At 72.2% G+C, this 46,880-nt stretch carries 47 protein-coding genes and 1 pseudogene; 37 read left to right on the top strand and 11 right to left on the bottom strand.

Annotation, left to right across the window (positions count from 1 at the left end; genetic code table 11):
- Positions 1-1,601: 1,601 nt before the first annotated feature.
- The 3 genes and pseudogenes from ACFVXK_RS15805 to ACFVXK_RS15795 form a co-directional block, all read left to right on the top strand.
- Positions 1,602-2,318, top strand: coding sequence for a hypothetical protein (locus tag ACFVXK_RS15805; protein ID WP_260614478.1), 717 nt, complete (start codon positions 1,602-1,604; stop codon positions 2,316-2,318).
- On the top strand, positions 2,315-2,788 hold the full coding sequence (locus ACFVXK_RS15800) for a MarR family transcriptional regulator (RefSeq protein ID WP_123996001.1): 474 nt from the start codon (positions 2,315-2,317) through the stop codon (positions 2,786-2,788). The genes ACFVXK_RS15805 and ACFVXK_RS15800 overlap by 4 nt, the downstream gene beginning before the upstream one ends.
- Before the next feature lie 176 nt (positions 2,789-2,964).
- Positions 2,965-3,327 (top strand): annotated as a pseudogene (locus tag ACFVXK_RS15795) (AAA family ATPase); the annotation flags it as partial.
- Positions 3,328-3,340: 13 nt separating this feature from the next.
- Here the strand turns inward: ACFVXK_RS15795 and tpg are convergent.
- The 6 genes from tpg to ACFVXK_RS15765 all read right to left on the bottom strand — a co-directional run bounded on the left by tpg (position 3,341) and on the right by ACFVXK_RS15765 (position 10,038).
- The gene (gene tpg / locus ACFVXK_RS15790; RefSeq protein WP_389612085.1) at positions 3,341-3,895 is read right to left on the bottom strand and encodes a telomere-protecting terminal protein Tpg; all 555 of its coding nucleotides are present in this window, start codon (positions 3,893-3,895) and stop codon (positions 3,341-3,343) included.
- Positions 3,896-3,898: 3 nt separating this feature from the next.
- The gene (gene tap / locus ACFVXK_RS15785; RefSeq protein WP_389612084.1) at positions 3,899-6,043 is read right to left on the bottom strand and encodes a telomere-associated protein Tap; all 2,145 of its coding nucleotides are present in this window, start codon (positions 6,041-6,043) and stop codon (positions 3,899-3,901) included.
- A 119-nt stretch (positions 6,044-6,162) separates the two neighbouring features.
- Positions 6,163-7,074, bottom strand: a complete 912-nt coding sequence (locus ACFVXK_RS15780; RefSeq protein WP_389612083.1) for a ParB/RepB/Spo0J family partition protein — start codon at positions 7,072-7,074, stop codon at positions 6,163-6,165.
- The gene (locus ACFVXK_RS15775; protein ID WP_389612082.1) at positions 7,071-8,324 is read right to left on the bottom strand and encodes a ParA family protein; all 1,254 of its coding nucleotides are present in this window, start codon (positions 8,322-8,324) and stop codon (positions 7,071-7,073) included. The genes ACFVXK_RS15780 and ACFVXK_RS15775 overlap by 4 nt, the downstream gene beginning before the upstream one ends.
- A 135-nt stretch (positions 8,325-8,459) precedes the next feature.
- Positions 8,460-9,131, bottom strand: a complete 672-nt coding sequence (locus ACFVXK_RS15770) for a ScbR family autoregulator-binding transcription factor (RefSeq protein ID WP_389612081.1) — start codon at positions 9,129-9,131, stop codon at positions 8,460-8,462.
- Between the two features lie 151 nt (positions 9,132-9,282).
- On the bottom strand, positions 9,283-10,038 hold the full coding sequence (locus tag ACFVXK_RS15765) for an SDR family oxidoreductase (protein ID WP_389612080.1): 756 nt from the start codon (positions 10,036-10,038) through the stop codon (positions 9,283-9,285).
- Positions 10,039-10,220: 182 nt separating this feature from the next.
- Between ACFVXK_RS15765 and ACFVXK_RS15760 the strand changes: the two genes are divergently transcribed.
- The 8 genes from ACFVXK_RS15760 to ACFVXK_RS15725 all read left to right on the top strand — a co-directional run bounded on the left by ACFVXK_RS15760 (position 10,221) and on the right by ACFVXK_RS15725 (position 17,511).
- Positions 10,221-11,186 carry an NAD-dependent epimerase/dehydratase family protein gene (locus ACFVXK_RS15760; protein WP_389612079.1) on the top strand — a complete coding sequence of 322 codons (966 nt, stop codon included), beginning with the start codon at positions 10,221-10,223 and terminating at the stop codon, positions 11,184-11,186.
- Between the two features lie 49 nt (positions 11,187-11,235).
- Complete coding sequence (locus ACFVXK_RS15755) at positions 11,236-11,988, top strand: TetR/AcrR family transcriptional regulator (protein WP_389612078.1); 753 nt, start codon at positions 11,236-11,238, stop codon at positions 11,986-11,988.
- 315 nt (positions 11,989-12,303) lie between these two features.
- Positions 12,304-12,939: a ScbR family autoregulator-binding transcription factor gene (locus tag ACFVXK_RS15750; RefSeq protein WP_389612077.1), complete on the top strand. Its 636-nt coding sequence runs from the start codon at positions 12,304-12,306 to the stop codon at positions 12,937-12,939.
- Between the two features lie 239 nt (positions 12,940-13,178).
- On the top strand, positions 13,179-14,027 hold the full coding sequence (locus tag ACFVXK_RS15745) for a BTAD domain-containing putative transcriptional regulator (protein WP_389612076.1): 849 nt from the start codon (positions 13,179-13,181) through the stop codon (positions 14,025-14,027).
- Between the two features lie 97 nt (positions 14,028-14,124).
- The gene (locus tag ACFVXK_RS15740; RefSeq protein ID WP_389612074.1) at positions 14,125-14,853 is read left to right on the top strand and encodes a ScbR family autoregulator-binding transcription factor; all 729 of its coding nucleotides are present in this window, start codon (positions 14,125-14,127) and stop codon (positions 14,851-14,853) included.
- A 146-nt stretch (positions 14,854-14,999) separates the two neighbouring features.
- On the top strand, positions 15,000-15,821 hold the full coding sequence (locus ACFVXK_RS15735; RefSeq protein WP_389612073.1) for a BTAD domain-containing putative transcriptional regulator: 822 nt from the start codon (positions 15,000-15,002) through the stop codon (positions 15,819-15,821).
- Positions 15,822-15,916: 95 nt separating this feature from the next.
- Positions 15,917-16,837 carry an NAD-dependent epimerase/dehydratase family protein gene (locus ACFVXK_RS15730; protein WP_389612072.1) on the top strand — a complete coding sequence of 307 codons (921 nt, stop codon included), beginning with the start codon at positions 15,917-15,919 and terminating at the stop codon, positions 16,835-16,837.
- Positions 16,838-17,004: 167 nt separating this feature from the next.
- Positions 17,005-17,511: a DinB family protein gene (locus ACFVXK_RS15725; RefSeq protein ID WP_389612071.1), complete on the top strand. Its 507-nt coding sequence runs from the start codon at positions 17,005-17,007 to the stop codon at positions 17,509-17,511.
- Positions 17,512-17,517: 6 nt separating this feature from the next.
- On the opposite strand, the gene ACFVXK_RS15720 is transcribed toward ACFVXK_RS15725, so the two are convergent.
- Entirely contained in the window at positions 17,518-18,066 is a 549-nt protein-coding gene (locus ACFVXK_RS15720; RefSeq protein WP_389612070.1) for a flavoprotein, read from the bottom strand.
- A gap of 200 nt (positions 18,067-18,266) precedes the next feature.
- Here ACFVXK_RS15720 and ACFVXK_RS15715 point away from each other — a divergent pair, with 200 nt between their 5' ends.
- The 3 genes from ACFVXK_RS15715 (at position 18,267) to ACFVXK_RS15705 (ending at position 20,411) form a co-directional block, all read left to right on the top strand.
- Entirely contained in the window at positions 18,267-18,476 is a 210-nt protein-coding gene (locus ACFVXK_RS15715; protein ID WP_389612069.1) for a DUF4287 domain-containing protein, read from the top strand.
- Positions 18,477-18,549: 73 nt separating this feature from the next.
- Positions 18,550-19,377 carry an NAD(P)H-binding protein gene (locus ACFVXK_RS15710; RefSeq protein ID WP_389612068.1) on the top strand — a complete coding sequence of 276 codons (828 nt, stop codon included), beginning with the start codon at positions 18,550-18,552 and terminating at the stop codon, positions 19,375-19,377.
- A gap of 47 nt (positions 19,378-19,424) precedes the next feature.
- Positions 19,425-20,411: an AraC family transcriptional regulator gene (locus ACFVXK_RS15705; protein ID WP_389612067.1), complete on the top strand. Its 987-nt coding sequence runs from the start codon at positions 19,425-19,427 to the stop codon at positions 20,409-20,411.
- Here the strand turns inward: ACFVXK_RS15705 and ACFVXK_RS15700 are convergent.
- From ACFVXK_RS15700 to ACFVXK_RS15690, 3 genes are all read right to left on the bottom strand, one after another.
- Positions 20,408-20,977: a GNAT family N-acetyltransferase gene (locus tag ACFVXK_RS15700; protein WP_389612066.1), complete on the bottom strand. Its 570-nt coding sequence runs from the start codon at positions 20,975-20,977 to the stop codon at positions 20,408-20,410. The two genes, ACFVXK_RS15705 and ACFVXK_RS15700, sit on opposite strands and share 4 nt — an antisense overlap.
- Before the next feature lie 289 nt (positions 20,978-21,266).
- Positions 21,267-21,938, bottom strand: a complete 672-nt coding sequence (locus ACFVXK_RS15695) for a ScbR family autoregulator-binding transcription factor (protein WP_389612065.1) — start codon at positions 21,936-21,938, stop codon at positions 21,267-21,269.
- A gap of 206 nt (positions 21,939-22,144) precedes the next feature.
- The gene (locus ACFVXK_RS15690) at positions 22,145-23,137 is read right to left on the bottom strand and encodes a ScbA/BarX family gamma-butyrolactone biosynthesis protein (RefSeq protein WP_389612064.1); all 993 of its coding nucleotides are present in this window, start codon (positions 23,135-23,137) and stop codon (positions 22,145-22,147) included.
- Between the two features lie 1,005 nt (positions 23,138-24,142).
- Between ACFVXK_RS15690 and ACFVXK_RS15685 the strand changes: the two genes are divergently transcribed.
- The 4 genes from ACFVXK_RS15685 to ACFVXK_RS15670 all read left to right on the top strand — a co-directional run bounded on the left by ACFVXK_RS15685 (position 24,143) and on the right by ACFVXK_RS15670 (position 27,565).
- Positions 24,143-24,964: an AfsR/SARP family transcriptional regulator gene (locus ACFVXK_RS15685; protein ID WP_358898448.1), complete on the top strand. Its 822-nt coding sequence runs from the start codon at positions 24,143-24,145 to the stop codon at positions 24,962-24,964.
- Between the two features lie 325 nt (positions 24,965-25,289).
- Positions 25,290-26,111, top strand: coding sequence for an AfsR/SARP family transcriptional regulator (locus ACFVXK_RS15680; protein WP_045946957.1), 822 nt, complete (start codon positions 25,290-25,292; stop codon positions 26,109-26,111).
- A 154-nt stretch (positions 26,112-26,265) separates the two neighbouring features.
- Entirely contained in the window at positions 26,266-26,529 is a 264-nt protein-coding gene (locus ACFVXK_RS15675) for a phosphopantetheine-binding protein (RefSeq protein WP_365153191.1), read from the top strand.
- 76 nt (positions 26,530-26,605) lie between these two features.
- Positions 26,606-27,565 (top strand): SRPBCC family protein, encoded by a 960-nt coding sequence (locus tag ACFVXK_RS15670; protein WP_389612063.1) that lies wholly within the window; start codon positions 26,606-26,608, stop codon positions 27,563-27,565.
- Positions 27,566-27,681: 116 nt separating this feature from the next.
- On the opposite strand, the gene ACFVXK_RS15665 is transcribed toward ACFVXK_RS15670, so the two are convergent.
- Positions 27,682-28,296, bottom strand: a complete 615-nt coding sequence (locus ACFVXK_RS15665) for a ScbR family autoregulator-binding transcription factor (RefSeq protein ID WP_389612062.1) — start codon at positions 28,294-28,296, stop codon at positions 27,682-27,684.
- A 231-nt stretch (positions 28,297-28,527) separates the two neighbouring features.
- Between ACFVXK_RS15665 and ACFVXK_RS15660 the strand changes: the two genes are divergently transcribed.
- The 19 genes from ACFVXK_RS15660 to ACFVXK_RS15570 all read left to right on the top strand — a co-directional run bounded on the left by ACFVXK_RS15660 (position 28,528) and on the right by ACFVXK_RS15570 (position 46,805).
- Entirely contained in the window at positions 28,528-29,298 is a 771-nt protein-coding gene (locus ACFVXK_RS15660; RefSeq protein WP_389612061.1) for a response regulator transcription factor, read from the top strand.
- A 37-nt stretch (positions 29,299-29,335) separates the two neighbouring features.
- A complete protein-coding gene (locus ACFVXK_RS15655; protein WP_389612060.1) occupies positions 29,336-30,211 on the top strand; it encodes a hypothetical protein in 876 nt (291 codons plus the stop codon).
- A gap of 237 nt (positions 30,212-30,448) precedes the next feature.
- Entirely contained in the window at positions 30,449-31,909 is a 1,461-nt protein-coding gene (locus ACFVXK_RS15650; protein ID WP_389612059.1) for an FAD-dependent monooxygenase, read from the top strand.
- 82 nt (positions 31,910-31,991) lie between these two features.
- Positions 31,992-32,669, top strand: a complete 678-nt coding sequence (locus ACFVXK_RS15645) for a TetR/AcrR family transcriptional regulator C-terminal domain-containing protein (RefSeq protein WP_389612058.1) — start codon at positions 31,992-31,994, stop codon at positions 32,667-32,669.
- 53 nt (positions 32,670-32,722) lie between these two features.
- The gene (locus ACFVXK_RS15640) at positions 32,723-33,052 is read left to right on the top strand and encodes a TcmI family type II polyketide cyclase (protein ID WP_100865011.1); all 330 of its coding nucleotides are present in this window, start codon (positions 32,723-32,725) and stop codon (positions 33,050-33,052) included.
- A gap of 37 nt (positions 33,053-33,089) precedes the next feature.
- Positions 33,090-34,358 carry a beta-ketoacyl-[acyl-carrier-protein] synthase family protein gene (locus tag ACFVXK_RS15635; RefSeq protein WP_389612057.1) on the top strand — a complete coding sequence of 423 codons (1,269 nt, stop codon included), beginning with the start codon at positions 33,090-33,092 and terminating at the stop codon, positions 34,356-34,358.
- On the top strand, positions 34,355-35,572 hold the full coding sequence (locus ACFVXK_RS15630) for a ketosynthase chain-length factor (protein WP_389612056.1): 1,218 nt from the start codon (positions 34,355-34,357) through the stop codon (positions 35,570-35,572). The genes ACFVXK_RS15635 and ACFVXK_RS15630 overlap by 4 nt, the downstream gene beginning before the upstream one ends.
- Positions 35,573-35,701: 129 nt before the next feature.
- Entirely contained in the window at positions 35,702-35,971 is a 270-nt protein-coding gene (locus ACFVXK_RS15625) for an acyl carrier protein (RefSeq protein WP_389612055.1), read from the top strand.
- 109 nt (positions 35,972-36,080) lie between these two features.
- Entirely contained in the window at positions 36,081-38,447 is a 2,367-nt protein-coding gene (locus ACFVXK_RS15620) for an SDR family oxidoreductase (RefSeq protein WP_389612054.1), read from the top strand.
- A gap of 311 nt (positions 38,448-38,758) precedes the next feature.
- Complete coding sequence (locus ACFVXK_RS15615; protein ID WP_389612053.1) at positions 38,759-40,105, top strand: MFS transporter; 1,347 nt, start codon at positions 38,759-38,761, stop codon at positions 40,103-40,105.
- Between the two features lie 57 nt (positions 40,106-40,162).
- Positions 40,163-40,540 (top strand): acyl carrier protein, encoded by a 378-nt coding sequence (locus ACFVXK_RS15610; RefSeq protein WP_123996004.1) that lies wholly within the window; start codon positions 40,163-40,165, stop codon positions 40,538-40,540.
- Positions 40,537-41,364: a 4'-phosphopantetheinyl transferase family protein gene (locus tag ACFVXK_RS15605; protein WP_389612052.1), complete on the top strand. Its 828-nt coding sequence runs from the start codon at positions 40,537-40,539 to the stop codon at positions 41,362-41,364. The genes ACFVXK_RS15610 and ACFVXK_RS15605 overlap by 4 nt, the downstream gene beginning before the upstream one ends.
- Positions 41,365-41,387: 23 nt before the next feature.
- On the top strand, positions 41,388-42,338 hold the full coding sequence (locus ACFVXK_RS15600) for an ACP S-malonyltransferase (RefSeq protein WP_389612051.1): 951 nt from the start codon (positions 41,388-41,390) through the stop codon (positions 42,336-42,338).
- A gap of 84 nt (positions 42,339-42,422) precedes the next feature.
- Positions 42,423-42,662, top strand: a complete 240-nt coding sequence (locus ACFVXK_RS15595) for an acyl-CoA carboxylase subunit epsilon (RefSeq protein ID WP_389612050.1) — start codon at positions 42,423-42,425, stop codon at positions 42,660-42,662.
- A gap of 192 nt (positions 42,663-42,854) precedes the next feature.
- Positions 42,855-43,352 (top strand): nuclear transport factor 2 family protein, encoded by a 498-nt coding sequence (locus tag ACFVXK_RS15590; RefSeq protein ID WP_389612049.1) that lies wholly within the window; start codon positions 42,855-42,857, stop codon positions 43,350-43,352.
- A gap of 7 nt (positions 43,353-43,359) precedes the next feature.
- On the top strand, positions 43,360-44,247 hold the full coding sequence (locus ACFVXK_RS15585) for an alpha/beta hydrolase (RefSeq protein WP_389612048.1): 888 nt from the start codon (positions 43,360-43,362) through the stop codon (positions 44,245-44,247).
- A 187-nt stretch (positions 44,248-44,434) separates the two neighbouring features.
- Positions 44,435-45,124, top strand: a complete 690-nt coding sequence (locus tag ACFVXK_RS15580; RefSeq protein WP_389612047.1) for a phosphoribosylanthranilate isomerase — start codon at positions 44,435-44,437, stop codon at positions 45,122-45,124.
- 98 nt (positions 45,125-45,222) lie between these two features.
- Positions 45,223-45,888 (top strand): uracil phosphoribosyltransferase, encoded by a 666-nt coding sequence (upp, locus tag ACFVXK_RS15575; protein ID WP_389612046.1) that lies wholly within the window; start codon positions 45,223-45,225, stop codon positions 45,886-45,888.
- On the top strand, positions 45,888-46,805 hold the full coding sequence (locus tag ACFVXK_RS15570) for an EamA family transporter (RefSeq protein WP_389612045.1): 918 nt from the start codon (positions 45,888-45,890) through the stop codon (positions 46,803-46,805). Before upp ends, ACFVXK_RS15570 begins: the two co-directional genes overlap by 1 nt.
- Positions 46,806-46,880 lie beyond the last annotated feature (75 nt).

Here is a 46,880-nt window from a genome sequence, read left to right as displayed (position 1 = left end):
CCCCCAGCGCTGCGCGCTGGGCAGAGAGACTGCCTGCGCTGCGCTCCGGCAGGGCCCCCTTCGGGGGCAGTCCCTTCCGCTTCGCTCCAGGGACCCCCAGCGCTGCGCGCTTGGCAAAGAGACCGCCTCTGCTGCGCTCCGGCGGGGCAGAAGTCCCCCTAAAGCACTGTGTGCTTGGCAGAGAACCCCCTGCGCTTCGCTTCGGGGGCTGCCTTCGGCTGCGAGCCCTTCCGCTTCGCTCCAGGGTCTGAGCGCTGCGCGCTCAGGAGAGGCCGGCCTTGCTGCGCTCGGCCGAGGCGCCTTCGGCGCCTGGCTCCTCAGCTTCGCTTTGGAGCAGTGAGGAGCTTCGCTGCACTCAGGGGGTCTGGCTTCGCCGGGCCAGGGCCAGGCCTATGGGCCAGTGTGCTTGGACAGTTCAGAGCGGGTACCTCTGTGCTGCGTGTGGACCCGAGAACAGTTGTGCTCAGCGCAGCCGGGCTGCTTCGCAGCCCTTGATCCTTTCTGCTTTGCCTCCAGGATTCGTGAGTTGCGTGCTCGGGAGAGACCCGGCTTGTTGGGCCTGGCTGCAGAAGCCTTTGGCGTCTACGCCTCCGCTTTGCTCCGGGGTAGTGGAGCGGGCTTCGCTGGGCTCAGCAAGGCCCGGTTTGGCTGGGCCAGGGAGGGTGCTTTGGACCGGGGTCTTGGCGGGACCCCAGGGACTGAGTGCCTGGGACAAGAAGCTGGCTTGCTTGGTTCGTCGGTGGTCCGCTTTGCGGACCAAGATCTTGTCTTTGGTGGGGTACTCCGTTGGGTGGCGAAGGTTCTGAGCATTGTTTGGGGAGCGCTGAGGGATGGGTTGGTTGTCGGGGCCCTTGAATAATCCGTTAGGGGGTGGTGTCTGGTGTTTTTGGTCGTTGGGATCTTTTTTGTGGGGTTTGGGGGGCTTGTTGGGTGAAGTGGTGGGGTGAAGGTTGGGTGGGGTGTGGGGTGTTGGCTTGAGGGGGTGGGGTGGGGGTGGTTGAAAGTGGGTGGAGGTGGTCTGGAGGTGCGGCGTGGGTGTTAACGGCGTTAATGGTTGGTTGGGTGGGTGATTCAAAGTGATGTGGGGATAGAGATAGGAATCAGTCAGATTCTGCGTGGTTACGGACAGGGTGTCCGGTCCGCGACGGTGGAGTGGCTGGACTGGTTCGGGGTCAGGAAATGCGCTCGTGCTGGGGGTTCGCGACGGCATTGAGTACGCGCAGCGCGGCAGGAGACGGCCTATAGAGGGTACGGATATGCGTTGCCGCAGGTCAGAGGGGGTGTGGGGGGAAAGTTATGTCCCCTCAGAAGGGACATAACTCGGGGGATGTGTCGCTGGTAGGGGGACACATCGGCTGCAAAACGTCAGTGAGACTGACGCTTTTTTGGCTAAAATGTCGGGGAGGCTGACGTTCTTGGGGAGATGTGTCGGCGAACTGCGCCGGAGGGGGGTGTCGTTGGCTGAGGGGGGTCTCTGAGGGGGTCTCGGGGGGCCGTGGCCGAGATGTGTCCCCCCTGGGGGGACACAAGACACGCCGAACGTCAACGAGCGTGACATTAGTGTCACCCTTGTTGACATACTCTCTCTGCAGATCAACGAAGTGGAGAGCATCCTCGTGTCATCAGAAGCACAGCGCCGCCGGCCGAGTCCGTCGCGCGCGCCGCGTCCTGATCTCCCCGTTGATGACGCGATCTCGGCGTGGAGTCAGCCGCTGGCTCCGGTCAAGGATCTGGACAGCCTCGCGAAGCGGTACCCCAGCCGGAAGCTCACCCTGGACGGCGAGCGCAAGCCGCTGGAGTTCTACGGGACGCAGAGCCAGCCGAACGCGTTCTCGATGGACAGCCTGGAGTTCTTCCTGGTGATCGCCCAGTACTTCAGGGAAGCATTGCCCCTGAGGCTGATCCTGCTGCTGATCGCGTGCCAGCGGGCGGGAGGGCGGATTCCACTTACCCAGGAGGAGATGGCTACGATCCTGGATGTCAGTCGGACAAAGACGTCGGAGGCCCTGCACACCGTCATGTCTCATGGGATCGTCTTCAAGGTGCGGCGGGGTGTGTACCAGTTCAACCCGCCCTACAGTTACCGGGTGGCCGAGTTCATCCCGGGAACGGAGACGGCGGGTGAGTTCGTGAAGGTGGAGCAGCACAGCACCATTTCGCAGATTCGCAGCGACACGAGCCTGCCGGACCTGGTGCGGTTCCCGTCGCTGGACCACATGCGGCAGGCAATCGAGGAACTGCGGGCCGAACGGTCCAAAGAGCGCGCTGCGCGCCGGCTGAGCCGGGCGCAGCGCAAGGAAGAAGGGACAGCTCAGTGAGCACCTTGCGATTCGCTGCGGTCAACGCCGACGGGCTTCTCTCCGACCTGGACCTTCCGCCTGCCGCGTACCGTGTGCTGCTGAAGCTGCGTTCGCTGAGCGAGCCCGGTGGGCGGATCCTGATCGACCAGGCCACCATCGGGGGGCTGCTGGAGCTGAGCAGGCCGAGCGTCAACGCCGCTCTGCGCAGCCTGGAGCTGGCGAAGCTCGTGCGGAAGGTCAGGAACGGGGTGTACCAGATCAACCCGATGCTGGCCGGGTACAACTCGTTCGAGGACGCGGTCGCGGCCGTGAACGAGATGGCTGCCGACGAGCGGCTGGACGCGCGTGGGTACGTCGCCAGTTACCACCAGGCGGTCGCGGAGTACCAGGACCAGCTCGCCGAGCAGCGGAAGAAGCGGGCGGCGCAGGCCGCGGCGAAGAAGGCTGCGGAGTCGAAGCGGCGGCGGACCTTGCACGCTGTGGGGTAGATGGCTTGAGGGAGGGGTCTGGAGGGGCTCTGATGGCCTCTCAGGGGGGTTTGAGGGTCCCGGGGATATCCCGGGGCCCTCGATGGGTTTCGGGGGCTTGTGGGGGCGTTTTGGGGCTCTGGGGTAGGTGGTTGGTTGGTTCGGCGCTGGTTGGGGGTTGGGGGAGGGGTGGGGGCGTGATCGTGTGGCTCAACGGGACCCATGGCGTGGGTAAGACGACCACCAGTGGGATCGTGCAGCGGCTGGTCCCGGGATCGCGGGTGTTCGATGCCGAGAAGGTCGGCGAGATGCTCATGGACATCGCGCCCGGGCTTCCTGCGACGGACAACTTTCAGCACTGGCCGCCGTGGCGCACGCTCGTGGTCGAGACCGCGCGGCGGGTGCTCGAGTACACGGGCGGGACCCTGGTGGTGCCCATGACCGTCCTGGTCGAGGAGTACTGGCGGGAGATCAGTGCGGGTCTCGCCGGGTATGGGATTCCCGTGCGGCACTTCGTGCTCCATGCCGACCAGGACACGCTCCGGGCGCGGATCGCGGGGGCGGTGGGGGTGGTCAGAAGGTGAAGTCCACGTAGTCGATGTCCGTGAACTCCACCAGGAGGGTGCTCGCGCGGGCGCCGTTGTCCTTGAAGTAGATCTCCTGGAGGGCTTCGGCCGTGATCTGGCGGAGCTGGGTTTCGGTGGCGCCGGTGTCCTGGGCGGCGAAGAGGCGGTCGGCGTACTCCGGGGGGAGGTGCTGGGTGATGCGGCGCATGCGGCCGTCGTCGGTGGTGCCCGGGGCGGCGGTGAAGCCGAAGCGGGCGCGGGTCTCGATGACCAGGCCCGTGGTGCGGGCGGCCTTTTCGCGGGCGCGCTTGCGGACGAGGGGCTGCCAGCGGCGGCGGACCTCGGCTTCCATGCGGGCCGCCAGGGCCGGCTTGGGGTGCTTGATCTCGTTCTTCACGTAGCGCTCGACCGTGCGCCGGGAGACGCCGAGGAGGGTGGCCACGTTCTTGGTGGACTTGAGCTGCTTGAGGAGGTAGCGCACCTGGGCGCCGGCGGACTTGGGGATGGGGCGGGTGAAGTGCTGTTCGTCGGCCCGGGTGAGGCTGTCGTTGATGTCGGGCATCGGTTACTCGCCGTCTGCTGATGCGTCGTGGCCCTTGATGTGGCGGGCGGGGTTGAGGTGTTCGTCGAGGAGCTGGACGGCCCACAGGAGGGGCTGGGTGCCCTCGTGCTTGACCATGCCGGGGCTGACGCCCAGGCGGAAGCCGCCGGGGAGGGGCTTGCCCTCGGGGGTGCGGGGGAGGAAGTCCAGGGGGCTGGGGCCGTCGGAGAGGTAGACCGCGCAGTCGGAGAGGACCGCGATGGGGTAGAGGCTGGCGGCGGTGGCGAGCTTCTGCATCTTGCGGTGCATGTTGACGCGGGCCGTGGAGATGACGGCGGCGCGGATGTCGGGGCGCCAGGTGGGGCGTTCGAGGGCGGGCCAGGGCTCGCCCGGGCGGTAGCCGGCGCCCTGGGGGCGTTCGCGGAGCTTGCCGATGCCGCCCTTGACGGTGGACTTGATGGCGGAGAGGACGGCGGTGGGGAGGGGGTTGTGCTGTTTGTGGGTCTCCATGGCGGTGAGGAACTCGGGTTCCGTGAGGGCGGTCGTCACGCCCATGTCGGCCATGGTGGCGAGGTAGGCGTCCCGGAGGCGTGAGTACCAGGCGTCGAGGTAGGGGCCGTGCTCCGGGCGGATCCAGGCCTCGGTGGGGCGGACGTCGTGGCCGAGCTCCTGGGCGTAGGCCAGGGTCGGGGTCGCGTACCAGGCGGGACCGGTGGGGGGCCTGCCGTGCGGGGTGAAGGGGCTGGGGAGGCGGGGGTCCAGGGAGAGGGCGGAGAGGTCCGCGAGCCAGCAGCCGGGGAGCTTCGGGTCGAAGCGGGGGCCGGTGGTGTGGACGGCGGGGCCGGTGCCGACGGTGAGGCGGTTCGCGGCGGCGGCGAAGGCCATGTTCACGTCGATGCCCACGGCGTGGGTGCGGGCGCACTCGGCGTCGGTGAGGAGCTCCGGGTCGCGGATCCAGTCGTACGCCTCCTCGTCGAGGACCTGGTCCGGGGTGCGCTGGTGGGAGCGGGGGTGGAGGGCGGCGACCACCGGGTGCTCGTCGGGTGCCTCGGGCGGGGCCGGGTCGACGGGGCGGGTGAGGGAGCCGGCGACGGGGGCCGACTCCCAGGCGTTCGTCTGGGGGTTGCGGGCCGCGCGGGTGGGCGGGCGGAGGGCCGTCATGAGTTCGAGGCCGGTGACGGCGGTCGAGCCGCGGGGGGTGAGGACGCGGGTGGCGTAGGTGGAGAGCAGCTCGGCGAGCTCGGGGGCCGGGAGGTCGGAGGTGTCCTCGCCCCAGGCGCGGGAGTCCAGGGCGCCCCAGGGGAGGACCGCGAGCTGGACGCACTGGCGGCCGGTGGTGGGCGAGGCCGGGCGGTAGATGCGGGCCCAGGGGCCGAACCCGCGCCGGGTGAGCTGCCATTTGGCCTTGGTCAGCTGCTTGATGACGGGGTGGTTGTCGGGGAGGCGGAGGTTGCGGCGGTCTTCGAGGGTGAGGGGGAGGCCGAGGGCCTCGGCGGCGGGGGCGGTGAGGACGAGGAGGGGGTCGCCGTCCTTGCCGTTGCGGTGGAGGCGGGGGGCGCGGAGGTCGGCGTCGGGGCCCAGGGCCCAGGTGATGAGGGAGGGGAGGTCGGTGGTGGGGTGGGTGAGGAGGACCCCGCCTGCGGCGTGGGCGTGGCCGGTGCCGTCCAGGACGGCGAGGGGGCCGTTGCCTTGGAGGGGGAGGGGAGGGGTGGAGGGGGTGGATTGGGTGGTTCGGGTGGGGGGCTTGGGTGTCGGGTGGGGGGCTGGTGTTGGGGGGGTGGGGGCGTTAACGGCGTTAACGGTTGCCCGGGGGGTGGGGGGCTCGGTGTTAACGCCGTTAACGGTGGGGGTGGCGGGCTGGGGGGTGGGGGGCTCCGTGTTAACGGCGTTAATGGTGGGGGTGGCCGGGTGGAGGGCGGCGAGGCCTTCCAGGAGGCGGGCGTAGGCCGCGCGCTTGGGGGGGCGGGGGGCCGTGCGGCCGGTCTCCCAGGAGGTGACGGTTTCGCGGCGGACGGACAGGGCCTTGGCGATCTGGTCCTGGCTGAGGCCGGCGGCCTCGCGCAGGCGCTTGCGCTCGTCGGGGACGGGGAGGCCGTCCTTGGCCGCGGCTTCCTCCAGCAGGGCGTCGACCGCCGCGAAGAGGGTGGTTTGTTCGTTCGTCTCGCTCATTGCTACCTACCTCCAGGGGCAACTCTATGTGAAGCGCACTGTTGAACGCACATGAAACGCACGTGGGGGCGTTAACGGCGTTAATGCCGTCAGCGCCCCCGGCGTGCGTGCGGTGCGGTTCAGATGCGCTGCATCAGCAGCTCCGTGACGGCCTTGAGGTCGTCCGGGGTCAGGTGGGCGGTGAGGGCGTCCGCGATGGTCTCCGGGGACTGGGCGGAGATCGTGATGCGGGGGGTGGGGTGGGGGGCGGGGGGTGGGGTGGGTGCGGGGGCGTTAACGGCGTTAACGGTCGGAGGGGTCGGGCGGGTGCGCTGGCGCGGGGGGTTGACGGTGTTGATGCTCTCCGTGGCGGCCGCCGCCTGTTCCTCCTGGGGGAGGCGGCCGATGCGGCGGGCCGGTTCCACCTTGAGTTCGCCCGTCTCCACCTTTTCCTGGAGGGCGGGGGTGAGGTTGAGGAGGGTGAGGCGCTGGGAGACCCATGCGGGGGTCTTGCCGATCCGCTTGGCGACCTGGGCCTGGGAGCCGTGGACGTCGACCAGTTCCTGGAGGGCGCGGGCCTGGTCCATGGGGGCGACGTCGACCCGGTGGACGTTGGCGATGAGCGCCGATTCGAGGATGTCGGCGGCCGAGGCGGACAGGGCGTCGTTGACGTGGATGTGCATCGTCTTGAGCCCGGCCAGCTGGGCGGCCGCGAGGCGGCGGTTGCCGTCGATGACCACGTACGGGGCGCGGCCGAGGCCCTCGGTGGCGCCCGGGTGGGCCTCCATGAAGGCCATGCGGGTCGCGACCGCCAGGGGCTGGAGCTGGCCCCGCACGGTGAGGGACTGGGCCAGCTCGTCGAGGTCGGTGAGGTCCTCGCGGAGGTTGAACGGGTTGTGGGCCAGGGCCTCGATGGGAACCTCGGAGGGCGGGACCACACCGGAGGTGGGGGCGCCGGTGGCTTCGGCGATGGCGGCGCGGCGGGAGCTGACGCCGACGGGCTGGGCCCGTGCGAAGGACGCCGAGACGCCGAGCTTGTCTGCCTTGCTCATGAGATCTCCCGGGCGAGGGCGCGCAGGGCGACGGCCTGGTCGCCGTTGGGGGCGTAGACGAAGAGGGGCTGCTTCAGGCGGACGGACTCGCGCTGTTCCTTGAGGTCGGGGACGATCGCCACGACCCGCGGATCCTTTATGTCCATCCAGGCCTGGAGGGAGCTGGTGGCGATGTAGCCGCGGCGGCCGTCGTAGAGGTTCACGACGAGGCCGAGATAGTCGATGTCCAGGCTGAGGTCGTCGCGCAGGTCGTTGATCTGGGAGGTGAGGAGGTCGTACGCGTCGGCGGAGGAGTCCTCCGCCTGGACGACGATCAGCGCACCGGAGGCGCCCGGCTGTTCGGCGTCGCGGCGGCGGCCGTAGTAGATCGCCGCGTCCATGCTCAGGCCGAGGCTGGGCGGGCAGTCGATGAGGATGACGTCGTAGTCGGATTCGACGGGGGCGAGGGCCCGTTCGAGGGCGGCCTCGCGGGCGCGCACCGTGGAGAGGCGGACGTCGAGGAGGAAGGCGTCCGTGCAGGCGGGCAGCAGGTGGAGGCGGTCGCCGAAGCGGTCGTGCTCGATGGGGGCGATGAGGTCCTGGAGGGGCCCCTTGGCCTCGCCGGCCATGTGGCAGGTGAGGCTGTCGCCGCCGATGGGGAGCGGCTGCTGGCCGAGCTGCTTGGTGAGGTGGCCCTGGGGGTCGAAGTCGACGAGCAGGACGCGCATGCCCAGGCCCGGGAGGTCTTCGAGGTCCAGGGGGGTGGTGGGGGTGCCGTGCGCTTCGTCGGGGCCGGCGAGCTTCGCCAGTTGGCGGGCGATGCGGACGGGGTGCAGGGTCGCGGGGTCCTCGGCGAGGGCCTCGGCCGTGCCGGCGGTGATGGCGGTCTTGCCGACGCCGCCCTTCTGGTTGCACACCACGATGCGGCGGACGACCGAGGGGCGCTGGACGGTGGGGGCCGGGTTCATCTCCAGCCAGAGGTGCACCGCTTGGGCCAGGCCCTGGATGAGGGAGACGCCCCGGTCCTTGGAGCCGGTGCGGAAGGACTCCCACTGGCCGGCGGGCAGCCACGTCGAGAACGACTCGGCGCCGGAGGTGTCGACGGGGGAGGGGGCGGAGGCGAGGGCGCTCCAGTGGGCGATGCCCTGGTGGACGGCGTCCTGGATGTCGACCCGCAGCTGGGCGGTGCGGATCTTCAACTCCTGGCGGAGCCACGGGGGGAGCTTGGAGACGACCTTCTCTCGGTCGTTCGGGGACGAGGGCGAAGTCATGAGAGGGACTTTACTAACGTTCTTGGGTCTGTGTGGGCGCCACGCTTGGGTTTTGCTAACGAAATGGGTGGGGAGTGGGGCCGGGCACGCGAAAGGGCGGCTCCGCGGGTGTGCGGGGCCGCCCTGGAGGGGGTGTCAGGGGAGGGGGAGGGGTGGGACGGTGGGCAGTTCGAACTGCCTGCGGCACTCGGGGGAGCCCGTGGGGTCGAAGAGGGCGAGGCGGTCGGGGGGCACGATCCCGGGGAGGAGGTAGGTCCATAGGTCGACGAGCCGGGCGTGCAGGTCCTCGCGGCCGGTGCGGACGTACGAGGTGACCTGGACGCCGGTGAACGAGCCGACGAGGAAGGTCGACAGGGCGTGCACGTCGACCGAGGGGAGCACGTCGCCGCGTTCCTGGGCCGGGGTCAGGCAGCTGAGGCAGGTCTCGATCCAGGAGTTGTACGGGGTCGGGTCCGGGTCCGTGAACGAGCCGAACTCGATGACCAGGCGGATGCCGGCGCGGATGCGGACGTTGGTGCGGAGCCCGAACGCCATCTGGTGGGTGAGGTCGATGACGGTCTGGAGGCCGGGGTCGTCGAGGGCCTCGGGGACGCCTGCGGAGACCTGGAACTGTTCGTCGACCAGGGTGCGGGCGAGGGCCTGCTTGGAGGGGAAGTGGAAGTAGAGGGCGCCCTTGGTGACTCCGGCGTGTTTGACCACGTCGCTGAGGCTGGTGCCGCCGAAGCCGGCGTGATCGAAGGCGATGGCCGCGCCGTCGAGGATCGCCTGTCGGGTGATCTCGGCCCGTTCCTGCCTGACCCTCGCCACGTGTGTCTCCTGATGTCGGTTTCGTCCGGCGGTATTGAAGATCAATCTAATAGGAGGCGGCGAAAAAAAACCAGTCGACCAGTACTTTTAAGGGTCCTGGCGTTAACGCCGTTAACGGTGGAGCGCGTTAACGCCGTTAACGGTGTCCCGGCTACAGGTGCGTGCCGCCCGACGTGTCCAGGAACTGGCCGGTGATCCAACGGGAGTCGGGCGAGGCGAGGAAGGCCACCGCGTCGGCGATGTCGGCAGGTCGGCCGATGCGGCCGAAGACGGACAGCCCGGCCAGTCGGGCCTCCCCCTCGGGCGTGGTGCGGTGCTTCGCGTTCATGTCGGTCGCGGTGAATCCGGGGGAGACCGCGTTGACGGTGATGTCCCGGGGGCCCAGCTCCTTGGCGAGGGCGAGGGTCAGCGTGTCGAGGGCGCCCTTGCTCATCGAGTACACGACGGACTCCGGATAGGACTTGCGGGTGACGGCGGAGGAGACGTTGATGACCCGGCCGCCCGCCGGCATCCGGATCAGGCCCTCCTGGGTGAGGAGGAGGAGCGCCTTCACGTTGACCGAGAAGATCCTGTCGATCAGTTCTCCCGTGACCTCGTGGATCCGGGCCGAGCCGCTGACCGCGGCGTTGTTGACGAGGATGTCGAGCCGGGGGGCGATGCCCCGGCGGACGAGTTCCGCGTCGAACGCGGTGTAGAGGGACTCGGTGTCACCGGGAACGCCGAGTTCGGTCCGCAGGGGGAAGGCCTCGCCCCCGGCGTCGAGGATCGAGCCCACGACTTCGGCGGCGGCTTCGACGCTGCGCGCGTAGTGGACGGCCACCAGGGCGCCGTCGGCGGCGAGGCGCTCGGCTATCGCGCGGCCGATGCCCCGGCTGGCGCCGGTGACCAGGGCCGTCTTCCCGGCCAATGGGCCGCCGGCCGCCCTGGGCGCGGGCGGTCCTGATGGTTCGCAGTCCGCCGGCTGCTTCGGAGTGGCGGCTTGCGGTTCGGGTGACGAGGTCAAGATGAACGCCGTTCTGTGCGAGTACCGAGTGACCAGACTTAGCATTGCGGCCGTTCGGATTTCTCCTGGGGAGGGACTTCTAGCTGATGGCCGAGCCACAGCGGCTGGTGATCACCGGCGCCACCGGTTTCATAGGGGCGGCGGTACTCGCCGAACTCGCCCGCATCCGGGACGAGGCACCGCCGGGCGCCCGGCGACTGCTGCTCCGGGCCGTGGGACGAACGGCGCCGCGTGTCGCCGGTCTCGCCGACGAGTGGCGCCACGCAGACCTGTCCGATCCCGGATCGCTGCGGGGCAGTTGCGAGGGGGCGGACGTCCTGCTCCACCTCGCATCGTGGATCGGTTCCGACGAGCGGGAGTGCGCCGCCGTCAACATCGGGGGGACCGGGACGCTGATGGCGGAGGCGGGGGAGGCCGGTGTCCGGCGGATCGTTCACCTGTCCACCACGGCGGTCTACGGCCGGGGGCCGCACCGGGGGATCGCCGTGGACGGGGTCGTCCCCACGCCCGAGTCGCCGGCGAGCCGCACCCGGCTGGCGGGGGAGGCCCTCGCGCTGGCCGCGGGGGCGGTGGTGCTCCGGCCCGGCCTGGTGATCGGTCCGGGGGACCGCATGGTGGTTCCCGGACTGGAGCAGATCCTCACGTCCACCGGGGCGTTGTGGGACGGGGGGAAGACGCTCGTGTCCGTGGTGGCCGTTCGTGACCTCGCGCGGCTGATCGCCCGGGTCGCCCTCGTGGACGATCCGGCAGGGGGGACGGTGTGGCACGCCAGCCATCCCGTGCCGGTGCGGACGGCCGAGCTGGTGGAGGCGTTCACCGAGCGGGGGGTGCTGCCGCGGGTGGACCGGGACCTCTCCGTGGCCGAGTGCCTGGAACGCATGGCGGCGTCCGGCTGCCGGGTGCGGCCCAGCCAGTTCAAGCTGGTCTCGCAGGACCACTGGTACGACAGCGCGGCGGTCTGGGACGCCGCCGGGTGCCCTCCGGGGCGGGGTCCGCTGGAGTGTCTGGACGAGGCTGTCGCCTGGTACCGGGAGTACGTGGGCCGCGTGTGACGCCTGCCGAAGCGTGTTGTGTACGGTGGACGCTGTTTTGGTGTCCGGGGTGAGGGAGCGTGTGGTGGCGGACGGGCAGCGGGGGACGGCGGTGCGGCTGCTGTGGGGGCCGCCGGTGACGCCGGCGCGGGGGCCCCGGCGGGGGCTGACGCTGGAGCAGATCGCGGCGGCGGGGGTGGGGATCGCCGATGCGGAGGGGCTCGGCGGGGTGTCCATGCAGGGGGTGGCCGCCGGGTTGGGGGTCACCAAGATGGCCCTCTACCGGTACGTGCCCGGCAAGGCGGAGCTCGTCGCGCTGATGGTGGAGGCGGCCCTGCCGGAGCCGGGCGGGGGGCTGGACGCGGCCCTGGCCGGGGCCGGGGACGGCTGGCGGGAGCGGCTCGGGGTGTGGGCGCGGGAGTTGCTGGAGGGGTACCGGGCGCATCCATGGGTGCTGGACGCCACCGTGGGGGCGCGGGTACTCGGGCCGCGGGAGGTCGGCTGGCTGGAGCGGGCGCTGGCGGCGTTGGAGGGGCGCGGGCTGAGCGGGGCGGAGGCCATGGACGTGGTGGTCCTGGTGACCGGGCACGTGCGGGGGATCGTGGAGCAGGAGCGGGCCTCGCGGGGCGCGGGCGGGGTGGACGCCGAGTTGGGGGCCGTGCTCGGGGAGGTGGTGCGCGAGCGGGGGGAGGACTATCCGGCGCTGGCGGCGGCCTTGCGGTCCCTCGCCGTGCACGGGGGGCAGGACCAGGGGCTGGAGTTCGGGCTGGAGCGGATCCTCGACGGGGTCGGGTTGCTCGTGGAGCGGCGGGCGGGGCGCTGAACCGGGAGCCTGTCCGGCGGTTCCGGCTGGGTGGCGGTAGTGCCGTGGCGGTGGCGCGTGGGGTCACCGCCGCTTCGCGTGTTAACGGCGTTAATGGTGCGGGCCGGTGGTGCCTGTGACGGGGGCTTGAGTGCTGAATATGGCGGTCTGGGAAGGTTGGGCGGGGAACGGCCGGGTTCGGTTGCGTGGACGGGGGTGTACTCCGGTGGGAGTCCGGTCCGGCTCCGGCGGGCGGAACGGCTGTGGCGCAGGATGTCTTGTACCCCATTTCTGCGGGGCGGACCGCTGATGCGGCGGATGTGTGGAGAGCCCCCCATGGTCAAGCAGGAACGTGCCGCGCGCACGCGGGAGTCGCTGGTGCACGCCGCCGCCGAGGTGTTCGCCGAGGAGGGGTTCACCGCCGCGTCGATCGCCCAGATCAGCCGGCGGGCCGGAGTCACCTCCGGGGCCCTGCACTTCCACTTCGACGGCAAGACCTCCCTCGCCCTGGCCGTGGAGGAGCGGGCCGGGCGGGTGTTGCGGGAGGCGGCCGTGGTGCAGGGGGAGCGGGACCGGGCCGGCGGGCCGTTGCGGGTGCTGGTCGGGTCCACCTACACGATGCTGTCGCTGCTGGCCGAGGACGTCGTGGTGCGGGCCGCGTTCGCGCTGTGCGCGGACACCACGCACAGCGGCCGGCTGGACCTGCGCCGGCAGTGGCGGGCCTGGGTGGAGGAGTTGCTGGTCGGTGCCGAGCGGGCGGGGCTGCTCGCCGAGGGGGTGTCCCCGCAGGACGCGACGGACCTGGTGGTGGCGATGACGGTGGGGCTCGACGGGCTGGGAGGGTTCGAGGCCGACCGGGAGGCCCGGCAGCTGCTGAACCGGATCTGGACCGTCGTCCTGCCCGGTATCGCGGGCGGCGAGGCGGCGGCTGCGGTCCTCGTCGAGGCATTGGGTGAAGAGGAAACAGACTGACTGGTTTGATTTTTTGACCCCTGAGGGTGTTATATGGCTGCTGTTGCGAGGCGGCTGCAGAGCGCCGTCCTGGCATGTGTGGGCGTGTGAGCCCATAAAAGGCCAGGTCAGGCGGGTTTGCTGAGCGGCATTGAGATCTCGCCGAGGCGGAAACTGGCTGCCCGGTTTCATATTGACAAACCGTCCGGCCTGTTTTCTACTGACTCTTGCGACTCATCCAAAGGACAGGGGAGTACGACGTGGACATCGATGTACTGGGCGCACTCGCCGTGCGGGAGAACGGGATCTCCATCACTCCCACCGCCCCCAAGCCCCGGCAGGTCCTGGCACTCCTGGCCCTCCACGCCGACCAGGTCGTACCGGTGTCGGCGCTGATCGAGGAGCTGTGGGGGACGATGCCCCCGCGCAGCGCCCGCACCACCCTGCAGACGTACGTCCTCCAGCTGCGCGCCCTGATCGCGACCGCCCTCGAGGGGACCGAGGGGGAGCGCACCGCCAAGGACGTGCTCGTCACGCTGCCCGGCGGCTACCTGCTCAACAGCGACGGCGGGACCAGCGACGTGCGGGAGTTCGACCGGCTGGCCGGGCTGGGCTACCGGGCGATCGACGCGGGTGACTTCCCGGTCGCCGCCCAGCGGCTGCGCGAGGCGCTCGCCCTGTGGTCCGGGCCCGCCTTCGCCGACGTACAGGGCGGCGTGCAGCTGGACATGGAGACGCGCCGGCTGGAGGAGACCCGGCTGTGCGCGCTCGACCAGCGCATCGAGGCCGACCTGAAGCTCGGCCGCCACCGCGAGCTGCTCGCGGAGCTGACGGTGCTGGTGAGCCGGTACCGCACCCACGAGAACCTGCACGGGCAGTTCATGCTCGCCCTGCACCGTTCGGGCCGCCGCGGCGAGGCGCTGGACGTGTACCAGCGGCTGCGCGCCACGCTCGTGCGGGACCTGGGGCTGGAGCCGTCGACCACGCTGCGCCGCCTGCAGCGCTCGATCCTGATGGCGGGCCCGGAGAGCGGTGTCGGCAAGTCGGCGCCGGTGGCGGCCGCGGTCGCCGGAACGGGTGCGCGGGCCGACCGCCTCGTTCGGGCCTGACCCGCGCGGCTGGTGCCGGTCCGAGGCCGACGGCGCCGGCCGCGAGACGGCCGGGGGGACGGCCAAGGACGCAGCGGGGGCGGAAGGAGACGGAGCGGTGCAGGAAAGGTCGGAGCGGACGCGCAGGCGGTTGGTCTTCGCCGGGGCCGAGTTGTTCCACCGCAACGGATACGCCAACGCGACGCTCGGTGAGATCGCGGGTGCGGCCGGGGTGACGAAGGGGGCGCTGTACTTCCACTTCGCCTCGAAGGACGAGCTCGCGGACGCCGTCCAGCAGCGCGGCTGCGGCCTGCTGCACGAGGCGGTGCGGGGGTTGCGGGAGGGCGGGGCCTCGCCCTTGCAGGCCCTCATCGACACCACGCACTGGCTGGCGCGGACGCTGCACGAGGATCCCGCGATCCCGGCGAGCTTCCGCATCACCAAGGAGTGCGCCGGTCAGCAGCCGCCCGCGGTGGACTTCCACGGGGCGTGGCTGGCGGCGGTGTGTGAACTGCTGCGGATGGCACGGGACGTGGGCGAGCTCCCGCTGGACCCGCCCGCCGACGGGCTGGACGGCGAGGATCCCGCCGGTGACGGGGGCCGGGCCGCCGACCGGTGGGAGAGCGCCGAGGCGCTGGTGGCCGCGGCCGTCTGCGGGATCGAGGTCCTGGCCGGGACCGGGCTGTCCTACGCGGAACTCCAGCGGAAGGTGGCGGCCCTGTGGGGGCTGCTGCTGCCGAGCCTCGTCGGCGCGGAGCGGGCGCGGGACTACCGGACGCGGGCGGCCCGTGACGTGCGGGTGGCGGACGGGGAACGGAGCTACGAGTTCCTCGGGAGCGGGGTCTGACGACCCCGCATGTGAGACCTGCCGGGGCCGGGCCGTGGAGGAACCGGTCCGGTCCTGGCGGCGAGAGAGCCTGCCGGGGCCGGGCGGAGCCGGGCCGGCGGGGTGTGGAGGAGCGGGGCGAAGCGACGGACTGAGGAGGGGAGACCATGAAGATTCAGGTTCTGGGTCCGCTGACGGCGGAGGTCGACGGGGACTCGATCGTGCCGACGGCGTCCAAGCCGCGTCAGATCCTGGCCCTCCTCGCGCTGCACCCCGGGCGGGTGGTGCCGGTGCCCACCCTCATGGAGGAGATCTGGGGGCAGGAGCTGCCCGACAGCGCGCCGACCACGCTGCAGACGTACATCCTCCAGCTGCGCCGGCGGCTCGGCACGGCCATGGGGCCCGGCCGGCCGGGGGCCGCGAAGGAGGTCCTCACGACGCGGCACGGCGGGTACCTGCTCCAGGTGCCGCCCGGCGCCGTGGACGTCAACGTGTACGAGGAGCTGGCCGGGCGGGGACAGGCCGCCTTCGACGGCGGTGACGACGAGGGCGCGGCCGCGCTGCTGCGGGAGGCGCTCGCGCTGTGGCAGGGGCCGGCGCTGGTCGACGTGCGGGTGGGGCCGGTCCTGGAGATCGAGGTGATGCGGCTGGAGGAGAGCCGGCTCGTCACCGTCGAGCGCCGGATCGACGCCGACCTGCGGCTCGGGCGGCACACCGAACTCCTCGCCGAGCTCACCGATCTGGGTGCCCGGCACGCCCGGCACGAGGGGCTGCACGCGCAGCTGATGGTCGCGCTGTACCGGTCCGGGCGGCAGGCGAGCGCGCTGGACGTGTACCGGCGGCTGCGCGGGCGGCTGATCGCGGAGCTGGGGGTCGAGCCGTCGCCGCAGCTCCAGCGGCTGCACCAGGCGATGCTGCGGACGGACCCCGCGCTGGACGTGGCGGCGGGGCCCAGGCGGGGGTCGACGTTCGACCTCTACGCCGCATAGCGGGGGACATTCCTCTTCGGATCCCCTCCGGGAGATGTCACGTCCGGCCGGGCCCGTCTGTCCCCTGAGTGAGACCACGACGGAGGAGGACGGCCATGAAGGTGCTGCTGGCGGGCGCGAGCGGGGTACTGGGACAGCGGGCGACGGCGGCCCTGCGCGCCGCGGGCCACGAGGTCGCGGGACTGGGCCGGGGCGCGGGGATGGACGTGCGGGCCGACCTGCTCGACCGGGAAGGACTGCTGCGGGCCGTCGACGGACGGGGCTTCGACGCGGTCGTGCACGCGGCCACCGCGCTCTCGGGCAAGGCCATGGCCCGCCACCAGGACATGGCGGGCACCAACCGGCTGCGTACGGAGGGCACCGTGAACCTGCTGGCCGCCGCCCGCGAGACGGGGGCGCGGCGGTTCGTCGTCGAGTCGATGATGTTCGGCTACGGGTACGGGGACCACGGCGGGGCGCTGCTCGGCGAGGACGACGGCTTCGGGCCGCACGGCACGAACGTCTGGCTGGAGCGGCACGTCGGTGCGATGCGGACCAAGGAGGAGCTGGCGTTCACCGCGGCCGGGATCGAGGGCGTGAGCCTGAGGTTCGGGCTGTTCTACGGGGAGGGCGTCACCGACAGCCACCTGGTGCCGCTGCTGCGGGGGCGCAAGCTGCCCGTGGTCCCGGACAAGGGGCGGGCGCTGAGCTGGGTCGACGTGGCGGACGCGGCGCGGGCGCTGGCCCTGGCGGTCGACGCGGGGCGCCCGGGCGAGGCGTACAACATCGCCGACGACACCCCGGTCGGCTGGGGCGGGCACATGGGAGCGGTGGCGGAGGCCTTCGGGGCGCCGGCGCCGATGACCGTACCGCTGTGGGTGCTGCGGCCGGCGCCGCTCGCGCACGCCATCATGGGCACCGACCTGCGGATGTCGAACACCAAGGCCGGGCGGGAGCTGGGCTGGCGGCCCGGGTACGGGAGCAGCCTGGAGGGGGTGCGGGCGCTGGCGGGCGTGCGGGGGCGGGTGGCGGCCTGAGGGTCGGGCGGGCGGGTTGCTGGGTGGGTTGCTGGGCGGCTTCCGGGTGGGCTGTCGGGTGGTTGCCGGGTGGGCCGGGTGGGCTGTCGGGTGGACCCGTCGTGTGGATCGCCGTCCAGTATGTGGAAAGGGCGGTGGGGTGGGGTCTGCGGTGTGATCATCGGCCGATGAGCGATGAACAGCGGACCCCGCCCGAGCTGGTGGGCGACGAACGGGCCACCTTGACCAGCGTCCTCCAGTGGCAGCGGGACACCCTGCGGATGAAGTGCGCGGGCCTGACGGACGAGCAGCTGCGGCGCAAGGCCGTCCCGCCGTCCGGGCTGAGCCTGCTGGGGCTCGTACGCCACCTCGCGGAGGTGGAGCGCGGCTGGTTCCGCAACGTCCTGGCCGACGAGGACGTCCGCGGGTACTTCCCGAAGAACGAGGCCGGGGAGTGGACGGAGTTCCACGTCGAGGACGCGGACCCGGACGAGTCGTTCCGGATCTGGGAGGAGACCTGCGAGCGCTCGCGGAAGATCGTGGCGGCCGCCGAATCCCTCGACGTGCGGGGGCACTTCGGCGACCAGCCGTACTCGCTGCACTACATCCTGGCCCACATGATCGAGGAGTACGCCCGGCACAACGGGCACGCGGACCTGCTGCGCGAGGCGATCGACGGGGTCACGGGGGAGTAGGCCCGCTCAGGCGGTCCGCTCGGCGGCGGCCCGGTCCACCGCGTCCAGGGCCGTCTGCCACGGGAAGTGCGCCGGGGCGTCCTGGCCGGCCGGGCCGGGGACGAAGCCGCCCTCGCCGAACAGCAGCTCGGCGCCCGCGCCGCGCAGGACGGTGAGGGACTGCTCGAACTGGGGGTGCGCGGCGAGCGCCGCGTTGGTGCAGGGCATGGCGACCACCGGGACGCCCTTGCCGAGGGCCTCGGCGGCGACTCCGACGGTGAACCGGTCGGTGAGGCCCAGGGCCCAGGCGTTGACGGTGTTGAAGGTGGCGGGGGCGAACAGCACGGCGTCCGCGGCGGGCCACACGTCCGGTTCCCCGGGGAGCTTGTACTGCCAGCGCACCGGGTTGCCGGTCAGGGCCGCGAGCCCGTCGAGGCTCTCGGACACCCACCGCGCCGCCGCCGGGGTCAGGCCCACGCAGACGTTCCAGCCGCGTGACTGGGCGTCCTCGATCACGTGGGCCACGTCGAAGACGGGCGGGGCGGCGGAGCAGAACAGGTAGAGAGTCCTCGTCATGTGGATCATGGGATCATATGCCCGGAGTAAACGTGGCCTGAGGGTCCGACAGATCCGCATAAGCCCGGTGGTTCCGGTGGTTCCGGTGGTTCCGGTGGTGGAAAAAGTCTTCGGGGCCGCGATGAGTTTTCGGGCGGGGGCCGGTCTACCCCTGGGTGGACGGGAGCCGTCCGCACGGAGCACCTACGAGGAGTCACGACATGAGCGAGCCGGTGAAGGGCCCCGCGAGCTACTTCCCCTCCATCGAGAAGAAGTACGGCCGTCCCGTCGCGGAGTGGACGGAACTGATCCGGACCTCTCCCCTGACCAAGCACATGGAGCTGGTCTCCTGGCTCAAGAGCGAGCACGGGCTCGGGCACGGGCACGCCAACGCCCTCGTCGCGCACACCCTCGCCGAGACGCGGGGCTGAGCTGGACGCACGCGTATGCGAGCGAGTGTCTGGGCCATGTCGCGTCTCGCCGCGGGGGGATTGACTGGTTCCCATGACGACGAACACGAGCGGAACGAAGAAGACCCTGGTCATCGGGGGCCACGGCAAGACCGGCCGGCGCGTCGCGGAGCGGCTGCTGCTCCAGGGGCGGGAGGTGCGGATCGGGTCGCGGACCGGGGAGCCGGCCTTCGACTGGCACGCGCCCGCCACCTGGGGGCCCGCGCTGCGTGACGTGGACCGGGTGTACGTCACCTACCAGCCCGACCTCGCCTTCCCCGGGGCCGCCGACCAGGTCGGGGCCTTCGCGGAGGCGGCCGTCGCGGCCGGGGCGCGCAGGCTGGTGCTGCTGTCCGGGCGGGGTGAGGAGGCGGCCCGGATCGCCGAGGACCGGCTGAAGGACTCCGGGGCCGACTGGACCGTCGTACGGGCCAGCTGGTTCAACCAGAACTTCGACGAGAGCTTCTTCCTGGAGCCCGTGCGGGCCGGGGAGATCGCCCTTCCGGTCGCGGACGCGGTCGAACCCTTCGTGGACGCCGGTGACATCGCCGACGTGGTGGTGGCCGCGCTCACCGACGGCCGGCACGCCGGGCGGACCTATGAGCTCTCGGGGCCGCGGCCGCTGGGCTTCGGGGAGGTGGCGGCCGAGCTGTCGAAGGCGACCGGGCGCGAGATCGCGTACGTACCCGTCTCGGACGGGGAGTTCCGGGCGGTGCTGCGGCAGGAGGGGCTCCCGGAGGAGTTCGCCGAGCTGTTCACCCTGATCCTGGACGGGCGCAACGCGCACCTGGTCCACGGGGTGGAGGAGGTGCTCGGGCGCCCGCCCAGGGACTTCGCGGACTACGCGCGGGAGGCGGCGGCGACCGGGGTGTGGGACGTGTGACGTACCGCGGGGGAGTTCGGGGGCCGCAGGGGTGAGGATGGGGGGCCATGGACACGTTGACCGGGTTGCTCGACGGGCCCAAGGCCCGTGGCGCCGTGCTGCTGAAGTCCGTTTTCGACCCTCCGTGGGCCGTGCGGATCGAGGACCGGGCGCCGCTGTCGGTGATCGCGATGGTGCACGGTCCGGCCTGGCTGCTGCCCGACGACGGGGAGCCGGTGCCGATCGGTCCCGGTGACGTGGCGGTCGTGCGGGGTCCCGGGGCGTACACGCTGGCGGACTCGCCGGACACTCCGGTGGAGGTCACGGTGGGGCCCGACCAGCGGTGCAGTTCGCCGGAGGGGGAGTACCTCGACGAGCGGCTGGCGCTCGGCGTGCGGACCTGGGGCCGGCGGGGGCCGGGGGCCGGTGCGGCGGTGATGCTGAGCGGGACGTACCAGGCGCCGGGTGAGATCGGGCGGCGGCTGCTGGGCGCGCTGCCCGCGGTGCTGGTCCGCCCGGCGGGGGCCGCCGACGCCACCCTGATCGCCCTGCTCGCCTCGGAGGTGGCGCGGGACGAGCCGGGGCAGGAGATCGTGCTGGACCGGCTGCTCGACCTGCTGCTGATCGGGGTGCTGCGGGCCTGGCTCGCCGCGCCCGGGGCGGGGGCCCCGGGCTGGTACCGGGCGCAGGAGGATCCCGTCGTGGGGGCGGCGCTGCGGCTGCTGCACGAGGACCCCGCCCACGGGTGGACCGTGGCCGAGCTGGCGCGGCGGGCGGGGGTGTCGCGGGCCGCGCTGGCCCGGCGCTTCACGGAGCTGGTCGGGGAGCCGCCCGTCGCCTATCTGACGGGCTGGCGCCTCGCCCTGGCCGCCGACCTGCTGCGGGAGCCGGACGCCACGGTGGCGTCGGTGGCCCGGCGGGTGGGGTACGGCAGCGCGTTCGCGCTGTCGGCGGCCTTCAAGCGGGTCCGCGGGGTGAGCCCCCGGGAGTTCCGGGCGGGGGCGGGCCCGGTGGGGGGTCCGATGGGGGCTGCGGGGACCGTGGTGCTCGGTTAGCCGAGGTCTTGGGCGGGGTCTTGGGCGGGGTCTTGGGCGGGGTCTTGGGCGGGGTCTTGGGCGGGGTCTTGGGCGGGGTCTTGGCCGGGGTCTTGGCCGAGGTCGAGGACGCCCACCGGTTCGCCGCCGTTGACCTCGCCGGTGCGGCGGAAGCCCAGGCCCAGGTAGAAGGGCTCCGGGTTGTGTTCGGCCGGCTTCCAGGTGACGTACACCCGCTTCCCGCCGCGGCGGCGGATCTCCTCCGTGACCGCCTCGACGGCGAAGCGGCCGTAGCCCTTGCCCTGCCGGTCGGCCGCTATGTTCAGGCGCCACAGGCCGGAGCGGATGTCCTCCGGGTCCTTCGCCGGGTCCCACCGGTAGTCCAGGAAGGCCATGACGAAGCCGACCACCTCGTCCCCGTCGACCACGGCCCGCGGCCAGGCGGTCTCGCCGTGGACGTAGGCCTCGGCCAGGGACTTCATGACGGGGGAGACGAGGTGCTCCTGGCGGGGGTGGACCCGTACGGCGCAGACGGCGTCGAAGTTGTCCGGGGTCACCGGCACCAGGCGGAGCGATGAGCTGATCATGCGCGCAGCCTAGTGGGCGCGGAGTGCTTGAAAAGAACGGGGCGTGCGGTATATTTCTTATCAGCAGAGGCAGGGGGGCATGTGTTGCAGGCACAAAGGCCGGTGGCCGACGGGGTGGACCCTCCGAGAGGTCACCGAGCGCGCTTCCCCCGATCCGCCCGGTTGCTTCGGGAACCGGACGTCGAACCGTCCGGGAGCCGGGCGGCACAGCTTGCCCGGAGACTTCCCGGCCGCGCCCGTGCGAGGGGAAGCGGAGCCGTTCCGCGAAGCGGACGGATGCGGGGGCGGATCAGTGGGACGAGCTCTCTTCCGCCCGGTCCTGACCCAGCTGGCGGGCTTCGTTGTATACCTCTTCCGCGCGGTCTTCGCCGATGTGCAGGGAGGCGAGGACCGAGGGCTGGGCGATGCACGGCATGATGTGGCGCAGCAAGGCGTTGACCCGCCGCCCGAGGTCCTCGTGGTCGGTCATGGCCTGGGACATGGACTGCACGCCGCCGTAGGCGCCGACGAGAACGTCGGCGGTCTCGGCCGGCACCACATGGGGGAGCAGCTCACCCTGGGCCTGGGCCTTCTCGAGCAGTTCCTGCATGGTGACGACCCAGTTCCGGAACGGACTGCTGCGATCCAGCCCCACCGCGTTCTGGTCCAGGCTCAGCCGTACGCCCGCCCGGACCATGGGGTTGGTCCTGAGGCGGTGCGTGTGCAGCATCACGGTGTCCACCGCCTCCTGGAGCTTGGAGGCGCGGGAAGGGAGGAGGAGATCCTCGTTCTGCGCGGTGAGGACCCCCTGGGCCAGGTCTTCCTTGGACTGGAAGTGGAAGTACAACGCGCCCTTGGTCACACCGGCGGCGGCGAGGATTTCCGAGATGGTGGCGGCCTGGTAGCCCCGTTCGTCGAAGACCTTCGCCGCTGCGCTGAGGATCGCCTGGCGTGTGCGGATGGCTCGGACCTGCTCAGCCACGTCGGCTCCTTCCGTCGCAGGAATCGCGGAGCGTCGGAAGCCCTGATGCAAACCGCCCGTCCCGTTCGTATCTTACAGCGGGTGACGCCGACGCCAACGCGGCACCGCGCCCCGATGGCGAAAATGTCGCAGGGCCCGTGGTGTCACGTGAAGGGTGTCGGCGGGGGAGGTTCCGGGGAGCGCCGGAAGGCGGGGAGAAGCGCAGGTCAGTAGGCGTAGGCAGGCGCCCTGACGATGGCGCTGTAGGTGAGTTCGCCGTCCTGGTGGCCCGTCACGCGTACGACTTCCTCGTCGGATCCGTCCTCGTGGATGCGCTCCGCCTCGATGATGCAGGGCGCGTCCAGCTCGACGTACCGCTTGAACTCGGTGGAGATGCCGAGCGGCATGAAGGAGCGCCGTCCCAGTGCGGCCGCGGCGGCCTGGCGGGCCGCCTCCATGAGGACCATGCCCGGAACGTGGTCGACCGGGTGGTCGAAGAGGACGGGGTGCGAGGTGTCGACCCGCAGCTGCCAGCGGTTCTCCTGACCGATGGGGGAGAGGACCACGTCCGTCGGGGAGAGCCTGCCCACGGTCTGCGGGGCGGCGGGTGCCGTCAGCGGCAGCGGACGGTGGTCGGGACGCAGCACGTGTTCGGGCCGGATCCGCCGGTACACGGCGGGGCTGGTGCAGGTGAACGAGGTCCGGCCGGTCGCCACGACGTGTCCGTCGCGGCGGGCGACCGTCTCGTAGACGGCTCCGAACACCCGGCCCGCGCGCCGCTTCGTCTCGATGTAGGTGATCTCGAGGTCGATGACGGCCGGCGTCCGGCCGATCAGCAGGTGCTCGGGGTGGACGGTGATGGCCAGATCCCAGAGCACGAAGTTGTGGCCGAACGGAATACCGAACTCCGCGTGTCCCAGCAGGTTGCCGGCCTGGCGAATGGTTTCGGCGCAGATCAGCGGATCGTAGTAGCCGCCGGCTATCGGAGTGAAGAGATTGTGGGTGCGGGGCCACTGTGCGGTCACGGAGAAGTGTTCCTGGTCCAGCCGCTGCCAGTCGGTGAGCAGGACCTGGGCGTCGGAAGTGCGATGCACCAGTTCCTTCGGCACGGTGGTGAGGGACGGGAAGGGGAAATCCTCCCGGCCCGCCGTTGAGATCGTGGCCTGTTCCGTCAGGTCGCAGACCGCTGTGCGCCCAACGTGAAACGTGCTCGCGCTCATAGTTCCCCCTAGACAGCGCTGACCAGTAACAGGTGTGACTGCTCAGAAAAATATATACCAGCCGGTTTTTTCTCCAGAGGTTGTCGGGGGCGGACCTCTCAAATATGCGGAGGTGCACATTCCGGCCATCTGGTCGTCGCATATTTGCCCAGGTCCCCGGCGGTCGGCAGGCGGCGAATCCGCGCCATCCGGGGGGTAGGGCCTTGAGTGCGTCGAGAGCGATCCTCTAGCCAGAGGCTAGGCGGAGCGTATCCGGGTGAGGGGGTCCGGGGGGCGTTGCGCGAAGGCGGCTTCCGTTTGCGCATCAGCGGACTTGGCGCGTTTGGCAATGCAAAAGAGGTGCTTCGAATGCTTTGCTGACGTGAAGCCGTGTGGGAGCGACCGTTTCCTCCGCCTGAGCGGTCCGGCATGTGGACGTCCGGAATCGGTCACGAGCTGTCCGTGGAGTGGCTTCGGCGGGGCGGGTCGGCCGCCCCGTACGGGGGCCGGGCCGGGGGTGCTGTCCGGCCTGGACGCCGGGTGCAGGCTGCTCCCGCGCCGGGTGCCGGCGCCCTTCGTTTCGAGTGGGGCTCTAGCAGTGCTCCGCCCCCACTCCGCCGTCTGACCACCTGAACTGCAGTTCAGCAAACCGGGAAAGCGGTTTGTCTAACCCCTCCGGTTGCGTACCTGTGGACCTGGAAGGCCTCGCTGGGGCTCGTTTCATGGGTGCAGGCAGGCCTCGTCGCCGAGATTCGGCCAACTATCTGGTCTGTTCTCGGTCGTTTCAGGCCGTCCCGAAGGTCATTCTGGGAAGGTTCTTGCGCTCCTGGAGGCGGGGCCGAGCTGCCAGTGATCACCGCTGGACCATTGAAAGTGCAGGTCAGTGGCGTCTAGCGAGGGTGATCCCAGCCTTGATGGGCAAAAAACGGTACAGCCGGTTTGGTATTGACAAACCGGCTCAGCTGTTTTTTCCTCGTTCCAGCGAACTTCGAGGGCTCATCCAAGGACGAAGCAGGGGAGTACGGCGTGGACATCGATGTACTGGGCGCACTGACCGTGCGGGAGAACGGGGTCTCGATCACTCCCACCGCCGCCAAGCCCCGCCAGGTGCTGGCGCTGCTCGCGCTCCACGCGGACCAGGTGGTGCCCGTGGCCGCGCTCATCGAGGAGCTGTGGGGCAACGAGCCGCCGCGCAGTGCCCGGACCACCCTGCAGACGTACGTGCTCCAGCTGCGCGGCCTCATCGGCACCGCGCTCGAGGGCACCGACGGGTCGCGCACCGCCAAGGACGTGCTGGTGACGCTGCCCGGCGGCTACATGCTCAACAGCGGCGGCGGGACCAGTGACGTCCGCGAATTCGACCGGCTGGCCGGGATGGGCTACCGGGCCATGGACGCCGGGGACTTCCCCACGGCGGCGCGGCTGCTGCGCGAGGCCCTCGCCCTGTGGTCGGGGTCGGCCTTCGCCGACGTCGACGGCGGCGTGCAGCTGGACATGGAGACGCGGCGGCTGGAGGAGACCCGGCTGTGCGCGCTCGACCAGCGCATCGAGGCCGACCTGCGGCTCGGCCGGCACCGCGAGCTGCTCGCGGAGCTGACCGTGCTGGCCAGCCGCTACCGCATCCACGAGAACCTGCACGGGCAGTTCATGCTCGCCCTGCACCGCTCGGGCCGGCGCGGCGAGGCGCTCAGCGTCTACCAGCGGCTGCGCTCCACCCTGGTGCGCGAGCTCGGCATCGAGCCGTCGGCCGCCCTGCGCAGCCTGCAGCGCTCGATCCTGATGAGCAGCCCCGAAAGCCCGGCGGAATCTCCCGAGACCGCGCGCAAGCGGCTCGCCCGGGTCGGCTGAGCCCGGCGGAGCACGAATACCGGCAGCTGATATGAGAAATTTTTGTCAGGTCTTTTACAGAAGCTGCCGGAAAACCTGAGAAGCATTTTGCACAGCCGGGAATCGGAACAGATGTGACGCGCTCGATCCATGGGCTGAGCACGGGGTTTGACGTCCTGTCGGAATCTTGTGCTGGGAATCCGTCGCCTGTTCGCCCGTTTCGGAGGTCCGCTCGACGTCGGCTTGAGCGCCCGGTGATGTTGCCCTGGGCTGCCTTACCGTCATCGGGTCGAATACTGATAACCGAGGGTATCTCGACGAAATGTGGAGGGGAGACGGGGAGACCGTGGAGATTCAGGTTCTGGGTCCGTTGAGTGCCGAGGTCAACGGGGCATCGATCGTTCCTACGGCGGGCAAGCCGCGTCAGATCCTGGCGCTTCTCGCGCTCTACCCGGGCCGGGTGATGCCCGTACCGACCCTCATGGAGGAGATCTGGGGCACCAAGCTGCCCGAGAGCGCGCTCACCACCCTGCAGACGTACATCCTCCAGCTGCGCCGCCGGCTGGGCACCGCCATGGGGCCGGGCGCCCCGGGCACGGCCAAGGACGTGCTCGCGACGCGGCACGGGGGCTACCTGCTCCAGATCCCGCAGGAGTCCGTGGACGTCCACAGCTACGAGGCCCTCGCGGCCGCCGGTCAGAACGCCTTCGACGAGGGCGACGACGAGCGCGCCGCGGACCTGCTGCGCAAGGCGCTCGACCTGTGGCAGGGTCCCGCCCTGGTCGACGTACGGGTCGGGCCGATCCTGGAGATCGAGGTGCTGCGGCTCGCCGAGAGCCGGCTCGTGACCACCGAGCGGCGCATCGACGTCGACCTCCGGCTGGGCCGGCACACCGAACTCCTCGCGGAGCTCACCGAGCTGATGGCCCGCAACCCGCAGCACGAGGGTCTGCACTCGCAGGCCATGGTGGCCCTGTACCGCTCGGGCCGGCAGGCGACCGCCCTGGACGTCTACCGCCGGCTCCGCGCCCGGCTGATCGGCGAACTGGGGGTGGAGCCCTCGCAGCAACTCCAGCGCCTGCACCAGGCGATGCTGCGGGTGGACCCCGCGCTGGACGTGGTCGCGGGACCGCGTCGCAGCTCCACCTTCGATCTGTACGCCGCCTAGGTATATCAGGGGACGGCCGGATGGCCGGGCGGTGTGGCGGCGGGGCTCCAGCGGGGCTGGGGCCCGGTGTGAGCGTCCCTCCAGAACCCTCGGCCAGGCTCCTGGCGACCCGGTATGCGTCGCCACGCCGGCGGACCTGGAGAGAGGCACACCCATGCACCGGCTGGAACTCACCGACCTGACCCGCATCCTGCGGATCTGGGGAGGCGAGGAGGAGTGCGTCGAGCTCACCGAGGAGGTCCAGGACCTCTACTGGGACGAGCTCGGCTACGACTCGCTGTCCGTCCTGCAGACCACCGGCTCCATCGAGCGCAAGTTCGACGTCCTCCTCGACGGGGAGCTCCTCGAACTGGGCGACACCCCCCGGCGCTTCCTCGAGCTGGTCAACCGCGTCCTGGGCAGCCGGGCTGCGGTCTGATGCTCCAGCGGCGGTCCGTCCGGACTCCGGCGGACCGCGACAGGATCTGTGGCAAGCGCCGAGAGAAGGGTGTCCGATGTCTGTCGAGCGAGTGCACCGGCTTTCGTACGCGGTCGACGCGGCCGCGCCGGCCGGTGTCCTGTACGCCCTGGTGGCCGACACCGCGCCGTGGCCGCTGTTCCTGCCGGACACCGTTCATACCGAGCGGTTGGACTTCGACGGCACCGTCGAGCGGTACTCCCACTGGGCGGGGACGGACGGCCGGCCGCGGCGGTCGATGCTGCGGCGGGCGCTGGACGCCGGGCGCCGGCGCGTGGACTTCCGCGAGGAGCGGCCCGCCGGCCCCGTGACGGGGGCCGGCGGCAGCTGGCGCGTGGAGGAACTGGCGCCGGGCTGGTCGCGGCTGCTCCTGGAGCAGGAGCTCACCGTCGCGCAGGGCCCCGGTACGGAGCGGGTGCTCGCCGAGGCCGGGGCGCGGGGGCGGGCGGTGGCCGACGGGCTGCGGGCCGTCGCCGAGCGGTGGCGGCGGCTGGAGGGGCTGCTGCTGTCCTTCGAGGAGTCCGTACGGATCCAGGGGCCCGCCGAGCCGGTCCACTCCTTCCTCTACGAGGCGGGCTCGTGGCCCGGCCGGGTGGCGCACGTCGCGGAGGCCGAGGTGGTGGAGGACCGGCCCGGGGTGCAGCGCGCCCGGCTGGTGCACCTGGCCGAGGACGGCTCCTCGTACCCGGTGGAGGAGGTCCGGGTGTGCTTCCCGGCGGCCGGGCGCACCGTGTTCAAACGGACCCGGCCGCACCCGCTGCTCGCGGCGCACGCCGGGGAGTGGTCGGTGGAGCCGGATCCGGCCGGGGTGACCGTGGTGTGCCGCAACGACGTCCTGCTGGACGAGCGGGCGGTGGAGCGGGTGCTGGGGCCCGGCGCGGACCTGGGGCGGGCGCGCCGGTACGTGCGCGAGCTGCTCGGGAAGGAGAGCCGGGCGGTGCTCGGGCCGGCGGGGGAGTACGCGGGGGAGCCGGTCAGGGCGCTGCGGTCGGTGTGAGGCCGTACGGCCCGTCGTCCTCCCCGGTGTTCCGGATGTCTACGGTGTCGCGGGTGCTCCCGGGTGGGTCCGGGGCCCGCCGCCGCGGCGTGCGGCGGCGGCGGGCCCCGGGCGCGTCAGCTCCCGCGCCCGGCCGTGTCGAGTTCGCGCAGCACGGCGGGCGCGGCCAGACAGGGCATCACCACCCGCCAGAACCCGGCCAGCGTCCGCGGGGCGAGCCACTGCGGGTCGTCACGCCCGAGGGCCTCGAAGCCCAGGGTGGCCGCCACCACCGTCGTCGCGACGTTGCGGTGGTTGAGCCCGGGCAGCAGGGCGCCCTCCTCCGCGGCCTCGACGAGCAGCCGGTGCACGTACTCGTGCCACTCCCTGGGCAGGGCGAACGACGACGGATAGGCCGACTCCCGGTTCAGCTGGAAGGCGGCCCGGGCCACGACGTCGGACAGCAGCAGCCCGGCGAGCGCCTGGGAGCTGTCCGCCAGGGCCTGGAGGGCCGACGTCCGCCGCGTGTACACCTCGCGCGTGACCGCGCGCAGGGTCCGGGCCCCGGCGGCCTCGACGGCCTCCGCGACGGCCGCCTTGTTCTCGAAGTGGAAGTGGAGCGCGCCCGGGCTCACTCCGGCGCCGACGCTGATCATGTTCAGCGTCGCCTCTGCGTACCCGCGCCGTCCGAACACCGTGGCCGCTGACTCGAGCAGTGCTTGACGGGTTCGGACGGCGCGTTCTTGTTTCATCACGCATAGCTCCTGTATCAGTTTCCTTCTATTATTAAACCGCCCCGTTGGTATTGGAAGAGTGCGCCGCCTGCCTCTGATGGCTTGATCAACGGCGATTCCTGCCCCGCTGTGGCCTGATTCGAACCACTTATCGCGAATCTTGCCGTGATTTGCGGGCTTTGACAAACCGACGAAGCGGTTTGTATCTTCGTTGACGTTGGCTCGACTGAGCTTGAGGGAGGGGGGCAGATGAACCAGCGGACGTTCGCTGTACTGGAACCTCACACAACCGCCGCGGGGGCGAACGGTGGGTTCCTACCGGCCGAGGGACTGAGGGTGCCACCGCACGCGGCGGCCCAGTCGGCCCTGTGGCGGGTCCTCATCGTGGAGAGCAACGCCATGGAGGCCGAGACGCTGGCGCGCGGCCTGCGCCGGCACGGACACGAAGTGGACATCGTCGGCACCGGGAGCGAGGCGCTGCGCGGCTACGCCGACGCCGACCTCGTCCTCCTCGACCTGGAACTCCCCGACCTCGACGGGCTGGAGGTCTGCCGGGGCATCCGCGCCGCCCACGAGATCCCCGTCATCGCGGTCACCGCCCGCGGCAGCGAGCTGGACCGGGTCCTGGGCCTGCAGGCCGGCGCGGACGACTACCTGGTCAAGCCCTACGGTTTCCGCGAGCTGATGGCCCGGATGGAGGCGGTCATGCGCCGCGCCCGGCCGTCGCGCCCGGCCGCCGCCACCATCACCTGCGGACCGCTGCGCATCGACGCGGGCACCCGGGAGGTGACGCTGAACGGGGAGCCCGTCGAGACCACCCGCAAGGAGTTCGACATGCTCTACCTCCTCGCCTCGCACCCCGACACGGTCATCCCGCGCAAGATGCTGATGCAGCAGGTCTGGGGCGACTCCTGGTCGCGCCGCACCGTCGACACGCACGTGAGCACGCTCCGCAACAAGATCGGCGCCAACTGGATCATCACCATCCGCGGCGTCGGCTTCCGGTTCGGCCAGGGCTGAACCCGTCCGCACCGATACGAGCCGAGGGGGGAAGACCATGGCAGTGACGGCACCGTGCCAGGGGGAGGGCTGCCGCCGCCGGACCGCCGACGGACGCTCCCGCCGGCGCACGGCCGCGACCGGAAGGCTCTGCCGGCCCTGCCGGGAACACCTCGACGCCGGCCTGGCCGAACTCGCGCACCTCTACGAGGAGTGCGGCAGGATGCTCGCCGGCGCCGCCCCCGGCAGCCTGCGCGAGCGCACCACCGGCGGCGACCTGCCCGGCCTGCCCTTCAACGGGGCCGCCGCCGACGTACGGGCCAGGATGGTCTCCGTACTGGGCTCCTGGAGCGGACTGGTCGCGCAGGAGCGCGGCTTCGCCACCCCGCCGCGCCACGTCGCGGCGCTCACCGCCTTCCTGCGCCGCAACGGGGACTGGCTCGCCGCCCACCCCGCCGCCGCCGAGGCCACCGAGGAGGTCGCCCGCCTGGTGCGGGCCGGACGCCGCGCCGCCTTCCCCGACCCGGCCCGCAGCATCCGCCTCGGCGCCTGCCCCGAACCCGGCTGCTCCGGCTCCCTCACCGTCGCCGTCCGCGCCGCCGCCCACGGCTCCGGCGGCGACGGCTCCGCCGACGACGGCGGCCAGGCGGTCGTCTGCGACGCCGCCCCGGCGCACCGCTGGACCAGCGACCAGTGGAGCGGGCTCAGCCGCACCATGGACGCCGGCCGCGCGCCCGGCACCCCCGCGCCCGCGCCCACCGAGCGCTGGCTCACCGCCGCCGACATCGCCCGCCTGTGGCACACGCCCACCGGCACCGTCTACCGGCTGGCCAGCGAGCAGCGGTGGCGCCGGCGCAACCGCGCGGGCCGCACCTACTACAACGAGACCGACGTACGGACCTGCTTCGACCGGCGGGCGGCCGCGCGCACCTGAAACGGTCTTCTCCCGCACGACCTTCCACAGCGGTCCGCACTCGATCCGGTAGGAGCCGGATCGAGGAGTCTGACCGCGGTTTGACATTCCCTTGGCCGGTTCGCGAAGCAGCGGACCGGCCCTTGTGGAACCTGACCGACTCCTGAACCCCGCACCATTGAACGGCCGTTCGCGTCCGAAGAACCTTGTAGTCAAGATCCGGTGCACTGTCTCCGGAGGCGAATTCAAGGAGACGTGATGGACGCCCCTGTGATCGTCGTCGGCGCGGGCCCCGCGGGCTTGATGCTCGCCGGCGAACTGCGGCTGGCGGGAGTCGCCGTCATCGTCCTGGAACGCCTTGAGCGGCGTACGGGAGAATCGCGCGGCCTCGGCTTCACCACGCGCACGCTGGAGACCTTCGACCAGCGCGGCATCCTCGCCCGCTTCGGCGACATCGAGCGCAGCACGCTCGGCCACTTCGGCGGGCTGCCCCTCGACTTCGGCGTGCTCGACGGCGCCTGCCAGGCGGCCAAGACCGTGCCCCAGTCGGTCACCGAGACCCACCTCGAGGAGTGGGCCGCGGGCCTGGGCGCCGACATCCGGCGCGGCCACGAGGTCCTCTCCGTCCACGACGACGGCGAGGGCGTCGACGTCGCGGTCCGCGGGCCCGACGGCGAGCGGACCCTGCGCGCCGCCTGGCTGGTCGGCTGCGACGGCGGGCGCAGCACCGTGCGCAAGGCCGCCGGCTTCGACTTCCCCGGCACCCCGGCCACCATGGAGATGTTCCTCGCCGACCTCAAGGGCATCGAGCTCAAGCCCCGGATGATCGGCGAGACCCTCCCCGGCGGCATGGTCATGGTCGGCCCGCTGCCCGGCGGCACCACCCGCATCGTGGTCTGCGAGCGCGGCACGCCCCCGCGGCGGCGCGAGAGCCCGCCCTCCTTCGACGAGGTCGCCGCCGCCTGGCAGCGGCTCACCGGCGAGGACATCTCGGCCGCCGAACCGGTGTGGGTCAGCGCCTTCGGCGACGCCGCCCGGCAGGTCACCGAGTACCGGCGCGGCCGCGTCCTGCTGGCCGGCGACGCCGCCCACATCCACCTGCCCGCCGGCGGACAGGGCATGAACACCGGCATCCAGGACGCCTTCAACCTCGGCTGGAAACTCGCCTCCGTGGTGCACGGGCGGGCCCCGCTGGGCCTGCTCGACACCTACCACACCGAACGGCACGCCGTCGGCCGGCGGCTGCTGATGAACACCCGCGCCCAGGGGCTGCTGTTCCTGAGCGGCGCCGAGGTGCAGCCCCTGCGCGACTCGCTCAAGGAGCTCATGGCGTACGAGGACGTGGCCCGCCACCTCGCCGCCATGGTCACCGGCCTGGAGATCACCTACGAGGTGGGCAAGGGCTCCCACCCGCTGCTCGGCCGGCGCATGCCCCACCTGGAGCTGGCCGCGGCCGACGGCACCACCTCCAGCACCGCCCTCCTGCGCCCCGGCCGCGGGGTGCTCCTCGACCTGGCGGACAACCCGCGGCTGCGCGGGCGCGCGGCCGCCTGGGCGGAACGGGTCGACACCGTCACCGCCCGGCCGCGCGGGGCCGCCGACGGACTGCACGACACCACCGCCCTGCTGATCCGGCCCGACGGATACGTGGCATGGGCCGCGCCCGGCAGCCACCACGACCTGCCGATGGCGCTCGACCGCTGGTTCGGGACCCCCTGACGACCGGGGCCCCGGCGACCGGCACCCCCTGAGGCCGACGCATCCGACGGCCGGACGAGCACGTCAACCGGAGGAACCACACATGGCAACGCCGCAAGCAACGATCGAGCGCGCCCCCGCAGGGCCCGGAGCCGCCCCGGCCGGCCCCGACGGGGAACGCCGCGACATCGTCCGGGCGGCCCGGACCGTCCTCGCCCGCGAGGGCTGGAGGCACTGCACCGCCGAGGCCACCGCCGCCGAGGCCGGCCTCCCGACGGCCTCCGTCGGCCGCCACTTCCCCGACCACGAGCAACTGCTGCTGGGCGTCCTCCTGGACAGCTCCGCGTCCGTCGCCGCCTCCCTCGCGGCCGTCGCCGAGAGCTACCTCGCGGAGATCCGCGACCTCCGCGAGGACCTGATCGCGCTCGGCCGGGCCTGGCTGGCGCCGCTGGAGGCCTTCCGCGAGCACTTCGCGATCGTCCGGCACATCAGCGCCGAGGTCACCCACCTGCCCGCCGAGGCCGTCGACAAGTGGCAGGCCACCGGCCCCCGCCAGGCCCGGCGCGAACTGGCCCGCCGCCTGCGGCAGGTCGCCGACCGCGGCCTGCTCGACATCACCGACGCCGACCAGGCGGCGGAGCGCTTCATCCTGCTGGTCCCCTCGTCCGTCGTCCAGCGCTCCTTCCACGGCGCGCTGCCGCTCGGACGCGCCGAGGAGGACGCGCTCATCGCCGACGGAGTGGACGACTTCATCCGCCTGTACGGCCCGGCCTCCCGCTGACCGCCGGCCCACCGGCCCGCCGACCCCGCCGATTCCCGGAGAGAGTGGAAACAATGCACAGCAACCTGATCGTGGCGCGGATGGACGTCCGTTCGAGCGCCGAGGTGGCCAAGATCTTCGCCGAGTTCGACCGCACCGACATGCCGGAGCGCATGGGCACGCTCCGCCGGCGCCTGTTCTCCTACAACGGGCTCTACTTCCACCTCCAGGACTTCGCCGAGGACGACGGCGGCGAGCGCATCGAGCAGTCCCGCAACGACCCGCGGTTCATGCGCATCAGCTACGACCTCCAGCCCTTCATCCAGCCCTACGACCCGGAGACCTGGCGCTCCCCGGCCGACGCGATGGCCACCCGCTTCTACGACTGGACGGCGACGGAGTGATGTCCGCGACCGCAGAGATGACGGGAGGGCACCGACCGTGGGCCGCCGGGTAGTCATCACGGGCATCGGGGTGCTGGCGCCGGGGGGCATCGGTGTCCGGGAGTTCTGGGAGCTGCTGAGCTCGGGGCGCACGGCCACGCGGGAGATCACCCACTTCGACGCCTCCCCCTTCCGCTCCCGGGTGGCGGCCGAGGCCGACTTCCTGCCGGAGCTGCACGGGCTGACCGACGAGGAGATCCGCCGCATGGACCGCGCCGCCCAGTTCGGCGTGGTCGCGGCGCGCGAGGCGGTCGCCGACAGCGGCCTCGACTTCGCCGCCCTCGACCCGTACCGCACCGGTGTCAGCATCGGCACCGGCGTGGGCGCGGTCTCCAGCCTCGACAAGGCCTACCGGACGGCCACCGACCACGGCCGGCTCGCGGCGGTGGACCACATGCGGGCCCCCGCCGACCTCTACGACCACTTCGTACCCGGCTCCTTCGCCACCGAAGTGGCCTGGGCTGTCGGCGCCGAAGGCCCCGCCACGGTGGTCTCCACCGGCTGCACCTCCGGCATCGACTCGGTGGCGCACGCCGTCGACCTCATCCGCGAGGGCAGCGCCGACGTCATGGTCACCGGCGCCACCGACGCCCCGATCACGCCCCTCACCCTGGCGTGCTTCGACGCGGTCAAGGCGACGACCAGCCTCAACGACGACCCGGCACGGGCCTCCCGGCCCTTCGACGCCACCCGCCGGGGCTTCGTCCTCGGCGAGGGCGCCGCCGTGTTCGTCCTCGAGGAACTGGAGAGCGCCCGCCGCCGCGGCGCGACCGTCTACGCGGAGGTGGCCGGCTACGCCTCCCGCTCCAGCGCCTTCCACATGACGGGACTGCGCCCCGACGGCCGCGAACTGGCCGAGGCCATCACGGTGGCGCTCGACGAGGCGCACCTGAACCCGTCCGACCTCGACTACGTCAACGCCCACGGATCCGGCACCCGGCAGAACGACGCCCACGAGACCGCCGCCTACAAGCTGGCGCTCGGCCCGTACGCCCACCGCACCCCGGTGAGCTCGGTCAAGTCGATGATCGGGCACTCGCTGGGTTCCGTCGGCTCCATCGAGATCGCGGCGTCCGTCCTCGCGATGCGCCACCACCTCGTGCCGCCGACCGCGAACCTGCGCACCCGGGACCCCCAGTGCGACCTCGACTACGTCCCGCTCGCCGCGCGGGAGCACCGCACCGATGCCGTCCTCACGGTCAGCAGCGGGTTCGGCGGGTTCCAGAGCGCGATGGTGCTGGCCCGGCCCGACAGGAGGACCGCATGAGCGCCCGAACCCTGGTCACGGGCATCGGCGTGGCCGCCCCCAGCGGCCTCGGGGTGGAGGACTTCTGGGCGGCGACCCGGATCGGCAAGAACGCCATCGGGCCCGTCACCCGCTTCGACGCCTCCTCCTACCCGGCGCGCCTGGCCGGGGAGATCCACGGCTTCGAGCCCGCGGAACACCTCCCGGGCCGGCTCGTCCCCCAGACCGACCGGGTGACGCAGCTCGCCCTCGTCGCCACGGACTGCGCGTTCGAGGACGCGGGCCTCGACCCGGGCGACCTCCACCCCTGTGACATGGGGGTGGTCACCGCGGCCGGATCCGGGGGCGCGGAGTTCGGCGAGAACGAGCTGCGCAAGTTCTGGAGCCAGGGGCCCAAGCACGTCAGCGCGTACCAGTCGTTCGCCTGGTTCTACGCCGTGAACACCGGCCAGATCGCGGTGCGCAACGACCTGCGCGGTCCCACCGGGGTCCTCGTCGGCGACCAGGCCGGCGGGCTCGACGCCCTCGCCCAGGCGCGGCGCCGGCTCCGCAAGGGCAGCCGGCTGATCGCCGCCGGCGGCTTCGACGCCCCGATCTGCTCGCTCGGCTGGGCCGCGCACCTCGCCGGGGGCGACCTGTCCACCGGCGACGGACCCGAACGGGCCTACCTGCCCTTCGACGAGGCCGCCTGCGGCTACGTCCCGGGCGAGGGCGGCGCGCTGATCATCCTGGAGGACGAGGAGGGCGCGGTCGCCCGCGGGGCACGGGACGCCTACGCCGAGTTCGCCGGATACGGCGCCACGCTCGACCCCCGCCCCGGCAGCGGCCGTGAACCCGGCCTGCGCCGGGCTGCCCTGGCCGCGCTCGCCGACGCCGGCTGCCATCCGGCCGAGGTCGACGTGGTCTTCGCCGACGGGGCGGGCGTGCCGCGGCTCGACCGGGAGGAGTCCGAGGCCATCACCGCGGTCTTCGGCCCGCTCGGCGTACCGGTCACCGCGCCCAAGACGACGACCGGGCGGATGGGGGCCGGCGGAGCCCCCGTCGACGTGGTCTCGGCGGTCCTCTCCATGCGGGAGGGACTGATCCCGCCGACCACCAACGTGGAGCTCTCGCCCGCGTACGACATCGACCTCGTGGCCGTCCGGCCGCGGACGGCGTCGGTGCGCACCGCGCTCGTCCTCGCGCGCGGCCGCGGCGGCTTCAACTCCGCGGTGGTGCTGCGCGCGCTCGACTGAGCGGCCCCGTCCCGCCCGGCCCGCGCCCGTCCCCGTCCCCCACCGGGGCGGGGACGGGCGCCCCCATGCCCCGCACCGAACTCCCGCAGCCGGAAACACCGGTGCGGTACACCGATGAAGGGACCCCACGTGTCCAAGCAGGAATTCACCTTCGACGACCTCAAGCGCATCCTCCTGGAGGGCGCCGGAGCCGACGAGGAGATCGACCTCGACGGCGACATCCTCGACACCGACTTCGAGTCGCTGGGCTACGAGTCGCTGGCGCTGCTCGAAACCGGCAGCCGGATCGAGCGCGAGTTCGACATCACGCTGGACGACGACATCTTCGCCGACCACACCACCCCGCGCTCGCTCGTCGAGGCGATCAACGCGAGCCTCAAGGTCACGGTCGACGCCTGAGCCGCCCGCACCGGCCGGAGACGCGGCACCCCCCTGCGGGGGCCGCGGCTCCGGCTCCCCGCCACCACCCCTCCGCCCCCACCCCCGCCCACAGAAAGGGAGTACGCCCATGGCCATCGATCAGGACCTCACCGAGACCCAGGTGATCGTGGTCGGCGCGGGCCCCGTCGGACTGCTGCTCGCCGGAGAACTCCGGCTGGCGGGCACGGACGTGGTGGTGCTCGACACGCTCACCGCCCCCACCTCCGAATCGCGGGCGTCCACCCTGCACGCCCGCACCATGGAGATCCTCGACAGCCGCGGCCTGCTGGAGCCGATCGGCGAGGTACCGCACGACAGCGCCGGACACTTCGGGGGCATCCCCCTCGACCTCGGCCTGCCCGGCCCCTACCCGGGGCAGTGGAAGGTGGCCCAGACCCGCCTGGAGGAAGTCCTCGGGGAGTGGGCCGCCGACCTGGGCGCGGACATCCGGCGCGGCCACGAGCTGACCGGACTGGCCGAGACGCGGGACGGGGTGACCGCCACCGTACGCACCGAGGGCGGAGCGCTGACCCTGCGGGCCGCGTACGTCGTCGGCTGCGACGGCGAGAACAGCGCCGTCCGCCGACTGGGCGGCTTCGACTTCCCCGGCACCGACGCCGAACGCGAACTGCTGCGGGCGGACGTCGCCGGGATCGACATCCCGGGCCGCCGCTTCGAGCGCAAGGAGGGCGGTCTCGTCATCGCCGCCCGGCGGCCCGACGGGGTGACCCGGGTGATGGTGCACGAGTTCGGGGCGCGGCCCCGGCCCGGGCAGCCCTCGTTCGAGGAGGTCGCCGACAGCTGGAAGCGCATCACCGGCGAGGACATCGGCGGCGGCACCCCGCTGTGGGTGAACTCGTTCGGCGACGCCTCCCGGCAGGCCTCCGAGTACCGGCGGGGCCGGCTGCTGCTCGCCGGGGACGCGGCGCACCAGCAGATGCCGATCGGCGGCCAGGCCCTCAACCTCGGGCTCCAGGACGCCTTCAACCTCGGCTGGAAGCTGGGCGCCCGGATCGCCGGGCACGGCACGGACGCGCTGCTGGACACCTACCACGAGGAGCGGCACGCGGTCGGGCAGGGCGTCCAGAGCAACGTCAGGACCCAGGCGCTGCTGCTGCTCGGGGGACCCGAAGTCGACGCGGTGCGGGAGGTGTTCGCGGAGCTGAGCGCCAGTGAGAACGTGCGGACGCACCTGGCCGGGCTGATCTCCGGGCTGTCCGTCCGCCATGCCGTGGGCTCCGCCGCCTCCGAGGACGGGAGCGGGCTCACCGGCTCGCGCGTGCCGGCCTGGGAGGTCACCACCGCCGAGGGGAGCACCACCACGCTGGGGCTGCTGCGGCCGGGGCGGGGGCTGCTGCTCCTGCCGCCGGGCGAGGAGGCCCGGCGGACGGAGCTCGCGCTGACGGCTGAGGCCTGGGGCGAGCGGGTCCGGGTCGTGCGGGCCGTGGCCGTGACCGGCGGTGCCGGTGCCTCCGGTGTGCCCGAGGGGGCGGTGCTCGTGCGGCCCGACGGGTACGTGGTCTGGGCCGACGGACCGGGGGCGGGGGCGCTGGACGAGGCGCTCGCGCGGTGGTTCGGGGGTCCGGGGGCGGGCGGTGCTCCTGCCGTCGCCGCCGTTCCCGTGCTGCCGGAGCCGGCCCCGCGGACGCAGGCCGTGCCGCAGGTGCTCGCCGGGGTCCGGCGGGGCGTCGGCGGGGAACGCCTCACCGGGCGGACCGCGCTGGTCACCGGGTCGAGCCGGGGCATGGGCCGGGCGGCCGCGATCCGGCTCGCCCAGGAGGGTGCGCTCGTCGCCGTCCACTACCACCGGGACGAGTCGGCGGCGCGCGAGGTCGTCACCTCGGTGGAGAAGGACGGCGGGCGGGCCTTCGCGGTACGGGGGGAGCTGGGTGTCGACGGTGACGTGGACGGCCTGTTCGCCGTGCTGGAGGAGGACCTGCGGGAGCGGACCGGCTCCACCGACCTGCACATCCTGGTGAACAACGCCGGGGTGATGGGCGGGGTCGGCGCGGACGAGGTCACGCCGGAGCAGTTCGACCGGATCTTCGCGGTCAACGCGAAGGCGCCGTTCTTCCTGATCCAGCGGGCGCTGCGGAACATGCCGGACGGCGGGCGGATCATCAACATCTCGTCGGGGCTCACGCGGTTCGCCAACCCGGACGAGATCGCGTACGCGATGAGCAAGGGCGCGCTGGAACAGCTCGCGCTGCACTTCGCGAAGGCGCTCGGGCCGCGCCGGATCACCATCAACTCGGTCGCACCGGGGATCACGCGGAACGGGAACCCGGTGTTCGACATCCCGGAGGCGGTGGAGCAGATGGCGGGGCTGTCGGCGTTCGGGCGGGTGGGTGAGCCGGAGGACGTCGCGGACGTGGTGGCGTTCCTGGCCACCGACGAGGCCCGGTGGATCACGGGGTCGTTCGTCGACGCCACGGGGGGCACGCTGCTGGGGTGACGCGGGCGCGGCGCGGCTTTCGGGTGCCGCTGCGCGGTGCCTCTCCCCGCCCCGCCCTTCCCCCGTTCCCCGGGGCTGCGCCCCGGACCCCTCGGGGGCTCCGCCCCCGCCCCCCCCCCGCGCCTCAAACGCCGGCGGGGCTGGATTTGGCTCGGCTCGGCGATCGTCTGCGGGGCTGTCCATGGTTCCGCCCACTTCGACTCCGTCGGCGTGTGTATCCCACGCCGCCACGCCGACGGTGGGCGGGCCGTTCGGGGATCCCTCCCCGGGCGGTCCGCCCCTTTCTTCCGAATGCGAGTGTGTACTTCCCGATGAGCATTGCCTCCGGCGCGCGGGCCGGGGCCCGTTGGGCTCTGGTGGCCGTGCTTGCCGCGAACATGTTGGTGGACGCCCTGGAGGTGTCCGCGACCCTGGTGGCGCTGCCCGCCGTCGGCAGTGGGCTGGGGGCTTCCGTCACCCGGGTGCAGTGGGTCGTCACCGGGTTCGCCGCCGGGTTCGCGGGGGCGGTGCTGCTCGGCGGGCGGCTGGTGGAGTGGTTCGGGCGGCGGCGGGTGTTCCTCGTCGCGCTGCTCCTCTTCGCCGCCGCCTCGATGGGCGGGCCGCCGGCCGACCGGCTGGACCTGCTCGTCGCCACCCGGGTGGTGAAAGGTTTCTGCGTCGCACTGACCGCGCCCACCGGGCTCGCCATCATCGTGGCTTCCGTCCCCGAGGGGGAGCCGCGGCGGCGGGCCGTTTCGGTGTACACGCTGTTCGGGGCGGCCGGGTTCTGTTCCGGGCTGCTGCTGTCCGGGCTGCTCACCGGGGCGGCGGGCTGGCGGTGGACCCTGGCGTTCCCGGCGCCCGTCGCGCTGGTGCTGTTCGCCGTCGCGCTGCGGGTGGTCCCCCGGGAGCCGGCCGTCTCCGGCGGCGGGGCGCGGTGGCACGCGGTGGTGGCCGGGGGTGCGCTCACCTCGGCCGTGCTGCTGCTGGTGGACGCCCTGGCCCGCCGGTGGTGGGGCGGGGTCCTCGCGGCCGCGGCCGCGGCGCTGGTCCTCGTACGGGCCGAACGGGCCTCCCCGCGGCCCCTCGTGCACACCGCGCTGCTGCGCCACGGGCCGCTCGTGCGCTCCGCGCTGGGGGCGGCCGCGCTCAACGGCTCGTACGTGAGCTTCCTGCTGGTGGCCGCGCTCGATCTGCGGCGCGGCGGCTGGAGCGCCTGGGAGACGGCCCTCGGGTTCCTGCCCGCCGGTGCCCCCCTGGCGCTGACCGCCCTGCACTCGGGGCGGATCGCCGCCCGGCTGGGGCCGGCGCGGGCCGTGGCCGCCGGGGCGCTCGCGGCCCCGGCCGGATACGCGCTCTACCCGCGCTCAGGCGCGGGCGGTGTGACGTATGTCGAACTGTTGCCCTCCATGTCCCTTGTCGGACTCGCCTTCGTGCTCGCCTTCACGGCGCTGCACCTCCAGGCGACCGGCACCCTCCCCTCCGGTCTCCAGGCGGCGGCCGGCGGGCTCTACCAGACCTGCGTGCAACTCGGCGCGGCGCTCACCCCGGCGCTGGCGTCCGCGCTGTACGCGGCCTCCGGCCGGAGCGCGGCGCTCTGGCTGGTCACCGCCGTCGGCCTGGCCGGCGCGGGCGTCGCCCTCGCCGGACTCGTACCCCCCTCGACCGACCCGTCCTGAGAAACCGCCGGAGCTCCCTCTCCCTCCCGCGGTGCCCACCTCGACCAGGAAAGCATCATGACCACACTTCACATGTCACAGACATACGAGACAGACAACGGCCTGGTCCACATGACCCGGCCCGACATGGCCGTCCTGGCCACCGCCGGACTGCGCGAGCGGACGCGGATCCTCGAGCAGTACGTGCGCGAGGAGCTCGGGCGCATCCTCGGCATCGAGCCGCACCTCGTCGACACCACCGGCCGCCCCATGGGCTGCCTCGGCATCGGCTCGATCTCCGGCATCGAACTCCAGTACCGCATGGAGGCCACCCTCGGCGTCGACGTGAACCTCCAGCGGCTGCTGCTCGCCAACAGCGCCCAGGAGCTCATCGACTGCCTCGCCGGTCAGCTCGGTCCCGAGGCCCACCTGCACGGGGCAGCGGTGCCGGCATGACGACTACGACTCTGCTGCCGGCCGCCCGCCCGGTGGTGAACCACCAGGGCCTGGACCGGCCCGACTTCACCCTCTCCGCCGACCGGGTCGACCTCTGGCTGATCCGCCGCCCGACCGGGCCGGACGCCGACGCCCTCGCGGTGGGCGAACTCGACGCGGAGGAGCGCAAGCGCGCCGACGCCTTCATCCGCCGATCGGACGGCATGCTCTACGCCGCCGCGCACGTCGCGGTGCGCCGGCTGCTCGGACGTTACACGGCCACTCTGCCCCAGGACGTCCGCTTCATGCGCGAGCCCTGCCCCGGCTGCGGCGAGGCGCACGGCCGCCCGGCGCTGTCGCCCCCGCCGCCGCCGCTGCACTACTCGCTCTCGCACAGCGGGGGAGTGGCCATGGTCGGCGTCGGGACGGTTCCGCTCGGCGTTGACGTGGAGAAACTCCCCGGCGCCGAGACCGTGGACATCTGCTCCAAGGCGCTGCACCCCGACGAGCAGATCGAGATAGCCGAAGCCGGGTCGTCGGACGCCCGCCGGCACCTCTTCGGGCAGATCTGGACGCGCAAGGAAGCGTTTCTCAAGGGGCTTGGGACAGGGTTGAGCCGCTCACCCGCCGAGGACTACCTGGGCACCGAACTGGACCGGCACCCCGAGGGCTGGACCATGGTCGGCGTCCCCGCGGACACCACCCACGCCGCCGCGGTGGCGGTCAAGGGGCAGGCCCCGAAGGTCGTCAACGTCAGGTGGGTGCCCGACACCTGGCTGGCCGCAGGCAACACCGTGTGCGGCGCCGCCGCCCCCGGACCGAGCGACACGGTCCTCGCCAGTTGAACCGCAAGTAAGGACGTGACCGGATGACCCGCACCGCCTTCCTCTTCCCGGGCCAGGGCTCCGAATGCGCCGGCATGGGCAAGGAGCTGCTCGCCCTGCGGCCCGACCTCGCCGACACCTACTACCGCACGGCCGACGACCTCCTCGGCTTCCCGCTGTCCCGGCTGTGCGTCGACGGGTCCCCCCGGGACCTGGAGGACCCGACGGTCGCGCAGCCGGCCGCCTTCCTGACCAGCATGGCCGTACTGGAGGTGCTGCGCGGCCGGGGCCTGGAGCCGGACGCGGTGGCCGGCCACAGCCTGGGCGAGTACGCGGCGCTGGTGGCCGCGGGCGCCCTGGAGTGGACCGAGGCGCTGTGGCTGGTGCGGCTGCGCAGCGAACTGGTGGCGACCGTCGGGGACCGGGTCGGCAGCGCCACGGCCGCGGTCATTGGCCTGAGCCGCCCGGACCTGACGCGCCTGTGCGCGGAGACCCGGGCGGCGACGGGCCAGGTGGTCGAGGTGGCCGGGGACAACGAGCCGCGGCAGACCGTGGTGTCCGGGCAGGCCGAGGCGGTGGCCCGGGTGACGGAGGAGGCCCGGGCGGCCGGGGCGCGGGTGGAATGGCTGCGGACCGGCGGTCCGTTCCACTCCAGCCTGCTCGGCGAGGCCGAGGCGGAGTTCACCGAGACGCTGATCGCGACGGAGTTCCGCGACCCGGCCGTGCCGCTGGTCTCCGGTGTCACCGGCGGGTGGGTAACGACGGCCGCCGAGGCCGTGGTCGCCCTGCGCTGCCAGCTCACCACCCCGGTGCGCTGGACCGGGGCGGTGGAGACGCTCGCCGCCTCGGGCGCGGACCGGTTCGTGGAGGTGGGCCCCGGCCGGGTGCTCGGGGGGCTGGTCCGCCGCATCCTGCCGGGGGCCCGGGTCCACAGCACGCACACGCCCGACGGGCTGGCGCGGGTGGTGGACGAGCTGAGCGCGACCACGGTCTGACCGGCCCGCCCCGTCCCCGCACGCACGCACGTCAGACCCGCCGCGCCGACGGCCGGCGGGAGGTCACGAGACGAGGAGCAGTCCATGGACACGCATCCGGAGGCCGGCCGCCTCATCCACGTGGTCAAGGGGCGGCCCGACGCCCGGGAACTGGCGGCGCTCACCGCCGTCGTCCTGGCCCGGGCGGCGGCGTACGAGGGCCAGCACGGCGGCACGGCCGGCTGCGGGCCCACCCTGGCGGGCTGGCGCTGCCCACAGCAGCCCCGGGCCTTCCACGGCGCGCGCACCTGGCGGGAGAACCCCGCCGCGACGCGCCCGGCCTGATCCGGTCCGGGACCGGGCCGCGCCACCCGCGCGGCCCGCTCCCGGTCCCCGGGTCCGGCAGGACACCGCGCGGGGCCGTACCGCCCCGCGGCCCCTCGTGGACGCCCGACCACATCGCCGACCCGGTCAAGGAGTTCGCGGGCGGACGCTCCAGACCGCGGTACCCCGTGAGTCCGCCCACAGGAGAGGGCCATGCCATCGACCTACGACGACATCGCGGAGCTGCGCGACCAGATACGGATCCTGCGCGACCGCGCCGAACTGCGGGAGCTGTTCGACCGCTACGTCACCGCCCTGGACACCTTCGACGGGACCGGTCCGGACGAGGCCCGGTTCGCCACGCTGTTCACCGAGGGGGCCACCTTCGCCTTCCCGATCGGCGTGTGCACGGGCGTCGAGGCCTTCGCCGCCCTCCAGCGCGAGGCCCGGGGGCGGTGGGCGCGCACCCACCACGTGAGCGCCAACCACTCCATCACCCTCGACGGGGACCGGGCCGTCGTCCGGGCCCAGCAGGTCACCACCCACGTCCACCACGCCGGTCCGGGGCCGGCCGCCCACTTCGACGTGGGCGGGCACACCGAGGCCCGTGCCGTGCGCACCGCGGACGGCTGGCGGCTGAGCCACGTCTCGTTCCGCGTGGTGTGGGACTCCGGCGTCCGGCTGCCCGAGCTCGCGGGCGTCCGCCTGTGAGCTGCGGATGAGCGCCGTACGGCCCGTCGTCCTCGACGCGGATGGGATCCCGCTGTCCGGGCTGCTCGCCCTGCCCGCCGACCCCGTGCCGCGGGCCGTGGTGGTGGCCCTGCACGGGGCGGGGATGCGGGCGGGCTACTTCGACAGCCGGGTGCGGCCCGGGTTCTCCCTGCTGGAGCTCGGCGCCTCGCTGGGCTTCGCCGTGCTGGCCCTGGACCGGCCCGGCTACGGGGAGTCGGCCCGGGCGCTGCCCCGGGGGCTGGACCTCGCCGGGCAGACCGACGCCCTGCTCGCCGCCCTCGACGGGTACGCCCGCGGGCACGAGCTCGGCGCGGGCTTCTTCCTCGTGGCGCACTCCAACGGCGGCCGCCTCGCGCTGTCGGCTGCGGCCGCCGCCCGGGGCCGGAGCGCGCCGCTGGGCGTGGACCTGTGCGGCGTCGGGCGTCATTTCGCCGTGGATCCGGGGCAGTTGCCCGGGACGGACTTCCCCGGACAGTGGCGCCGGCACTGGGGCGCGCTGCGCTTCTACCCGCCGGAGGCCTTCCGGGCCTGCACCGACCTGGTGTGTCCGGTTCCCGCCGAGGAGGCCCGCGAGACCCCGCTGTGGCCGGGGGCGTACCCCGCCGTGGCGGCCGGTGTACGGGCTCCGGTGCGCTTCACCTTCGCCGAGCAGGAGCTGTGGTGGAGGCATGACAGCGCGGCACTGGAGGAACTGCTGAGTCCGCTGATAAGGGCCTCCACAGAAGTGGTCATCCAGCCCCATGCTGGACACAACACCAGTCTGGGCTGGGCCTCCCGCTCGTACCACCTGCGGGTCATGGCCTTCCTGGAGGAGTGCCTGCTCGCCCGCGAGCCGGGGTGGGGCGGGTTCCGGTCTCAACTGACCGGGAAATGAAGAAGGTTGACCGGAATCTGACATAGATCCCGTTGACCAACAGATGGGCACCAACGAGGCTTTTCGTGAGCATCCCGTGACGTGTACCGAAGTCCGTCATACCGGGACACGTCCACTCGAGCTCTCGCAAGTCTGTTTGATTCATCACCTTGCTTGATTCATCAGATCATTCCGCAAAGGAACACACATGAGTGACGTGAAGGACCTGGTGCAGGTCGCCGGCATCATCGACGCCGAGGAGGCCAAGCTGCTGGCCGAGGAGGGCGTCGACTGGTTCGGCTTCCCGCTCCGCCTCCCGTCGGGCAAGGACGACATCTCCGAGGCCGAGGCCACGGAGATCATCGCCGGCCTGACGGCTCCCCAGGAGGGCGTCCTCATCAGCTACATGGTGGACGCCGACGAGATCAGCGCGTTCACCACGCAGCTCGGCGTCAAGGCCGTCCAGCTGCACGGCGACGTCACGCCCGAGGAGCTGCGCAAGCTCAAGGACATCCGCCCCGACCTCTACGTGCTCAAGAGCCTGGTCGTGAAGGAGGACAACGCCGAGGAGCTGCTCCAGTTCGTCGACGAGGTCGCCGAGTTCGTGGACATGTTCATCACGGACACCTTCAACCCGGCCACCGGTGCCAAGGGCGCCACCGGCCTCACCCACGACTGGAACGTCAGCGCCGAGCTCGTGCGCCGTTCCCCCAAGCCCCTCATGATGGCCGGCGGCCTGAGCCCGGAGAACGTCGCCGACGCGATCCGCTTCGTCAAGCCCGCCGCCGTGGACGCGCACAGCCTCCTCGAGGGCGACGACCGCCGCAAGGACCGCGCCAAGGTCGCGAAGTTCGTGGCCGAGTCGCGCAAGGCCTTCGCCGAGATCGCCAGCGCCTGATCTCGGCACCCGACCCACACGGTTGCGGTTCCCGGGGCCCACACGGCCCCGGGCCCGGCCGCAGCACGTCTCCACGACCGACGAGAAGCAGGTTTCTCATGGCGACCGGCCACCACAATGTCCACCCGCTGCCGCAGACCAACCAGCTCCGCGCCATGCACACGATCATCCGTGACCGCAGAGCCTCCCGCGCGGACTTCGTGTTCTACTCCCGGCGCATCATCCGCCTCCTGCTCGAATCGGCGCTCAACCAGCTGCCGTTCGACCAGCACGAAGCCATCACGCCGGTCGGAGAGACGTACGAGGGCCTGAGACTCGGCCCCCAGCTGTGCGCCGTGCCCGTGGTCCGGGCCGGCGACTCGATGCTCGACGAGCTCCGCCAGGTCATCCCCGACATCACCGTCGGCAAGCTGCTCATCCAGCGGGACAAGACCACCAAGCTCCCGCACCTGTTCTACAAGAACTTCCCCGAGGACATCGCCAACCGGCACGTCCTGCTCCTGGAGCCGATGCTCGCCACCGGCGGCAGCGCCAAGGCGGCCATCGAGGTCCTCCTCGACGCCGGAGTGAAGGAGGGGAACATCATCTTCGTGAACTTCCTCGCCTCCCCCGAGGGCATCGAGGCCGTCCACGCCGCGTACCCGCTCGTCAAGATCGTCACGTCCTCGATCGAGCAGCGCCTCAACGAGAACGCGTTCATGATCCCGGGCATCGGCGACTTCGGTGACCGCTACTTCGGAACGACCGACTCGGCAGTCGCCTGATGAGGAGCAGTCGTACCGTTGTCGACTCCGCGCTGACGGCACTCGCGCCGGCGATCTGGGGGTCCACGTACCTGGTCACCACGGAGCTCCTGCCGGAGGGCCGGCCGCTGCTGGCCTCCCTGCTCCGTGCCCTGCCCGCCGGCCTGATCCTCGTGATCATCGGCCGGCAGCTGCCCAAGGGCATCTGGTGGTGGCGCGCCCTGGTGCTCGGCGTGCTGAACATCGGCGCCTTCTTCTACCTGCTCTTCGTGGCCGCCTACCACCTGCCGGGCGGCGTCGCGGCGCTGGTGATGTCCATCCAGCCGATGATCGTGCTCCTGCTCGGGGCCGCGCTGCTGAAGGACAAGATCAAGCCGATCCACCTGATCTCCTGCGCCCTCGGCGCGGCGGGCGTGGCGCTGCTGGTCCTCCAGCCGAACGCCGGGCTCAACGCCACCGGTGTCATCGCGGGTCTGCTGGGCGCGCTCAGCATGGCCTCCGGCATCGTGCTGACCAAGCGCTGGGGCCGTCCCGAAGGCGTGGGCCTGCTGCCCTTCACCGGCTGGCAGCTCACCGTCGGCGGCCTGGTCCTGCTCCCGATCGCCCTGATCGGCGAGGGCCTGCCGAGCGAGATCACCGGCAAGAACCTGCTGGGCTTCGCCTACCTCGGCCTCATCGGCGCCCTGTTCGCCTACGCGATCTGGTTCCGCGGTGTGGCCCGGCTGCCCGCGCTGGCGGTCTCGTTCCTGAGCTTCGCCTCGCCGCTGGCGGCCACGCTGCTCGGCTACTTCGTCCTCGACCAGTCGCTCTCGCCGATCCAGCTCGTCGGAGCCGCGACCGTGGTGGCGTCCGTGGTCCTGGCCCAGCCGCGCAAGGGCAAGCCCAAGCCCGAAGCGGAGCCGGCCCGCCAGACCTCGCGGGAGTCCGTCCAGGCGTAAGCCGCGGACGACGCCCGCCCGAGACTCCCCGCCCGCTCCCGCCCCCGAGGCGGGCGGGGAGCGGTGGTGGCACAC

Source organism: Streptomyces sp. NPDC058157 (assembly GCF_042884105.1).
In the GTDB taxonomy this organism is placed as follows: Bacteria; Actinomycetota; Actinomycetes; order Streptomycetales; family Streptomycetaceae; genus Streptomyces.
The sequence above is the reverse complement of the archived record's forward strand: the minus strand, read 5'-3'. Positions and strand labels throughout refer to the sequence as shown.

Excerpts from the sequence above, each read along its gene's own strand:
- ACFVXK_RS15775 (WP_389612082.1), bottom strand. The coding sequence starts at position 8,324 with ATGACTTCGCCCTCGTCCCCGAACGACCGAGAGAAGGTCGTCTCCAAG.
- ACFVXK_RS15715 (WP_389612069.1), top strand. The coding sequence starts at position 18,267 with ATGAGCGAGCCGGTGAAGGGCCCCGCGAGCTACTTCCCCTCCATCGAG.
- ACFVXK_RS15750 (WP_389612077.1), top strand. The coding sequence starts at position 12,304 with ATGGTCAAGCAGGAACGTGCCGCGCGCACGCGGGAGTCGCTGGTGCAC.
- ACFVXK_RS15760 (WP_389612079.1), top strand. The coding sequence starts at position 10,221 with ATGGCCGAGCCACAGCGGCTGGTGATCACCGGCGCCACCGGTTTCATA.
- ACFVXK_RS15710 (WP_389612068.1), top strand. The coding sequence starts at position 18,550 with ATGACGACGAACACGAGCGGAACGAAGAAGACCCTGGTCATCGGGGGC.
- ACFVXK_RS15655 (WP_389612060.1), top strand. The coding sequence starts at position 29,336 with ATGGCAGTGACGGCACCGTGCCAGGGGGAGGGCTGCCGCCGCCGGACC.
- ACFVXK_RS15605 (WP_389612052.1), top strand. The coding sequence starts at position 40,537 with ATGACGACTACGACTCTGCTGCCGGCCGCCCGCCCGGTGGTGAACCAC.
- ACFVXK_RS15630 (WP_389612056.1), top strand. The coding sequence starts at position 34,355 with ATGAGCGCCCGAACCCTGGTCACGGGCATCGGCGTGGCCGCCCCCAGC.
- ACFVXK_RS15670 (WP_389612063.1), top strand. The coding sequence starts at position 26,606 with ATGTCTGTCGAGCGAGTGCACCGGCTTTCGTACGCGGTCGACGCGGCC.
- ACFVXK_RS15610 (WP_123996004.1), top strand. The coding sequence starts at position 40,163 with ATGACCACACTTCACATGTCACAGACATACGAGACAGACAACGGCCTG.
- ACFVXK_RS15725 (WP_389612071.1), top strand. The coding sequence starts at position 17,005 with ATGAGCGATGAACAGCGGACCCCGCCCGAGCTGGTGGGCGACGAACGG.
- ACFVXK_RS15585 (WP_389612048.1), top strand. The coding sequence starts at position 43,360 with ATGAGCGCCGTACGGCCCGTCGTCCTCGACGCGGATGGGATCCCGCTG.
- ACFVXK_RS15590 (WP_389612049.1), top strand. The coding sequence starts at position 42,855 with ATGCCATCGACCTACGACGACATCGCGGAGCTGCGCGACCAGATACGG.
- tpg (WP_389612085.1), bottom strand. The coding sequence starts at position 3,895 with ATGCCCGACATCAACGACAGCCTCACCCGGGCCGACGAACAGCACTTC.
- ACFVXK_RS15730 (WP_389612072.1), top strand. The coding sequence starts at position 15,917 with ATGAAGGTGCTGCTGGCGGGCGCGAGCGGGGTACTGGGACAGCGGGCG.
- ACFVXK_RS15735 (WP_389612073.1), top strand. The coding sequence starts at position 15,000 with ATGAAGATTCAGGTTCTGGGTCCGCTGACGGCGGAGGTCGACGGGGAC.
- ACFVXK_RS15660 (WP_389612061.1), top strand. The coding sequence starts at position 28,528 with ATGAACCAGCGGACGTTCGCTGTACTGGAACCTCACACAACCGCCGCG.
- ACFVXK_RS15620 (WP_389612054.1), top strand. The coding sequence starts at position 36,081 with ATGGCCATCGATCAGGACCTCACCGAGACCCAGGTGATCGTGGTCGGC.
- ACFVXK_RS15640 (WP_100865011.1), top strand. The coding sequence starts at position 32,723 with ATGCACAGCAACCTGATCGTGGCGCGGATGGACGTCCGTTCGAGCGCC.
- ACFVXK_RS15600 (WP_389612051.1), top strand. The coding sequence starts at position 41,388 with ATGACCCGCACCGCCTTCCTCTTCCCGGGCCAGGGCTCCGAATGCGCC.
- ACFVXK_RS15675 (WP_365153191.1), top strand. The coding sequence starts at position 26,266 with ATGCACCGGCTGGAACTCACCGACCTGACCCGCATCCTGCGGATCTGG.
- upp (WP_389612046.1), top strand. The coding sequence starts at position 45,223 with ATGGCGACCGGCCACCACAATGTCCACCCGCTGCCGCAGACCAACCAG.
- ACFVXK_RS15690 (WP_389612064.1), bottom strand. The coding sequence starts at position 23,137 with ATGAGCGCGAGCACGTTTCACGTTGGGCGCACAGCGGTCTGCGACCTG.
- ACFVXK_RS15580 (WP_389612047.1), top strand. The coding sequence starts at position 44,435 with ATGAGTGACGTGAAGGACCTGGTGCAGGTCGCCGGCATCATCGACGCC.
- ACFVXK_RS15645 (WP_389612058.1), top strand. The coding sequence starts at position 31,992 with ATGGCAACGCCGCAAGCAACGATCGAGCGCGCCCCCGCAGGGCCCGGA.
- tap (WP_389612084.1), bottom strand. The coding sequence starts at position 6,043 with ATGAGCGAGACGAACGAACAAACCACCCTCTTCGCGGCGGTCGACGCC.
- ACFVXK_RS15720 (WP_389612070.1), bottom strand. The coding sequence starts at position 18,066 with ATGACGAGGACTCTCTACCTGTTCTGCTCCGCCGCCCCGCCCGTCTTC.
- ACFVXK_RS15650 (WP_389612059.1), top strand. The coding sequence starts at position 30,449 with ATGGACGCCCCTGTGATCGTCGTCGGCGCGGGCCCCGCGGGCTTGATG.
- ACFVXK_RS15665 (WP_389612062.1), bottom strand. The coding sequence starts at position 28,296 with ATGAAACAAGAACGCGCCGTCCGAACCCGTCAAGCACTGCTCGAGTCA.
- ACFVXK_RS15615 (WP_389612053.1), top strand. The coding sequence starts at position 38,759 with ATGAGCATTGCCTCCGGCGCGCGGGCCGGGGCCCGTTGGGCTCTGGTG.
- ACFVXK_RS15595 (WP_389612050.1), top strand. The coding sequence starts at position 42,423 with ATGGACACGCATCCGGAGGCCGGCCGCCTCATCCACGTGGTCAAGGGG.
- ACFVXK_RS15570 (WP_389612045.1), top strand. The coding sequence starts at position 45,888 with ATGAGGAGCAGTCGTACCGTTGTCGACTCCGCGCTGACGGCACTCGCG.
- ACFVXK_RS15705 (WP_389612067.1), top strand. The coding sequence starts at position 19,425 with ATGGACACGTTGACCGGGTTGCTCGACGGGCCCAAGGCCCGTGGCGCC.
- ACFVXK_RS15700 (WP_389612066.1), bottom strand. The coding sequence starts at position 20,977 with ATGATCAGCTCATCGCTCCGCCTGGTGCCGGTGACCCCGGACAACTTC.
- ACFVXK_RS15780 (WP_389612083.1), bottom strand. The coding sequence starts at position 7,074 with ATGAGCAAGGCAGACAAGCTCGGCGTCTCGGCGTCCTTCGCACGGGCC.